The sequence below is a fragment of the Citrobacter sp. KH_055_1 genome, from assembly GCF_057838705.1.
On the sequence record NZ_CM174473.1, the window covers coordinates 2,009,783 to 2,067,453 of the forward strand.

Annotated in this window: 45 protein-coding genes, 2 tRNA genes and 1 other RNA gene; 30 read left to right on the forward strand and 18 right to left on the reverse strand. The window is 53.7% G+C overall.

The features are described 5' to 3' along the window. Positions 1–5: 5 nt before the first annotated feature. The 4 genes from dauA to lolB form a co-directional block, all read right to left on the reverse strand. Positions 6–1,685 carry a C4-dicarboxylic acid transporter DauA gene (dauA, locus tag AC3ITF_RS09350; RefSeq protein ID WP_146716910.1) on the reverse strand — a complete coding sequence of 560 codons (1,680 nt, stop codon included), beginning with the start codon at positions 1,683–1,685 and terminating at the stop codon, positions 6–8. Between the two features lie 124 nt (positions 1,686–1,809). Next, positions 1,810–2,757, reverse strand: coding sequence for a ribose-phosphate diphosphokinase (gene prs, locus AC3ITF_RS09355; protein WP_001518537.1), 948 nt, complete (start codon positions 2,755–2,757; stop codon positions 1,810–1,812). A gap of 266 nt (positions 2,758–3,023) precedes the next feature. Continuing rightward, complete coding sequence (gene ispE / locus AC3ITF_RS09360; RefSeq protein WP_135911905.1) at positions 3,024–3,875, reverse strand: 4-(cytidine 5'-diphospho)-2-C-methyl-D-erythritol kinase; 852 nt, start codon at positions 3,873–3,875, stop codon at positions 3,024–3,026. Beyond that, positions 3,872–4,495: a lipoprotein insertase outer membrane protein LolB gene (gene lolB, locus AC3ITF_RS09365; RefSeq protein WP_489176362.1), complete on the reverse strand. Its 624-nt coding sequence runs from the start codon at positions 4,493–4,495 to the stop codon at positions 3,872–3,874. Before lolB ends, ispE begins: the two co-directional genes overlap by 4 nt. A 211-nt stretch (positions 4,496–4,706) precedes the next feature. Between lolB and hemA the strand changes: the two genes are divergently transcribed. From hemA to kdsA, 6 genes are read left to right on the forward strand one after another with little or no spacing between them, the layout of a single operon-like run. Continuing rightward, positions 4,707–5,963 (forward strand): glutamyl-tRNA reductase, encoded by a 1,257-nt coding sequence (gene hemA / locus AC3ITF_RS09370; RefSeq protein WP_096756765.1) that lies wholly within the window; start codon positions 4,707–4,709, stop codon positions 5,961–5,963. Positions 5,964–6,004: 41 nt separating this feature from the next. Beyond that, complete coding sequence (prfA, locus tag AC3ITF_RS09375) at positions 6,005–7,087, forward strand: peptide chain release factor 1 (protein WP_115258288.1); 1,083 nt, start codon at positions 6,005–6,007, stop codon at positions 7,085–7,087. Next, positions 7,087–7,920 (forward strand): peptide chain release factor N(5)-glutamine methyltransferase, encoded by an 834-nt coding sequence (gene prmC, locus AC3ITF_RS09380; RefSeq protein ID WP_115258289.1) that lies wholly within the window; start codon positions 7,087–7,089, stop codon positions 7,918–7,920. The genes prfA and prmC overlap by 1 nt, the downstream gene beginning before the upstream one ends. Continuing rightward, on the forward strand, positions 7,917–8,309 hold the full coding sequence (sirB2, locus tag AC3ITF_RS09385) for an invasion regulator SirB2 (RefSeq protein ID WP_096756768.1): 393 nt from the start codon (positions 7,917–7,919) through the stop codon (positions 8,307–8,309). Before prmC ends, sirB2 begins: the two co-directional genes overlap by 4 nt. Before the next feature lie 2 nt (positions 8,310–8,311). After that, positions 8,312–9,121 (forward strand): invasion regulator SirB1, encoded by an 810-nt coding sequence (sirB1, locus tag AC3ITF_RS09390; protein WP_096756769.1) that lies wholly within the window; start codon positions 8,312–8,314, stop codon positions 9,119–9,121. A 35-nt stretch (positions 9,122–9,156) separates the two neighbouring features. Then, positions 9,157–10,011 (forward strand): 3-deoxy-8-phosphooctulonate synthase, encoded by an 855-nt coding sequence (kdsA, locus tag AC3ITF_RS09395; RefSeq protein WP_096756770.1) that lies wholly within the window; start codon positions 9,157–9,159, stop codon positions 10,009–10,011. A 105-nt stretch (positions 10,012–10,116) separates the two neighbouring features. Here kdsA and chaA read toward each other — a convergent pair whose 3' ends face one another. Beyond that, positions 10,117–11,217 (reverse strand): sodium-potassium/proton antiporter ChaA, encoded by a 1,101-nt coding sequence (chaA, locus tag AC3ITF_RS09400; protein WP_115258290.1) that lies wholly within the window; start codon positions 11,215–11,217, stop codon positions 10,117–10,119. A gap of 398 nt (positions 11,218–11,615) precedes the next feature. On the opposite strand from chaA, the gene AC3ITF_RS09405 reads away from it, so the two are divergent. Next, positions 11,616–12,311, forward strand: a complete 696-nt coding sequence (locus AC3ITF_RS09405) for a gamma-glutamylcyclotransferase (RefSeq protein ID WP_115258291.1) — start codon at positions 11,616–11,618, stop codon at positions 12,309–12,311. A gap of 47 nt (positions 12,312–12,358) precedes the next feature. On the opposite strand, the gene AC3ITF_RS09410 is transcribed toward AC3ITF_RS09405, so the two are convergent. Continuing rightward, complete coding sequence (locus tag AC3ITF_RS09410; RefSeq protein ID WP_096756773.1) at positions 12,359–12,604, reverse strand: DUF1883 domain-containing protein; 246 nt, start codon at positions 12,602–12,604, stop codon at positions 12,359–12,361. A 262-nt stretch (positions 12,605–12,866) separates the two neighbouring features. Further along, positions 12,867–13,220 carry a DsrE/DsrF/TusD sulfur relay family protein gene (locus AC3ITF_RS09415; RefSeq protein WP_096756774.1) on the reverse strand — a complete coding sequence of 118 codons (354 nt, stop codon included), beginning with the start codon at positions 13,218–13,220 and terminating at the stop codon, positions 12,867–12,869. A gap of 73 nt (positions 13,221–13,293) precedes the next feature. Between AC3ITF_RS09415 and nasR the strand changes: the two genes are divergently transcribed. The 7 genes from nasR (at position 13,294) to AC3ITF_RS09450 (ending at position 25,798) form a co-directional block, all read left to right on the forward strand. Continuing rightward, the gene (nasR, locus tag AC3ITF_RS09420; protein ID WP_115258292.1) at positions 13,294–14,475 is read left to right on the forward strand and encodes a nitrate regulatory protein NasR; all 1,182 of its coding nucleotides are present in this window, start codon (positions 13,294–13,296) and stop codon (positions 14,473–14,475) included. Between the two features lie 226 nt (positions 14,476–14,701). Then, positions 14,702–15,961 carry a CmpA/NrtA family ABC transporter substrate-binding protein gene (locus tag AC3ITF_RS09425; protein WP_489176364.1) on the forward strand — a complete coding sequence of 420 codons (1,260 nt, stop codon included), beginning with the start codon at positions 14,702–14,704 and terminating at the stop codon, positions 15,959–15,961. 1 nt (position 15,962) lies between these two features. Then, positions 15,963–16,838, forward strand: a complete 876-nt coding sequence (gene ntrB, locus AC3ITF_RS09430; protein WP_117342905.1) for a nitrate ABC transporter permease — start codon at positions 15,963–15,965, stop codon at positions 16,836–16,838. 9 nt (positions 16,839–16,847) lie between these two features. Continuing rightward, a complete protein-coding gene (locus AC3ITF_RS09435) occupies positions 16,848–17,636 on the forward strand; it encodes an ABC transporter ATP-binding protein (protein ID WP_115258295.1) in 789 nt (262 codons plus the stop codon). Between the two features lie 9 nt (positions 17,637–17,645). Beyond that, positions 17,646–21,713, forward strand: coding sequence for a nitrite reductase large subunit NirB (nirB, locus tag AC3ITF_RS09440; RefSeq protein ID WP_489176365.1), 4,068 nt, complete (start codon positions 17,646–17,648; stop codon positions 21,711–21,713). Next, positions 21,710–24,310: a nitrate reductase gene (locus tag AC3ITF_RS09445; RefSeq protein ID WP_489176366.1), complete on the forward strand. Its 2,601-nt coding sequence runs from the start codon at positions 21,710–21,712 to the stop codon at positions 24,308–24,310. Before nirB ends, AC3ITF_RS09445 begins: the two co-directional genes overlap by 4 nt. A gap of 102 nt (positions 24,311–24,412) precedes the next feature. Then, entirely contained in the window at positions 24,413–25,798 is a 1,386-nt protein-coding gene (locus AC3ITF_RS09450; RefSeq protein WP_137399960.1) for a YchO/YchP family invasin, read from the forward strand. A gap of 19 nt (positions 25,799–25,817) precedes the next feature. Here the strand turns inward: AC3ITF_RS09450 and narL are convergent, their stop codons facing one another. Next, entirely contained in the window at positions 25,818–26,468 is a 651-nt protein-coding gene (gene narL / locus AC3ITF_RS09455; RefSeq protein WP_003020756.1) for a two-component system response regulator NarL, read from the reverse strand. Continuing rightward, positions 26,461–28,257 carry a nitrate/nitrite two-component system sensor histidine kinase NarX gene (gene narX, locus AC3ITF_RS09460; RefSeq protein WP_135911912.1) on the reverse strand — a complete coding sequence of 599 codons (1,797 nt, stop codon included), beginning with the start codon at positions 28,255–28,257 and terminating at the stop codon, positions 26,461–26,463. The genes narL and narX overlap by 8 nt, the downstream gene beginning before the upstream one ends. Positions 28,258–28,596: 339 nt before the next feature. On the opposite strand from narX, the gene AC3ITF_RS09465 reads away from it, so the two are divergent. The 5 genes from AC3ITF_RS09465 to narI all read left to right on the forward strand — a co-directional run bounded on the left by AC3ITF_RS09465 (position 28,597) and on the right by narI (position 37,166). After that, on the forward strand, positions 28,597–29,988 hold the full coding sequence (locus AC3ITF_RS09465) for a NarK family nitrate/nitrite MFS transporter (RefSeq protein WP_115258300.1): 1,392 nt from the start codon (positions 28,597–28,599) through the stop codon (positions 29,986–29,988). A 515-nt stretch (positions 29,989–30,503) separates the two neighbouring features. Continuing rightward, positions 30,504–34,247: a nitrate reductase subunit alpha gene (locus AC3ITF_RS09470; protein WP_096756785.1), complete on the forward strand. Its 3,744-nt coding sequence runs from the start codon at positions 30,504–30,506 to the stop codon at positions 34,245–34,247. Continuing rightward, complete coding sequence (narH, locus tag AC3ITF_RS09475; protein WP_489176367.1) at positions 34,244–35,782, forward strand: nitrate reductase subunit beta; 1,539 nt, start codon at positions 34,244–34,246, stop codon at positions 35,780–35,782. Before AC3ITF_RS09470 ends, narH begins: the two co-directional genes overlap by 4 nt. Then, a complete protein-coding gene (gene narJ / locus AC3ITF_RS09480) occupies positions 35,779–36,489 on the forward strand; it encodes a nitrate reductase molybdenum cofactor assembly chaperone (protein WP_096756787.1) in 711 nt (236 codons plus the stop codon). The genes narH and narJ overlap by 4 nt, the downstream gene beginning before the upstream one ends. Further along, positions 36,489–37,166, forward strand: coding sequence for a respiratory nitrate reductase subunit gamma (gene narI, locus AC3ITF_RS09485; RefSeq protein ID WP_115258301.1), 678 nt, complete (start codon positions 36,489–36,491; stop codon positions 37,164–37,166). Before narJ ends, narI begins: the two co-directional genes overlap by 1 nt. Before the next feature lie 127 nt (positions 37,167–37,293). Here narI and AC3ITF_RS09490 read toward each other — a convergent pair. The 5 genes from AC3ITF_RS09490 to AC3ITF_RS09510 form a co-directional block, all read right to left on the reverse strand. Then, positions 37,294–37,424, reverse strand: a non-coding RNA gene (locus tag AC3ITF_RS09490) — RtT sRNA. 45 nt (positions 37,425–37,469) lie between these two features. Next, positions 37,470–37,554: transfer RNA gene (locus tag AC3ITF_RS09495), tRNA-Tyr, on the reverse strand. A gap of 140 nt (positions 37,555–37,694) precedes the next feature. Continuing rightward, positions 37,695–37,779: transfer RNA gene (locus AC3ITF_RS09500), tRNA-Tyr, on the reverse strand. A 155-nt stretch (positions 37,780–37,934) separates the two neighbouring features. Continuing rightward, positions 37,935–38,777, reverse strand: coding sequence for a formyltetrahydrofolate deformylase (gene purU / locus AC3ITF_RS09505; protein ID WP_096756789.1), 843 nt, complete (start codon positions 38,775–38,777; stop codon positions 37,935–37,937). A gap of 54 nt (positions 38,778–38,831) precedes the next feature. After that, positions 38,832–39,287, reverse strand: a complete 456-nt coding sequence (locus tag AC3ITF_RS09510; protein WP_115258303.1) for a YchJ family protein — start codon at positions 39,285–39,287, stop codon at positions 38,832–38,834. A 111-nt stretch (positions 39,288–39,398) separates the two neighbouring features. On the opposite strand from AC3ITF_RS09510, the gene rssA reads away from it, so the two are divergent. The 3 genes from rssA to galU all read left to right on the forward strand — a co-directional run bounded on the left by rssA (position 39,399) and on the right by galU (position 42,520). Beyond that, positions 39,399–40,304, forward strand: a complete 906-nt coding sequence (rssA, locus tag AC3ITF_RS09515; protein ID WP_115258304.1) for a patatin-like phospholipase RssA — start codon at positions 39,399–39,401, stop codon at positions 40,302–40,304. 90 nt (positions 40,305–40,394) lie between these two features. Continuing rightward, positions 40,395–41,408, forward strand: coding sequence for a two-component system response regulator RssB (gene rssB, locus AC3ITF_RS09520; protein WP_096756792.1), 1,014 nt, complete (start codon positions 40,395–40,397; stop codon positions 41,406–41,408). Between the two features lie 203 nt (positions 41,409–41,611). Then, a complete protein-coding gene (gene galU / locus AC3ITF_RS09525) occupies positions 41,612–42,520 on the forward strand; it encodes a UTP--glucose-1-phosphate uridylyltransferase GalU (RefSeq protein WP_135911914.1) in 909 nt (302 codons plus the stop codon). Between the two features lie 138 nt (positions 42,521–42,658). Here the strand turns inward: galU and hns are convergent, their stop codons facing one another. After that, positions 42,659–43,072, reverse strand: coding sequence for a histone-like nucleoid-structuring protein H-NS (hns, locus tag AC3ITF_RS09530; RefSeq protein ID WP_096756794.1), 414 nt, complete (start codon positions 43,070–43,072; stop codon positions 42,659–42,661). Positions 43,073–43,720: 648 nt separating this feature from the next. Here hns and tdk point away from each other — a divergent pair. Next, on the forward strand, positions 43,721–44,338 hold the full coding sequence (gene tdk / locus AC3ITF_RS09535; RefSeq protein WP_115258305.1) for a thymidine kinase: 618 nt from the start codon (positions 43,721–43,723) through the stop codon (positions 44,336–44,338). A gap of 243 nt (positions 44,339–44,581) precedes the next feature. Here the strand turns inward: tdk and adhE are convergent, their stop codons facing one another. After that, a complete protein-coding gene (gene adhE, locus AC3ITF_RS09540; protein ID WP_096756796.1) occupies positions 44,582–47,260 on the reverse strand; it encodes a bifunctional acetaldehyde-CoA/alcohol dehydrogenase in 2,679 nt (892 codons plus the stop codon). A gap of 486 nt (positions 47,261–47,746) precedes the next feature. Here adhE and AC3ITF_RS09545 point away from each other — a divergent pair, with 486 nt between their 5' ends. From AC3ITF_RS09545 to AC3ITF_RS09575, 7 genes are all read left to right on the forward strand, one after another. Continuing rightward, a complete protein-coding gene (locus AC3ITF_RS09545; RefSeq protein WP_137361811.1) occupies positions 47,747–48,394 on the forward strand; it encodes a YchE family NAAT transporter in 648 nt (215 codons plus the stop codon). Between the two features lie 772 nt (positions 48,395–49,166). After that, positions 49,167–50,798 (forward strand): oligopeptide ABC transporter substrate-binding protein OppA, encoded by a 1,632-nt coding sequence (gene oppA / locus AC3ITF_RS09550; protein ID WP_115258306.1) that lies wholly within the window; start codon positions 49,167–49,169, stop codon positions 50,796–50,798. A 121-nt stretch (positions 50,799–50,919) separates the two neighbouring features. Next, a complete protein-coding gene (oppB, locus tag AC3ITF_RS09555; RefSeq protein ID WP_096756798.1) occupies positions 50,920–51,840 on the forward strand; it encodes an oligopeptide ABC transporter permease OppB in 921 nt (306 codons plus the stop codon). A gap of 18 nt (positions 51,841–51,858) precedes the next feature. Beyond that, complete coding sequence (oppC, locus tag AC3ITF_RS09560) at positions 51,859–52,767, forward strand: oligopeptide ABC transporter permease OppC (RefSeq protein WP_096756799.1); 909 nt, start codon at positions 51,859–51,861, stop codon at positions 52,765–52,767. Positions 52,768–52,778: 11 nt separating this feature from the next. Next, the gene (oppD, locus tag AC3ITF_RS09565) at positions 52,779–53,792 is read left to right on the forward strand and encodes a murein tripeptide/oligopeptide ABC transporter ATP-binding protein OppD (RefSeq protein WP_096756800.1); all 1,014 of its coding nucleotides are present in this window, start codon (positions 52,779–52,781) and stop codon (positions 53,790–53,792) included. Then, positions 53,789–54,793: a murein tripeptide/oligopeptide ABC transporter ATP-binding protein OppF gene (gene oppF, locus AC3ITF_RS09570; protein WP_489176368.1), complete on the forward strand. Its 1,005-nt coding sequence runs from the start codon at positions 53,789–53,791 to the stop codon at positions 54,791–54,793. Before oppD ends, oppF begins: the two co-directional genes overlap by 4 nt. Positions 54,794–54,839: 46 nt before the next feature. Continuing rightward, a complete protein-coding gene (locus AC3ITF_RS09575; RefSeq protein ID WP_096756802.1) occupies positions 54,840–55,676 on the forward strand; it encodes an ion transporter in 837 nt (278 codons plus the stop codon). Between the two features lie 35 nt (positions 55,677–55,711). Here AC3ITF_RS09575 and AC3ITF_RS09580 read toward each other — a convergent pair whose 3' ends face one another. Both AC3ITF_RS09580 and cls read right to left on the reverse strand, forming a co-directional pair. After that, the gene (locus AC3ITF_RS09580) at positions 55,712–56,041 is read right to left on the reverse strand and encodes an HI1450 family dsDNA-mimic protein (protein WP_096756803.1); all 330 of its coding nucleotides are present in this window, start codon (positions 56,039–56,041) and stop codon (positions 55,712–55,714) included. 34 nt (positions 56,042–56,075) lie between these two features. Continuing rightward, positions 56,076–57,536, reverse strand: a complete 1,461-nt coding sequence (cls, locus tag AC3ITF_RS09585) for a cardiolipin synthase (protein ID WP_096756804.1) — start codon at positions 57,534–57,536, stop codon at positions 56,076–56,078. Between the last annotated feature and the right edge of the window lie 135 nt (positions 57,537–57,671).

Below are 57,671 nucleotides of genomic sequence, written 5' to 3' on the forward strand. Positions count from 1 at the left end.
AAACGTTAAATATCAGCCAGTGCGGCGTCACGGTTCGGGAAGAACGCCAGACGGCCGGGGATGGGTTGGATACCCGCACGCGCCATGGTGCGTAGCGGTTGGAACTCCAGATTACTGATACGTAATTCACAGCCTTCCGGCAGTCGTTTAACAAAACGCTGGAAGGCGTCCAGACCACCGGCATCCAGTACCGGGACGGCATCCCACTTCAGTACCACGATGCGCTTGCCTGTAATACGCGTTTCGAGATCGGTAAACAATCCCTCCGCTGCGGCAAAGAACAGCGGGCCAATCACGCGCAGCACCAGCACATCGTCCGGTACGTCTACGTTAACCGGTGCCAGGCGCGTCATGCGCGCAATGCGGCGCATAAACAGCAGCGAGGCAAGGACGATACCGACGCTGATGGCGATTACCATATCGAACAGTACGGTCAGCGACATACACATCAGCATCACGATGATGTCGTCTTTCGGTGCGTGACGCAGCAGATCCACCACTTTATGGGCTTCACTCATGTTCCACGCCACCATCAGCAGCAGGGCCGCCATGGCGGAAAGTGGCAGCCAGGAAAGCCACGGAGCTAACACCAGCAGGGCGAGGATCACCAGAATCGCGTGGATCACCGCAGAAATGGGCGAGGTGGCCCCGGCGCGAACGTTAGCCGCAGAGCGGGCAATTGCGGCGGTGGCGGTGATGCCGCCAAAGAATGGCGCGACGATATTCCCCAGCCCTTGACCCACCAGCTCGCTGTTGGCTTTGTGCTTGGTGCCGGTCATCCCGTCGAGCACCACAGCGCACAGCAGGGATTCAATCGCGCCGAGCATCGCCATCGAGAAGGCTGCTGGTAACAGCGCCCGTAATGAACTCCAGCTTAGCGTAAAGTCTGACCCCGGCATATCCCACGGCAACACCAGCTGTGGTAGCAGTTGCGGGATACCGTTGCCCTGCGAACCATCCGCCAGAATGTAGTGGAACTGAGAACCGATGGTCGCGACATGGCCACCTGTCAGGTTAACGATGCCCATTACCGCACAACCGGCCAGAAGCGCCGGAAGATGACCAGGCAGGCGGATCCCCAGACGCGGCCAGAAAATCAGGATCCCCAGCGTGACCACGCCAATGGCGGCATCACCAAGGTTAATGGTCGGCAGGGCCATGAACAACGCACCCACTTTTTGCAGGTAGTGTTCCGGGACGTGTGCCATCTGCAGACCGAGAAAATCTTTAATCTGCATGGTACCGATGGTGATACCGATACCTGAGGTAAAGCCTAAGGTAACGGAGACCGGGATATATTCGATCAATCGGCCAAATCGGGCGAGGCCGAAAAGGATCAGGAAGATCCCGGACATCAGCGTAGCCACCAGCAGACCTGCCAGCCCGAACTGCTGCGACACCGGATACAAAATCACCACGAAGGCGGCGGTAGGACCGGAGACGCTAAAACGTGAACCACCGGTAAGGGCGATAACAATCCCGGCAACGGCTGAGGTATACAGGCCGTATTGTGGCGCAACGCCGCTGCCAATTGCCAACGCCATTGCCAGCGGGATAGCAATAATGCCCACGGTTATCCCGGCGATCAGATCACGGGTAAAGCGCGAGGCGGTATATTTTTCTTTCCAACAAGCGTCGATGAGGGCGCGGAAAGGCATCACATGTGAGGAAAATAGTCTGTTCACAATAATGTTTCATCCATGAGCGCATCATCTATCTAGAAAATGATAGTTGAAGTTGGCATAAATCATACAAATAAATAAAACGGATAAAAAAACCCGCCGCAGCGGGTTTTTGAGCCGGGCTCGATTAATGCTCGAACATAGCAGAGATGGATTCTTCGTTGCTGATACGACGAATCGCTTCGGCCAGCATACCCGACAGGGTCAACGTACGCACGTTCGGCAGTGCTTTGATTTCGTCGGTCAGTGGAATGGTGTCACAAACCACGACTTCATCAATCACCGAGTTGCGCAGGTTGTTTGCCGCATTGCCTGAGAAGATCGGGTGAGTTGCGTAAGCAAATACGCGTTTGGCACCACGTTCTTTCAGCGCTTCTGCTGCTTTGCACAGCGTACCGCCGGTATCGATCATGTCATCAACCAGGACGCAGTCACGACCTGCAACGTCACCAATAATGTGCATCACCTGAGAAACGTTCGCACGCGGGCGACGTTTGTCGATGATAGCCATATCGGTATCGTTCAGCAGCTTAGCGATAGCGCGGGCACGCACGACGCCACCGATGTCCGGAGAAACCACAATCGGGTTGTCCAGGTTCAGCTGCAGCATGTCTTCTAACAGAATTGGGCTACCGAATACGTTATCAACCGGTACGTCAAAGAAGCCCTGGATCTGTTCAGCATGCAGGTCAACGGTGAGGACGCGGTCAACGCCAACGCTTGACAGGAAGTCAGCGACGACTTTTGCGGTAATCGGTACACGAGCGGAACGTACGCGACGATCCTGGCGTGCATAGCCGAAGTAAGGAATAACGGCGGTGATACGGCCTGCGGAAGCACGGCGCAGAGCATCGACCATAACGACCAATTCCATCAGGTTGTCGTTAGTAGGGGCACAAGTGGACTGGATGATGAAAATATCACCACCGCGTACATTTTCATTAATTTGTACGCTGACTTCGCCGTCGCTAAAGCGACCTACAGCGGCGTCGCCGAGTGAAGTGTACAGGCGGTTGGCAATACGTTGTGCTAGTTCCGGGGTGGCGTTACCAGCAAAAAGCTTCATATCAGGCACGAGAAGAACCTCAGGCATGCGTCCATTGGTGGAAAGAATCTGCCGAAAACTGTGCGGGCCAGGCAGTATCCTCTCCAGGCGGTGTATTAAAGAGCGCGATGCAACGTCTGGAACGGGGTGACGTTGTCACCGCAACTCAGCTTGCCCGGCTTACTCGTTATCTCTCGCGTTTCATGTGCGCTGGCATCAATTCCTCACACCAGTCACATACTTTTGTATGCTCCTGGCGATTCGTCATCTCGCCATCTTCCTGAAACCCGAATGATTTAGAGTAACGCTCTGTGCAATGGGGATAGGTTGACACCTTTCGCCACAAAGCCTTCGAGCCATTCCGGGGCTTGCTCAAGCACCTGGCGAGCACGAGACTCTGTATCAAATTCAGCAAAGACACAGGCCCCTGTACCAGTCAGGCGCGACGGCGCATATTCTAACAGCCAAGAAAGCACCGCATCAACCTCGCGAAAACGTTTTCTTGCGATAACCTCGCAATCATTGCCGAATTCACATTTTAGTAACGTTTCTATTGACCTTTTTGGCGTGTTGCGCGGGAGTTCCGGGTCTTTAAAAATCACCGGCGTCGGAATACTGACGCCAGGATGAGCAACCAGGTACCATTTTTCCGGTGGATTGACCGGCGTGAGAATTTCTCCCACCCCCTCGGCGAAGGCCGCGTGTCCGCGTACAAATACCGGCACGTCGGCACCCAGAGTTAATCCGATGGTTGCCAGTTCATCGACGGACAACCCGCACTGCCAGAGGTGGTTCAGCGCCACCAGAACCGTTGCGGCATTCGAGGAGCCTCCGCCCAGACCCCCGCCCATTGGCAGGCGCTTATCAATGCTGATGGCCGCGCCGCGCCCGGCGGGCAAGCGTCCACTTTCTGCGGCAGTTTTCATCAGCAAACGCGCGGCGCGCACGATCAGGTTATCTTCATGCTCCACACCCGCAACCGGGGTGAGTAGATGAATGTCGCCGTCATCGCGCACCTCAATGCGGATATCATCGCCGTAATCGAGAAACTGAAACAGCGTCTGCAGCGTGTGATAACCATCCGCACGCTGTCCGGTGATGTATAAAAACAGATTCAGTTTTGCCGGAGAGGGCCAATGGGTCATCATTTCACGATCCAGTTATCCATTTTCAGCTTAATGCGCTTGTCGCCGTCGGACAGTTCCATGTTAGCGGGCATCGCTGGCTGCGTTTTGCTGTCGTAGGCGCTGTACACCACTTTCCAGCGCTTACCGTTCTGGCTGTAGTTGACTTCGCTCAGACGGTACTGCGTGTCAAGTTTGTAATCGGTGGCATCGCCCGGCAGACCGAGGATCCACTGACGCAGGCTATTGAGCGGAATCGGCATGCCGGTCAGTTTGCCAATCATTTCTTCGGCATCATCGGCGGTATAATGCTTGCCTTTATTATCGACAAGCTCGACGTTGCCTGGTTGGGCTTTCAGTTCCAGTTCGGTACTGCCCAGCGGATTGGTCAGCAGCAGACGATAGTTATCCTGACCGGTTTGCTGCCAGAAGAAGCGGGCATAGACCTTCTGCTGTTCGGAAATGTAGGCAAACGCGCCGCGCGTCTGATACTGGTGCAGCGCACGCACTTCCTGCTGGTGCTGACGCCACTGCGGGGAGTCCGGGCTTTTGCCAGGACCTTTCGGCGCATTGAGTGTACAGGCGGTGAGGACCAGGCTTGCCAGCGGCAGCAGGCGGATCAGGCGAAAATCAGGCAGGGTCATAATGATGACAAATCCTTGAGATACGTTGCAGTTATAGTTCTTAATGCTAGCGCCGCCATCTAACCTCGTCTACGTTCACGTTATCTTAAATCACTAAAATTTGTGCACTAAGCTATTACTCCAAAAGGGGGCAGTCTCTTTTATTGGCCGCACGCATCCTGTATGATGCCCGCAGTCTAACCTTATCAACGCTGGTACTATTCCCGCACACATGACCCTTTTAGCGCTTGGTATTAACCATAAAACGGCACCTGTATCGCTGCGAGAACGCGTAACGTTTTCGCCGGATACGCTCGATCAGGCGCTGGACAGCCTGCTTGCGCAGCCAATGGTGCAAGGCGGGGTAGTGCTGTCGACGTGTAACCGCACGGAGCTGTATCTCAGCGTCGAAGAGCAGGATAACCTGCAAGAGGCGCTGATCCGTTGGCTGTGCGAATACCATAATCTGAATGAAGAAGAACTGCGCAGCAGCCTTTACTGGCATCAGGACAACGACGCCGTCAGCCATCTGATGCGGGTTGCCAGCGGCCTGGATTCGCTGGTACTCGGCGAGCCACAAATTCTCGGCCAGGTGAAAAAAGCCTTTGCGGATTCGCAAAAAGGCCACCTGAACGCCAGTGCGCTGGAGCGCATGTTCCAGAAATCGTTCTCCGTCGCCAAACGTGTCCGCACCGAAACCGACATCGGCGCCAGTGCCGTGTCCGTTGCTTTTGCGGCCTGTACGCTGGCGCGACAAATCTTTGAATCGCTGTCCACGGTAACCGTACTGCTGGTTGGCGCAGGTGAGACCATCGAACTGGTGGCGCGTCATCTACGCGAACACAAAGTGAAGAAGATGATCATCGCCAACCGTACGCGTGAACGTGCGCAGGTGCTGGCAGACGAAGTCGGCGCTGAGGTGATCTCATTGAGTGATATCGACGCACGTTTACAGGACGCCGATATCATTATCAGTTCTACCGCCAGCCCGCTGCCGATTATCGGTAAAGGGATGGTGGAGCGCGCGCTGAAAAACCGCCGCAATCAGCCGATGCTGCTGGTCGATATCGCCGTACCGCGCGATGTTGAGCCGGAGGTCGGCAAACTGTCGAACGCTTACTTGTACAGCGTTGACGACCTGCAAAGCATCATTTCGCATAATCTGGCGCAGCGTAAAGCGGCGGCGGTGGAAGCCGAAACGATCGTCGAGCAGGAAACCAGCGAATTTATGGCCTGGCTCCGCGCCCAAAGCGCGAGTGACACCATCCGCGAATATCGCAGTCAGTCAGAACAAGTGCGTGATGAACTGACCGCCAAAGCGTTGGCTGCTCTTCAACAGGGCGGTGATGCGCAAGCCATTATGCAAGATCTGGCCTGGAAACTGACTAACCGCCTGATCCATGCACCAACCAAATCTCTTCAACAGGCTGCCCGTGACGGGGATAGTGAACGCCTGAATATTCTGCGCAACAGCCTCGGGCTGGAGTAGCAGCACACCAATCTTATTTTTTACAGGGTGCATTTACGCCTATGAAGCCTTCTATCGTTGCCAAACTGGAAGCCCTGCATGAACGCCATGAAGAAGTTCAGGCGCTGCTCGGCGATGCGGGAACCATCGCAGACCAGGATCGCTTTCGTGCGCTGTCGCGCGAATATGCCCAGTTAAGCGATGTTTCTCGCTGTTTCACGGACTGGCAACAGGTTCAGGATGATATCGAAACAGCACAGATGATGCTCGATGATCCTGAAATGCGTGAGATGGCGCAGGATGAACTGCGCGAAGCAAAAGAAAAATGTGAACAGCTGGAACAGCATCTGCAAGTGCTACTGCTGCCGAAAGATCCGGATGACGAACGTAATGCGTTTCTTGAAGTGCGTGCCGGAACCGGCGGCGATGAAGCGGCGCTGTTTGCAGGCGATCTGTTCCGTATGTACAGCCGTTACGCTGAATCCCGCCGCTGGCGCGTGGAGATCATGAGCGCCAACGAAGGTGAACACGGCGGCTATAAAGAAATTATTGCCAAAGTGAGCGGCGATGGCGTGTATGGTCGACTGAAGTTCGAGTCCGGCGGTCATCGCGTACAGCGCGTTCCGGCCACCGAATCTCAGGGACGTATCCATACCTCTGCCTGTACGGTCGCGGTGATGCCTGAGCTGCCGGAAGCGGAACTGCCGGACATCAATCCGGCTGACCTGCGCATTGATACCTTCCGTTCATCGGGGGCCGGTGGTCAGCACGTTAACACCACCGACTCGGCTATTCGTATTACCCACTTACCGACCGGTATTGTGGTTGAATGTCAGGACGAACGTTCACAGCACAAAAACAAAGCTAAAGCGATGTCGGTGCTGGGCTCACGTATTCGTGCCGCCGAAGTGGCGCGACGCCAGCAGGCGGAAGCCTCCGAGCGCCGCAACCTGTTAGGCAGCGGCGATCGCAGCGATCGTAACCGTACCTATAACTTCCCACAGGGTCGCGTAACCGATCACCGCATCAACCTGACGCTCTACCGTCTGGACGAAGCGATGGAAGGGAAACTGGATATGCTCATTGAGCCGATTGTCCAGGAATACCAGGCCGACCAGCTGGCGGCGTTGTCCGAGCAGGATTAATGGATTATCAGCACTGGTTGCGTGAAGCAATAGCCCAATTACAGGACAGCGAAAGCCCGCGCCGCGACGCCGAGATCTTACTCGAGACCGTTACCGGCAAAGGGCGTACCTTTATTCTGGCGTTTGGTGAAACGGTATTAACCGTGGCACAGCAGGAACAGCTGAACGCGCTGGTGGCGCGTCGTCAACGGGGAGAGCCGGTGGCGCACTTAACCGGCGTTCGCGAGTTCTGGTCGCTGCCGCTGTTCGTGTCACCGGCGACGCTTATTCCACGTCCGGACACCGAATGCTTAGTCGAGCAGGCGCTGGCACGCCTGCCTGCCTCTGCGTGCCGCATTGTGGATTTGGGGACCGGTACGGGCGCTATTGCGCTGGCGCTGGCTTCCGAGCGCCCGGACTGCGACGTGACGGCGGTTGATCGGATGCCGGACGCCGTGGCGCTGGCGATCCGCAATACGCAGCATCTGGGCATCAACAATGTGCGCGTGCTGCAAAGCGACTGGTTCAGCGCTTTACAGGGGCAGCAGTTCGACATGATCGTCAGTAACCCACCGTACATTGATGAGCAGGACCCGCATCTGGCACAAGGCGATGTACGTTTTGAGCCGCTGACCGCGCTGGTGGCCGGCGATCATGGACTGGCGGATATCGTGCATATCATCGAACAGTCTAAACACATGTTAACCCCTGGCGGTTATTTGCTACTGGAACACGGCTGGCAGCAGGGACCGGCGGTGCGTGACGCGTTTACGCGCGGTGGATACCAGGCGGTCGAAACCTGTCGTGATTACGGCGGCAACGAGCGCATTACGCTCGGGCGCCTCGCTGCATGACCACCTTCAGCCTGTTGCTCGGCGTTCATCTTATTAGCATTGCGCTGTCCGTGGGGCTGCTCACGCTGCGTTTTTGGTGGCGTTACACGCAAGCACGCCTTGCGTCAGCGCGCTGGACGCGGATTGCTCCGCCGGTCATTGATACCGTTTTGTTACTCAGCGGCGTGGCGTTGATCGCTAAAACGCACATCCTGCCATTCACCGAACAGGGGACATGGCTGACTGAAAAGCTGTTTGGGGTTATCATTTACATCGTTTTGGGTTTTATTGCGCTCGATTATCGTCGGGCGCGCAGCCAGCAGGCGCGTTTAATCGCCTTTCCGCTGGCGCTGGTGGTGCTGTACATCATCATTAAACTCGCCACCACAAAAATACCGTTACTGGGGTAATCATGAGGTCGTTAGCTGATTTCGAATTTAATAAAGCGCCATTGTGCGATGGGATGATCCTGGCATCGGAGTCTATCCGCCTGGATTTCCCTACGCAATCTGTCTACGACGAACTGGAACGTCTGGCCAGCCTCGCGCATGAAGAAATTAGCCAGCTCCTGTCTCAGGATGAGCAACTGGAAAAATTGCTGGCACTTTTTTACGGCGACTGGGGGTTTACGGATACCCGCGGCGTCTATCGTCTTTCTGATGCACTTTGGCTCGACCAGGTCCTGAAAAATCGTCAGGGCAGCGCGGTGTCACTTGGCGCCATCTTGTTGTGGCTGGCCAATCGGCTGGATCTGCCGCTGGTGCCGGTGATTTTCCCGACGCAGTTAATTCTGCGCATTGAATCACTGGAAGGCGAAATGTGGTTGATTAACCCGTTCAATGGCGAAACGTTAAATGAGCACACGCTGGAAGTGTGGCTAAAGGGCAATATCAGCCCGGTAGCTGAGCTGTTTAACGAAGATCTCGATGAGGCGGATAACGCGGAAGTGATCCGCAAACTGCTCGACACGCTGAAATCATCGCTGATGGAAGAACGGCAAATGGAGCTGGCACTGCGCGCCAGTGAGGCCTTATTGCAGTTTAATCCTGAAGATCCGTATGAAATACGCGATCGCGGATTGATCTACGCGCAGCTGGAATGTGAACATGTTGCGTTAACCGATTTAAGTTATTTCGTTGAGCAGTGTCCGGAAGACCCGATCAGCGAAATGATCCGTGCGCAGATAAATACTATTTCGCACAAGCATATTGTATTGCATTGATTAATGACACTTTACCTACCGTTTAAGGCGATCCTATGAAACAAAAAGTGGTTAGCATTGGCGACATCAACGTGGCAAATGACCTGCCATTCGTGCTGTTTGGCGGCATGAACGTGCTGGAATCCCGCGATCTGGCGATGCGCATTTGTGAGCACTACGTAACCGTTACTCAGAAACTGGGTATCCCTTACGTGTTCAAAGCCTCCTTTGATAAAGCCAACCGTTCTTCCATCCACTCTTATCGTGGTCCGGGCCTTGAAGAAGGGATGAAAATCTTCCAGGAACTGAAACAAACCTTTGGCGTAAAAGTGATCACCGACGTGCATGAAGCCAGCCAGGCGCAGCCTGTGGCTGACGTTGTGGACGTGATTCAGCTTCCGGCCTTCCTCGCTCGCCAGACCGACTTGGTTGAAGCGATGGCGAAAACCGGTGCCGTTATCAACGTCAAAAAACCGCAGTTCGTAAGCCCAGGTCAAATGGGTAATATCGTGGATAAATTCCATGAAGGTGGCAACGACAAGGTTATTCTGTGCGATCGTGGCGCAAACTTCGGTTACGACAACCTGGTTGTGGATATGCTGGGCTTTGGCGTGATGAAGAAAGTTTCCGGTAACTCACCGGTTATTTTTGACGTTACCCACGCGCTGCAGTGCCGTGACCCGTTCGGTGCTGCAAGCGGCGGTCGTCGTGCGCAGGTGACTGAACTGGCGCGTGCCGGTATGGCGGTGGGTCTGGCGGGTCTGTTCATTGAAGCGCATCCGGATCCAGCCAATGCGAAATGTGACGGTCCTTCCGCGCTGCCGCTGGCGAAGCTGGAACAGTTCCTCACCCAGATCAAAGCGGTTGATGATCTGGTGAAAAGCTTCGACGAACTGGATACTGAGAACTAAGTTTGGCTTGTGTGCCCGATGGCGCTTACGCTTATCGGGCCTACGACGCAAAAATCACTGTAGGCCGGATATGACGCTTTGCGTCGCATCCGGCTTTTTTATGAATCAAGCAAAGATCGTCATCAGATAGGCGATAAACAGTGCCAGATGTGCCGCACCGTTAAGCACGTTCGTGCGCCCGGTCGAGAAGGAAATTTGGCACAGTACCAACGAAGAAACCATCACAATCATCTCTGGCGAACCTAAGCCAAACACCAGGTCGTTGCCCGTCGCCCACGCAATCAGCGTTACAACCGGAACTGTCAGCGAAATGGTGGCGAGCACGGAGCCGAAGAACAAATTCATCGCACGCTGTACCTGATTGCTCAGCACCGCTTTCAGCGCACCCAGCCCTTCAGGAGAGAGGATCAGCAATGCGACAAGGAAACCAGTGAACGCAACCGGCGCATTCAGTTCCGTTAACAGCGTCTCCAGTGGGTTGGCGTTCATTTTGGTCACTGCGATAACCGCAATTAAATGGACGATAAGCCAAACCGCATGCCACATATTACTGTGCGCTGATGGTTTACCGTGGTGCGGGTCGTCGTCGTCACCCTCGTCTTCGTGTTCGTAAATAAACAGGCTCTGGTGCGTTTTTGTCTGAATCAGAAGAAATACGCCGTACATTGCGGCAGAAATTAACGCCACCAGTAGCGCCTGTGCAGTGGTGAAATTCGCGCCCGGCAATGCCATCGGGAACACCAGCACAATAATGGCTAGCGGGAACAGGGCGATCAAATACTGTTTAATACCAAACAGATTCATATACTGGGTGGCAAATTTACGCCCGCCTAACAGTAATGAAAAACCGACCAGACCACCGGTGACAATCATAATGATTGAATAGAGCGTATCGCGCATCAAGGTTGGCGCGGCGTCGCCCGTTGCCATTAATGCAGAAATTAAGCTGACTTCAAGAATAACCACCGACAGGCTCAGGATCAGGGAACCATAGGGTTCACCGAGTCGGTGGGCTAATACGTCTGCGTGACGTACAACGCTAAATGCACTGCTTAATATACCCACCAGGGCAAGCGCATTAATGCCGATAACCACTGGTAGTGACTGACTGCTCCCCCATAAGAACAGAACTACCAGCGCCAAAATCGGGAAGACGAGCGAGGTCTCCTTGTGGCGGGTTTTTACCGCCTCATGTGCATGTGTCATTCACTTCTCCATCTCTGCAGGTATTTATAATTATAAATGTATTAAAGAATGTAAAAAATAACAGATATCTCGGTATTTCCGATCTGTTTTTACGTAATTTTACGGCGTGGCCCGTTTCTTGCTTCAAAGTGAATATAATCATTTATCTTGTTTAGAGACGATTTAAATAACAAGGTGTTAGTTTTAATGGTGCACAAATATTGACACTCATAATGGGCAACATGTCGGTACCGATCGCGCCATCAGTACAGGATATAAAGTGCCGTTGAGCCTTTGTTGCCTTGCATGCAGCCAGTGAATTGCCTATTGTCCTGATATTGGTTTCAAAATGAACAGCAAAAAAGCCCGGAAGGCGTCAAAAAGTTGTCGCAGGGATGTTGCAGTGGCGGAGGTGTAAGGTGTTAACGCGTGATTTTTTATTGAATGCCGACTGTAAGACGGCATTTGGTGCTATTGAAGAATCACTACTCTGGTCAGCGGAACAACGGGCAGCCTCACTGGCTGCCACACTCGCTTGCCGACCAGATGATGGACCGGTGTGGATCTTTGGTTATGGATCGTTGATGTGGAACCCGGCCTTAGAGTTTGAGGAGTCGTGTACCGGCACGTTAGTCGGCTGGCACCGGGCATTTTGCCTGCGCCTGACGGCGGGACGAGGCACGGCGTGTCAGCCTGGACGGATGCTGGCCCTGAAAGAAGGGGGCCGCACCACCGGTGTAGCCTACCGCTTACCGGACGCCTCGCTGGAGCAAGAGTTGACGTTGCTGTGGAAGCGCGAAATGATCACCGGCTGCTATCTTCCGACCTGGTGTCAGCTCACGCTTGATGACGGGCGGACGGTCAATGCGTTGGTCTTTATTATGGATCCGCGGCATCCATTGTTTGAGGCAGATACGCGCGCGCAGGTGATCGCGCCGCTTATCGCTACCGCCAGCGGACCATTGGGAACCAATGCGCAGTATCTGTTCTCGCTGGAACAGGAATTGTCCCGGTTAGGCATGCAGGATGATTGCCTGAGCGAACTGATCGTCACGGTCAAACGACTGCTGGGCGAGGTGTTACCGGAAGGGGTCATGCGGCCAGGATTTGCCTGAGTCGGCGAACTGCCCGATAAGCGAGAGTGCTTTCGGGCAGCTAACTATCAGGCGGCGATATAACTGATGGAATGTTCCAGCGACTGGCTGTGGCTGTCGATCAGAACATTCCACGTGCCGGTATACGGCACGGTCAACCATGCGTTATCACGATCCTGCACGCTTAAAATGTCGGTCTGCGTGTCTTTGACGTGATTTTTTTCGCTCATCAGATGAATGTGACAGCGCTCAGAACAGCGCACCACCACGGTATCTCCACCAAACAATTTCAAACTTGCCTTCACTAATGCCATTTTTCACCCCGTTCTTGAAAACAACGTACTTTCTGTCGAAAGTGCTGCGTGATGTTGTTCACATTTCACTCATGGCATAACACCAAAGGGGGAGGGACAGGATGCTGATTTTGATCAAAAAATGGCATAACGATTAAACAAAAATGACAAAATCCCTGAAAAGCGTTGAAAGGGCGTGCTTACGTTTAGCGTAACCGCGCCCTGGCAGATTAAATCTGGAAATATCCGGCTCTTTCAGTGCGCTTACCTGAAAAGTCGTCTATCAGAAGGTTAACACCTTATCCGCCGCTAACGTCCACTGGGCTAATTCCACCAATGTCCCGACTTCAACGCCGTCGATTAACGGCAGCGTGGTGATGCCACGACCATCGGTGCAGGTTTTGCACAGTTTCACTGGCACATTTTGTGCGGTCAGGATCTCCAGCATTTGCTGAATATTGTAGCCTTCCGTCGGCTTCTGCCCGCGTATTCCCGCCGTTACCGCGTCCGACATCAAAAAAAGTCGCAGATCGAGGCTGTCATCCTGTTCGCGCAGGGCAATGGCCAGACGCAGACTGTTAAATAACGATTCGCTTCCATAGGCCGCACCGTTCGCGACGATCACTATCTTTTGCATTTTGACTCCTGTTGTCAGGGGGGCATGGATATTGCTAGCTCTTTGGGAAAACCCGTTATCCGTGAGAGCAGAGATGATGACACATGCGCAAGACCCCGGTGCCACGCAATGGTTTCACCATGCACGTCAGCTTGAGAATACCCAGCTTCGCCAGTTGGCGCAGTCAGGCCAACTGGTGACGCGCATTAGCCATCTGGTGCATATGCTACAGTGCGAACGCGGTGCATCCAACATTTGGTTGTGCTCCCGTGGGGCACTTTACGGTCCGGAGGTCCGTGCCAGCCGCGCACTGGTGGATGAGGAATGTCGACAACTGCACGCGCTGTTTACGCAGCTTATGCCGCAGGCCAGCAGCACGCTATGCCATCGCATTGCCGGTACCGTCTGGTGCCTGGCGCAGTTGCCCGCATTGCGTGAAGCGGTCAGCGGGCAGGCGTTAGATGCGCAACAGGCCATGGCGCAGTACAACCGTGCGCTGCGGCATGTGCTCGGTATTGTCCCGCAACTTAATGACAGTATTGATGACCCCTACGTTGCCCGCGGGATGGTGGCCCTGTACAGCTTTATGCAGGGCAAAGAGCTGGTGGGGCAAGAGCGGGCATTGGGCGCGATTGGCTTTACGCTTGGCGAATTTGAGCCGCCTATGCGCCAGGCGCTGGTGGATCGGATCGACGGACAGCAGCCGTGCTTTGAAGCCTTTAGCTCACTGGCCTCACCGGCGCTGGTGCAGCATTTTCGCCAGCAGTGTGAAGCCTCTGGCACGATTGAACAGTTGCGTCGACAGGTCTGCACGCGACACCCGCAGGCCGATAACGGCGAAAGCACGCTGCGCTGGTTTACGTTGCAGACCCAGCGGCTGGAACGTTTACGCGACGTGGAGGAGAGGCTGATCGGCGAGCTGATGCAGGCCGTTGAGCGGCGTCTGGCGGAAGACGCCAACGCGCTGCCGCTCGATAACTGGCTTGACGATAGCGCCGATGACAACCTCTGCCTGCGTCGCGACAAACAGCTTCTGCTGCTGGTTCGCCAGCAGGCACGCCAGCTCGAGCAGATGAGCGGCCAACTGGCGTCGCTACAGGATACGTTAGAAGAGCGGAAGGTGATTGATAAGGCGAAAAGTGTACTGATGAATCATCACAATATGAGTGAGGAACAGGCCTGGCAACGGCTGCGCAAAATGGCGATGGATAAAAATCAGCGGATGGTGGATATCGCCCGTGCGCTGTTGACCGTGAAATCACTCATTCAGGGATAGCGGCTGCACAACAGACGAGCAGCCTCTGCCATATTCGGGTGCAAAATAACGTCACCGGGAGGTAAAAGCCGCTCAGCGCGCCAGCGAAATTCTGGCATCCGAATTGCATTCATCTCTACAGACAGTTTAGCAACAGACCAACGGCGGTTTGTCTGCTTTGAGGATAAAGGCGTCCTGCAATGCTTCGGCATTGCCGGGCGCTTTTTTTTTGTTATGGGGAGCATGTATGGATGACAGAACAGTTTTGCTAACGCGGCGGCGATTCCTGCAGGCCAGCGCCGCCATCGGGGGGGCATCCCTGATTTCCGGCCTGATGCCATCGGTGTGGGCTGCAGGGTCTGACGCGCCAGAAATGACCACGGTCAGAGTGGGCTTCATTCCCCTCACTGACTGCGCGCCGTTGGTGATTGCCGCGTTGAAAGGCTTTGATAAAAAGTACGGCATTACGCTGGTGCCCAGCAAAGAGGCCAGTTGGGCGGCGGTACGTGACAAACTGGTTTCCGGCGAACTGGACGCCGCCCACGTTCTGTATGGACTCTTGTACGGGCTGGAGTTGGGCATCGCCAGCAAACCGCAGGCGATGGCAAATCTGATGACGCTGAACCAAAACGGCCAGGCCATCACGCTGTCTGCTGCGCTGCAGGAGCAGGGGATCGCCGACGCGCCGTCGCTGAAAAAGCTGATTGCCGGGCAGGCGCCAGGAACCTACACCTTCGCGCATACCTTTCCTACTGGCACGCACGCCATGTGGCTCTATTACTGGCTGGCCAGCGCCGACATCAATCCGTTTACCGATATCCGTACCGTGGTGGTGCCGCCGCCGCAAATGGTGATGAACATGCGCATCGGCAATATGAGCGGTTTCTGCGTCGGCGAACCGTGGAATGCGCGGGCCATTAACGACCGCATCGGATTTACCGCCGCTACCTCGCAGGCAATCTGGCCCGATCATCCGGAAAAAGTGCTCGGCACGCGCCGGGAATGGGTGGAGAAGCATCCGCACACCGCCCGGGCGCTGGTCAGCGCCGTACTTGAGGCGTCGCGCTGGATTGACGCCAGCGAGGCCAACAAACGTGAAACGGCGCAAATCCTTGCCGGGCGCGCCTGGCTCAATACCAAAGCACAGTACCTGACCGGGCGCATGCTGGGCGAATACGACAACGGTGCTGGTCATCGCTGGCAGGACGCGCACCCGATCCAATTCTTTCGTGACGGAGAAGTCAGCTTCCCGTGGCACTCGGACGGCATGTGGTTCCTGACGCAGTTCCGCCGCTGGGGACTGCTTAAGCAGGCACCGGACTATGCGGATATTGCGGCCAGGGTCAACCGTGTTGATATCTGGCGCGATGCGGCGACGGCCGTAGGCGGCATAACCCCGCCAGCGCAGCTACTGCGTACCAGCACGCTGATGGACGGTACCGTGTGGGACGGTCGCGACCCGGAAGCGTATGCCAACCGCTTTACCCTCCACCGTAAAGGAGCCTGAGATGAAACAAAACACGCAACTAAAAACCCCTGAACCGGCTGTGGGTGAGGTGATCACGCTGGCTGCCGTGACGGTGAGAAAACGCAAAACGCCGGCCTATTTGTGGCTGCACGCGTGGGTCAGACGAGCCGTGCCCGCGCTGCTGGGGATGGGCCTACTGGTGGTGTGCTGGCAACTGGCGGCGATCAACAGCCAGGGATTTCCGACGCCGCTCAGCACGCTGGACTCGGCGCTAACGCTGTTTGCTGACCCGTTCTATAACAATGGGCCGAACGATATGGGCATCGGCTGGAACGTGCTGGCGTCATTGCAGCGGGTGGCCATTGGTTTTGGCCTCGCGGCGCTAGTCGGCATCCCGCTCGGATTTCTGATTGGCCGATTTACCTTCGCCTCACACATGTTTTCACCGCTGGTCGCGCTGCTGCGCCCGGTCAGCCCGTTGGCCTGGCTGCCCATTGGGTTGCTGCTGTTTCAAAAGGCGGAACCGGCCTCCAGCTGGACTATTTTTATCTGCTCCATCTGGCCGATGGTGATCAACACCGCCGAAGGGGTGCGCAGAATTCCTGACGATTATCTCAACGTCGCCCGTGTGCTCCAACTCTCCGAGTGGACGGTGATGCGCCGCATTCTTTTTCCCGCGGTACTGCCTGCGATCCTCACCGGTATGCGCCTGTCTATCGGTATTGCCTGGTTGGTGATTGTGGCCGCCGAAATGCTCACCGGTGGACTGGGCATTGGCTTTTGGATCTGGAATGAGTGGAACAACCTCAACGTCGAAAACATTCTTATCGCCATTGTCATTATCGGCGTCGTGGGCCTGCTGCTTGAGCAGGGGCTGATGCGGGTCGCCCGTCGTTTTAGCTGGCAGGAAAAATAAGGAGACAGCATGAAACCCATTATTCAGGTACAGGCAGTGAGCCAACGTTTTTCCACCGCCAGCGGCGAGTTTCTGGCGCTGCAAAACGTCTCGTTTGATATCCATGAAGGGGAAACGGTCAGCCTGATTGGTCATTCCGGCTGCGGGAAATCGACGTTGCTGAATCTGATCGCGGGCATCACGTTACCCACTGAAGGCGGCCTGCTTTGCGATAACCGCGAAATTGCCGGGCCGGGGCCGGAGCGGGCGGTTGTATTCCAGAACCATTCATTGCTGCCGTGGCTGAGTTGCTTTGACAACGTGGCGCTGGCGGTCGATCAGGTCTTTCGCCGCACCATGAACAAGGCCGAGCGGCGCGAGTGGATTGCGCACAATCTTGAACGGGTGCAGATGGGCCACGCGATGCACAAACATCCAGGCGAGGTTTCCGGCGGCATGAAGCAGCGAGTGGGTATTGCCCGTGCGCTGGCCATGAAACCCAAAGTGCTACTGATGGATGAACCGTTTGGCGCGCTGGATGCACTCACCAGAGCACATTTGCAGGACACGGTGATGCAGATCCAGCAATCGCTGAACACCACCATTGTGCTGATTACCCATGACGTCGATGAGGCGGTGCTGCTCTCTGATCGGGTGATGATGATGACCAATGGCCCGGCGGCCACGGTGGGCGAGATTCTGGCGGTAAATCTGCCGCGCCCGCGTAACCGCGTCCAGTTGGCGGATGACAGCCGTTATCACCACCTGCGGCAACGCATCCTCCACTTCCTGTATGAGAAACAGCCGAAGGCGGCGTAAGGGGGCGATATGACGCAACGACTGGTCATTGTGGGGCACGGCATGGCGGCGACGCGCCTGACCGAGGCGCTGCTGGCGTACAAGTGCAGCGACATCGCGATCACGCTTATCGGTGAGGAACCGCAGCTGGCCTATAACCGCATCCAGCTATCACCGGTGCTGGGTGGGGAGAAGACGTTTGCCCACACGCTACTTCATCCGCGTCAGTGGTATACCGACCACGGCGTGACGGTGCTGAGCGGGGAGCGCGTGCTGACCGTTGATACGATTCGCCGCCGGCTGACGACCTGCACGCGCCTCCTTGAGTGGGATGAGCTAGTTTTTGCCACCGGCTCGGTGCCGTTTATTCCGCCAATTCCTGGCGGTGAACAGGCGCATGTGCACGCGTTTCGCACGATGGCGGATGTAGAGGCCATCTTGCAACAACCAGGTCCGGTGGTGGTGCTTGGCGGCGGCGTACTCGGCGTGGAGGCAGCGGCAGCGCTACGGCTAAACTGTGACAACGTCACGTTAATTCATCGCGCCGAACGTCTGATGGAGCACCAGCTGGATCGGCAGGCCAGCGATCTGTTGCAGGCCCAGCTGACAGCGCGCGGTATTCGCTGCGTACTCAATTCCGGGATTACCTGCATTCAGGGAGATCGCGTCACATTGCTGGATGGTGAGCAGTTGGCCGCGCAGCGGGTGGTGATGGCGACCGGCGTCAAACCCAATATCCACCTGGCGCAGGAGAGCGGTGTGAGCTGCCAACGGGGGATCGTGGTGGACGCACAACTGCGTACCACCGTCGCAGGCATCAGCGCGGTGGGCGAGTGTTGTGAAATTAACGGCCAGACCTGGGGGCTGGTGGCACCGTGCCTGCAGCAGGCCGAGGTGCTGGCTGCACGCCTGGCAGGCCAGAACGGCGAGGGATTTCGTTGGCAGGATCGCGGCACGCGCCTGAAGGTGACGGGAATCGAACTGTTCAGCGCTGGGGTAACGGACGCCGAACCCACGGATACCGCGTTGAGTAGCTGGGATCCGCTCAGCGGACACTACCGCCGTCTGCTGATTCGCGACGGAAAACTCCATGGCGTGCTGTTAATGGGCAATTGCCGCAGCGCTGCGCCGCTCACCGACTTGCTGGATGCACACGCGCCGGCAAATTCCGCCTGGCTATTTGACCGCTTTGATACGCAGCCACCGGCTGCAGGACTGATGACGATGACAAAACCGACGCTGGCTGTTGTGGGACACGGTATGGTTGGCCACCATTTTCTCGAGCAATGCGTAAGCCGCAACCTGCATATGCAGTATCACATCGTGGTGTTCGGCGAAGAACGTTATGCCGCCTATGATCGGGTACATCTTTCCGAGTATTTCGCCGGGCGCAGCGCGCAGTCGCTGTCACTGGTGGACGAGGACTTCTTTGCGCGTCACGGTATCGAGCTGCGTCTTGCGCAGTGTGTGACGCAAATCGACCGTGAAGCTCGGGTTATCCGTACCGCCAGCGGCCATGAAACCCACTGGGATGCGCTGGTGCTGGCCACCGGATCGTACCCGTTTGTGCCGCCGGTAAAAGGCGGTGATTCCGCGGATTGTTTTGTTTACCGTACGCTCGACGATCTCGATGCCATTGCGGAAAAAGCGAAAAATGCCCGGCGTGGGGTGGTGATTGGCGGTGGGCTGCTTGGGCTGGAGGCGGCCAATGCGCTGCGCCAGCTTGGACTGGAAACACATGTCGTTGAATTCGCCGCGAACCTGATGGCGGTGCAACTGGATAATGCCGGCGCCGCTATGCTGCGCGAAAAAATTGAGGCGCTGGGGGTGGGGGTGCATACCGCAAAATCCACCCGCGAAATTGAGCGTACGCCAGACGGCCTGGTGCTGCATTTTGCCGACGGAGAGCGGCTGGACACCGATCTGGTGGTGTTTTCCGCCGGTATCCGCCCGCAGGATACGCTGGCTCGCAGCAGTGGCTTACACCTCGGCGATCGCGGTGGAATAAGCATTGATAGCCACTGCCGCACGTCAGATGATGCCATTTACGCCATTGGCGAGTGCGCGCTGTGGGAAGGGCGGATATTTGGACTGGTGGCGCCGGGCTATCAGATGGCGCGCGTTGCCGCCGCGCGGCTGGCCGGGGAAGAGGCCAGTTTTGGCGGGGCGGACATGAGCACTAAGCTCAAGCTGCTCGGCGTTGATGTGGCGTCATTTGGTGATGCGCAGGCGCGCACGCCGGGGGCGCAAAGCTATCAGTGGACCCACGGCCCGCAGCAAATCTACAAGAAAATCGTCGTCAGCGCCGACGGCAAAACGCTGCTGGGCGGCGTGTTGGTGGGCGATGCCAGTGACTATGCCACGCTACTGCAAATGATGTTGAACGGAGTGGTGCTGCCCGCACAGCCGGAATCGCTGATCCTGCCTGCCGTGGCGGGCGGCGCACCGAAAGTGCTTGGGGTGGCGGCACTCCCTGACGCCGCACAGATTTGTTCTTGTCATAACGTCAGCAAGGCCGATATCTGCCGGGCGGTCAGCGCTGGGGCGACGGATATCGGTGCAATAAAACAGTGTACCAAAGCGGCAACCGGCTGTGGCGGGTGCAGCGCACTGGTCAAACAGGTGATGGAGCATCAGCTGGCTGCGCAGGGTGTGGAGGTCAAAAAGGATATCTGTGAACACTTTCCCTGGTCGCGTCAGGAAATCTATCATCTGGTGCGGGTGAATCATATTCACACTTTCGAACAGTTGATTGCCCGCTATGGACACGGGCACGGCTGTGAAATTTGTAAACCGCTGGTGGGGTCGGTGCTGGCCTCCTGCTGGAATGAGTATCTGCTTAAACCTGCGCATCTGCCGTTGCAGGATACGAACGATCGCTATTTTGCCAACATTCAAAAAGACGGATCGTATTCGGTGGTCCCGCGCATGCCAGCGGGGGAGGTGACGCCGGATGGCCTGATTGCCATTGGTCAGATTGCTAAACGCTACCAGTTGTACAGCAAAATTACCGGCGGGCAGCGGGTTGATCTCTTCGGTGCGCGGCTTGAACAGTTGCCCGATATCTGGCGCGAGCTGGTCGAGGCGGGGTTCGAGACCGGGCACGCTTACGGGAAGTCGCTGCGTACGGTGAAGTCCTGTGTCGGCTCAACCTGGTGTCGCTACGGTGTTCAAGACTCAACCGGACTGGCGGTCACGCTGGAGAATCGCTACAAGGGCCTGCGCGCACCGCACAAAATCAAAATGGCGGTTTCCGGCTGTACCCGCGAGTGTGCCGAAGCCCAAGGGAAAGATGTCGGCGTCATTGCCACGGATAAAGGCTGGAACCTGTATTTGTGCGGCAACGGCGGCATGAAGCCGCGCCATGCCGATCTGTTTGCCAGCGATCTGGATGATGTCACGCTGATTCAGACCATCGATCGTTTCCTGATGTTCTACATCCGCACCGCGGACCGCCTGCAGCGTACCAGTACCTGGATGGACAATCTCGAGGGCGGTATTGATTACCTGCGCGAGGTGATCATGGACGATAGCTTAGGTATTGCCAGCGAGTTGGAACAAGAGATGGCGCGGGTAGTGGAAAGCTACCAGTGCGAGTGGCAAACCACGCTCAGCAGTCCGCAACGTCTGGCGCTGTTTCGCTCTTACGTCAACAGTGATGCCCCGGATGACGCCATCGCGCGTCAAGCCTTACGCGGCCAGCCGCAGTTGGCCCCCCCTGTACGCCATGCTCGTGAGACATTACCGGTGAAACCCTGGCAGGCGATCTGCCCGCTTGAGGCGATCCCGGAACAGGCAGGGATTGGTGCCCTACTGGGTGACCTGCAAATCGCACTCTTCCGTTTTGGTCAGTCGATTTATGCGCTGGATAATCGTGAACCCGGCAGTGACGCTCAGGTACTTTCGCGCGGCATTTTGGGGGATGTGGCCGGTGAGCCTGTTGTGATTTCGCCGCTGTATAAACAGCGCATTCGCCTGCGTGATGGTCGCCAGTATGACAGCGGCGAGCAGGCGGTACGCGCCTGGCCGGTGAAAGTGGTGGATGGAAAAGTGTGGGTGGGCAATCAGGCATTGATTCTGCGCGCGGAGGCCTCATGAGTGAGATACGTACCACATGTCCCTACTGCGGCGTCGGCTGTGGGGTGATCGCCCAGGTGAGCGAAAAAGGCGTTAACGTCCGGGGCGATCCTGACCATCCGGCAAACTTTGGTCGCCTGTGCGTCAAAGGCGCGGCGCTGGCGGAAACCACCGGGCTGAGCGGCAGATTGTTACAGCCGACGGTTGACGGGGCGAAGGTCAGTTGGTCGCAGGCGCTGGAAACCGCAGGCACGCGTCTGCGCAGCATTATCGCCCAGCACGGCCCGCAGGCGGTGGCCTTTTACGCTTCCGGTCAGCTACTGACGGAAGATTACTACGCGGCCAACAAGCTGATGAAAGGTTTTATCGGTGCGGCCAATATCGATACCAACTCGCGGCTTTGCATGTCGTCGGCGGTGACCGGCTATAAGCGGGCGCTGGGTGCCGACGTGGTGCCCTGCAGCTATGAAGATATCGAGTGTAGCGATCTGGTGGTGCTGGTGGGATCGAATGCCGCGTGGACGCATCCAGTGTTGTACCAACGGCTGGTGCAGGCACGACAAACTAATCCATTGTTGAAGGTGGTGGTTATCGATCCCCGACGTACTGCCACCTGTGATATTGCGGATCTGCATCTGCCGCTGCTGCCTGGCAGCGACGGTGGGCTGTTTGTGGGTTTGCTCAACAGAATTGCCACCGACGGTGCAGCGCTGGGGGATTTTGACGGGGCAACGGAAACGCTGGCTATCGCGCGTGACTGGGACGTGGCGCGGGTGGCGGAGTTTTGTGGGCTGGAGGTGGCGGAAGTCACCGCGTTTTATGACGCGTTTATGCAGGCGCCAAAGGCCGTCACGCTGTACACCATGGGCATTAACCAGTCCGCCAGCGGCAGCGATAAATGCAATGCGATCATCAACGTCCACTTGGCCAGCGGTAAATACGCCCGCGCCGGGTGCGGGCCATTTTCGCTGACCGGACAGCCAAACGCGATGGGCGGTCGCGAGGTAGGCGGGCTGGCGACGCAGTTGGCAGCGCAGATGAGTTTTGACCCGCAGGACCTGTCGCGCGTGGCCCGCTTCTGGGGTGCTGAGCGGCTGGCGCAAACGCCGGGGTTGATGGCGGTCGAGCTGTTCGAGGCTATTGGCAACGGCAAGATTAAAGCGGTGTGGATCATGGGGACTAACCCGGCGGTATCGTTACCGGACAGCCATGCCGTGTGTCAGGCGCTGGCGGCCTGCCCGCTGGTCATTGTCTCCGAGGTGGTGGCCGACACCGATACCAGTCGCTATGCCCACATTCGCTTTCCGGCGCAGGCCTGGGGAGAGAAGAATGGCACGGTGACCAATTCAGAGCGGCGCATTTCTCGCCAGCGCGCCTTTTTGTCCTCTCCCGGTGAGGCGCGTGCAGACTGGTGGATTATCGCCCAGATGGCTAAACAGTTGGGGTATGCCGGGGCGTTTAGCTGGCAAAACGCGTGGGAGGTCTTCTGTGAACATGCGGCGCTTTCCGGTTTTGAAAATAATGGGGAACGCGCCTTTGATATTGGTGCCCTGGCCGATATGACGTACGCGCAGTGGGAAGACATGACCCCGGTTCGCTGGCCGGTCAGTCGACGCGTAGCGCCGCTAAACCTCTGGCAGGGCTGGCACGCGAACCAGCGTTTGCGGCTGGTGCCGGTCACGCCGCAGGGGATGACCACCGCCTGTGATGCGCTCTATCCGCTGGTGTTAAACAGCGGACGTATCCGTGACCAGTGGCACACCATGACCCGCACCGGCACCGTTTCGCGCCTGATGCAGCACATCAGCGAACCGCTGGTCGAGGTGTCACCCGAGGACGCCGTACGATTTCAGCTGACCGGGGGAGCACTGTGTCGTATCAGTTCCCCGCGCGGGCTGATGGTGGGCAGGGTGGCAATCCAGCCAGGTCAGCGGGCGGGCAGCGCGTTTACCTCGATGCACTGGAACAACAGCTTTGCCCGTCAGGGCCGGATAAACGCGCTGGTCGCGCCGGTGTGCGATCCCCATTCCGGACAGCCAGAAAGTAAACAGACGGCGGTGCGTATCATGCCCTGGCAGCCGCAATGGCAGGGGGAGATGTTTAGCCGCCATCAATTAACACTGCCCGGTTTTGTCCATTGGTGGCGCAAAGCGGCGGACACGGTTTTTCGCTATACCCTGGCGGGTGACAGGGAATTCGCCAGCTGGCTATGCCAGTACTGCACGGTACAAGGCTGGCAAATCCAGCAGGCGCACTGGGGCCAGGGGCTGAATATCCTGGCCTGGCGGGAGGGGCAACTGATGCTGGGATTCTGGTCGGCGGCGACGCAGCCTGAGATTGACACCGTCACTATTCTCGCCGCGTTTGTGCGAGCGCCAGACAATGCTGAAATACGCCATGCGCTGCTGAGCGGCAAACCCGCAGGTATAGCGCCTGACGAGGGGGCGATAGTGTGCAGTTGTTTCAGCGTAGGCGAAACGGCAATCGTCCGTGCTATCACCGACGGTTGCCATTCGGTTCAGACGTTGGGGCAACAGCTGCGCTGCGGCAGCAACTGTGGGTCGTGCATCCCGGAGTTGCGTGCCTTACTGAAACAAACGGTAACGCTTAAAGAGTAAGGATATTCCTGAAAATTTGAGAAAAGGCTGCAAATTGCTGGCCTGAAAGGTATGGTTAACGGTCGAGAGACCTGATTTTAATGATGTAAAAGCCACGACGATTTGAGCCGTTTTTTCAGTTGTACACGTAGTATCCTCCTACTCTTGCCGCTGGCAGGCGGTACTGCCAGCGCGCAGTCTTCGTTTATCCAGCAGGCCGCCAACCCGTTTGACAACAATCATGATGGCTTACCCGATCTTGGCATGGCAGCGGAGTCCCGGGCCGGTGAAAAGCATTTTGCCGAAATGGTCAAAGCGTTTGGCGAAGCCAGCATGACCGATAATGGTCTTGATACCGGTGAACAGGCGAAGCAGTTTGCGTTTGGCCAGGTGCGTGACACGGTCAGTGAGCAGGTAAATCAACAACTGGAGTCGTTGCTTTCTCCCTGGGGTAATGCCAGCGTTGGGCTACAGGTGGATAACGAGGGTCGCTTTACCGGCAGCCGGGGAAGCTGGTTTATTCCGTGGCAGGATAATCAACGCTACCTGACCTGGAGCCAGATGGGGATAACCCAGCAAGATGAGGGGCTGGTCAGTAATCTGGGCATCGGGCAGCGCTGGGTACGCAACGGCTGGTTGTTAGGTTACAACACCTTTTATGACACTCTGCTGGATGAAAACCTGCCGCGCGGTGGCGTGGGTGCCGAAGCGTGGGGCGAGTATCTGCGCTTATCAGCCAATTATTACCAGCCGTTCTCGTCCTGGCAGGAACGTTCTGCGACGCAGGTGCAGCGCATGGCGCGGGGATACGATCTTACTGCACTGATGCGGGTCCCGTTTTATGAACATCTCAATACCAGCGTTAGCGTGGAGCAATACTTTGGCGACCAGGTCGATCTGTTTCATTCCGGAACCGGCTACCATAATCCGGTGGCGGTCAAGCTGGGGCTGAGCTACACGCCGGTGCCGCTGGTGACGGTGACCGCGCAGCATAAGCAGGGGGAAAGCGGGGTCAGCCAGAACAGCGTCGGTGTAAAGCTTAACTATCGCTTTGGCGTGCCGTTAAAAAAACAGTTGATGGTCAGCGAAGTGGCTGGCAGTCAGTCCTTGCGCGGGAGTCGTTATGACTTACCACAGCGTAACAATCTGCCGACGATGGAATATCGCCAGCGCAAAACTCTGGCTGTGTTTCTGGCAACTCCGCCGTGGGATCTCACGCCTGGCGAGTCGGTAGCGCTGAAGCTGGAGGTGCGCAGTCAGCACGGTATTCGCCACCTGACGTGGCAGGGGGATACGCAAGCGCTGAGTTTGACGGCGGGAACAACTACCCGGAGTGCAGAAGGCTGGACGATTATTATGCCAAAATGGGACAGCAGTGACGGGGCAACAAACCGCTGGCGGCTGTCGGTGGTGGTGGAAGACGAACAGGGTCAGCGTGTCTCTTCCAATGAGATCACGCTATCACTGACCGAACCGTTTAGCGCGGTGTCGGAAAATGATCCTCGTTGACGATAAGCAGCATTAAAAATTAGAAAATGCGTTCCTGATGCACCCATACCGCGGCTTCTACGCGTGATTTGAGCTTCATTTTCTTCAGCATATGCTTCACGTGGACTTTGACCGTGCTTTCGGTGATGTCTAGACGGCGGGCAATCATCTTGTTAGGCAGGCCCTGGGCAATCAGTTTCAGGATGTCGCGTTCGCGCGGCGTGAGCTGGGTGACATCGCGGTCTGAGGTGGCACGATTAGCACGCAGGCTGGCGGCCAGTACGGGTGTTAAAGCTTCGCTAAGCACCATTTCACCGGCGGCCGCTTGCTGTAATGCCTTCAGCAAATCTTCCGGTTCCATGTCTTTCAACAAATAACCATCCGCGCCGCGTTTCAGGGCGGTGACCACGTCTTCTTCATGATTGGAGACGCTGAATACGACGATGCGGCCGGACAGGGATTTTTCGCGCAGCTTATCGAGCGTTTCCAGACCGTTCATACCGGGCATATTGAGATCCAACAGGATCAGATCGGGATCAAGAGACTCAGCCAGCTCGATACCCTGCTCGCCATTACTGGCTTCGCCGACCACGGTAATATCGGGCGCCATACTGACAAGCTGTTTTACACCGGTTCGCAACATCGGATGATCATCGATCAACAGGATGGTTGCCGGTTCCAGATTACTCATGGGTATCTCCTTGGACTTCTGTGAAGTTTGTTTCGGGAATGAAAGTGACAGCAACTTCAGTACCGCCAGTCTCGCGACGGCGTACACGGCAATCGCCGCGCAAGCTTTGCGCACGATCGCGCATAATAATCATGCCGTAGTGGTTACTGCGTTCGGCGTTTTCCGGTACGCCGCAGCCGTTATCTTGCACTGTCAGTTTGACCTGCTTGCCATTTTGCACCACCGTCACCACAACGTCATCGGCGTGAGAGTGTTTCAGGGCATTACTCAGGGCTTCACGGGCAATTTGCAACAGGTGAATAGCCTGGTGCGAAGGCACCAGACGCGGTGGCAGCTGGTAATCCAGCTTCACCGTAAAACCAAATCGGGCGCTGTATTCCAGGCAGCTGGCTTCCAGCGCTGGGCGCAATCCAGGCTCCGTTAACTGCAAACGGAAGGTGGTTAACAGCTCACGCAACTGCACCCAGGACGTGTTCAGTTCATTACGAATTTGACTCAACAGGTCGCGGCAGTTTTCCGGCAGCGCCTCGCCTTGCATTTGCAAACAGCTGACCTGCATCTTCATACAAGAAAGCGATTGTGCAATAGAATCATGCAGTTCGCGTGCAATGGTGGCACGCTCTTCCATCACAATCAACTGCTGCTGACGCTCCTGCTGCCTGTCCAGCGCCAGCGTCGCGGTCAGTTGTTCAACCAGGGTATCAACCAGTTGCTGCTGGTCGTGGCTAAGATGACGTCCGTGCGGCAATGTGGCCAGCAGAATACCATACTGAGTATGCGCATCGGTCAGTCGCCATTTCAGTGTGATTCCGCCGTCAATGGCGGGCAGCGTGCCGCGCGGACACAGATGACACCCTTTTTCATCACAGCTGACGTTCGACTGACAGGTAAACTCCTGGTGATTATCTTCATCTTCCAGGTCGTACACCCGCAGTTCGATATCATGCAACAGCGTTAAATTTTGTAGCCCGTTGAGTACCGGGGAAAGACGTTCACACAGTGGTACCTGAGAGTGCAGACGGCGGTTGGCTTGCCACAGGAAGGAGAGGATCTGGTTTTTATGCTCCAGACCGGCGGTTTTCTCCTGCACCCGCTGTTCCAGTACCGAGTAACTTTCTGCCAGCTCTTCTGACATATTGTTCAGTGCCGATCCCAGGGCCGCCATTTCATTACGCCCGCTAATGCATGCGCGCTGGGTAAAATCACGTTGGCTGACGGCTCGCGCCATCGACAGCAGCTGTTTCCACGGTTCCAGCAGACGAACACGCAGCCAGATAATGGTGAAAACCAGCAGCAGTGCCATAAACACGGCCATCAGACGATGCAGCATCACCACGCGCTCAATACGCAATTCCGTGGTGTGGTCAAAGGCGGTCACCAGCTTATCCAGTCCTGCCACAAACTGCGTAACGTCCTCGGCAACGGCGTCCGCGTTTTGTGCATGTGATAGCCCTGGCGCCAGTTCGGTATGCCAGTAATCCTGTAACGCCTTCAGCTGTGCCTGTTGTCCGTCGCGCTTAGCGGCGCGCGTGAGTTCCGGGCTGAAGGCCGTTCTTTCCATCTCTTCCAGCAGCGGCTGGTCATTGGCATCCAGCGGAACCGCTGCCAGCAGACGATAGCTCTGCATACGCAGGGAGCCGGCTTTATTTATCGCATGCGCGCTGCCCTGAACGCCCTGAACCAACCAGCCGGAGACGGCCATACCTGCCACGCCGATTGCGGTGGACAGTAAAACAATCAGCGCTACCTGGTTGACCAGCGTAAGCGGAGAGAGACAACGTTTTAACATGGTGACTTCTTCCTTCAGGATTTCGTTGTAGCGAAATCCTTATGAATGACGATACTGCTGCAAGCAGTGGCGTTATTCTCAGCTATACACTGGAGTATACCCATACCTCAAACGGGCTACCCCTTAATTGCCGCAGGTGGGAGAGATCCCCGGCTGCGGGGAGTAGGGGGCGACAGAAGCGTGAAAAACCACATCTTTTTTAGCGATGTTATGTACTCATTTGGGGTAATGATAAATTTTAAGCACTAATAATGACATCTTTTCCTTTGATTTATATCAACTTACCTCTCGCTGTAAACCCTAATGTTGCAGGCATCGAAACAAGTATCAGAGGTGTCTATGAGTCACTCATCTGCCCCGGAAAGGGCATCTGGATCTGTAATTACAGAATGGCGGCCGGAAGATCCCGCCTTTTGGCAACAAAGAGGTCATCGTATTGCCAGCCGCAACTTGTGGATTTCCGTCCCTTGTCTGCTGCTGGCATTTTGCGTATGGATGTTATTTAGCGCCGTAGCGGTGAACTTACCGAAGGTTGGCTTTGACTTTACCACCGAGCAGCTGTTCATGCTGACGGCATTACCGTCGGTTTCCGGTGCGCTGCTGCGTGTTCCGTACTCCTTTATGGTTCCTCTGTTTGGCGGACGTCGCTGGACGGCATTCAGCACCGGTATCCTGATCATTCCTTGCGTATGGTTAGGTTTTGCCGTGCAAGATACCACCACGCCGTTTAGCACGTTTATTATCATCTCTCTGCTGTGCGGTTTTGCCGGGGCAAACTTTGCTTCCAGCATGGCTAACATCAGTTTCTTCTTCCCGAAACAGAAACAGGGCGGTGCACTGGGGCTGAACGGCGGTCTGGGTAACATGGGCGTCAGCGTGATGCAGTTGCTTGCGCCGCTGGTGGTCTCCTTGTCTATCTTCGCGGCATTCGGTAGCCACGGCGTTGAACAACCGGATGGCACGCAACTGTATCTGGCCAACGCCGCGTGGATTTGGGTACCGTTCCTGGCGGTGCTGACGCTGGCTGCGTGGTTTGGTATGAACGAACTGGCAACCTCTAAAGCGTCACTGAAAGAGCAATTACCGGTGCTGAAACGCGGACATCTGTGGATTATGAGTCTGCTGTATCTGGCAACCTTCGGCTCCTTTATCGGCTTCTCTGCCGGTTTTGCCATGCTGTCAAAAACGCAGTTCCCTGAGGTGCAGATCCTGCATTATGCCTTCTTTGGTCCGCTGATTGGCGCCCTGGCTCGTTCTGCTGGTGGGGCAATTTCTGACCGACTGGGCGGGACGCGTGTGACGTTGGTGAACTTTGTCCTGATGGCCATTTTCAGCGCCTTGCTGTTCCTTACGCTGCCAACAAACGGTGAGGGTGGCAACTTTATCGCCTTCTTTGCGGTGTTCCTGGCGCTGTTCCTGACGGCTGGGTTGGGTAGTGGTTCTACCTTCCAGATGATCTCTGTGATCTTCCGTAAACTGACGATGGACCGAGTGAAAGCCGAAGGTGGCTCCGAAGAGAAAGCGATGCGTGAAGCGGCAACCGACACGGCGGCGGCACTGGGCTTTATCTCAGCTATCGGCGCGATTGGCGGCTTCTTTATTCCTAAAGCGTTTGGTACGTCGCTGGCGTTAACCGGTTCGCCGGTGGATGCGATGAAAGTGTTCCTGATCTTCTATGTCGCCTGCGTGGTCATCACTTGGGTGGTATACGGACGTCATTCTAAAAAATAAAAAAGTAATGTACACAAAATCACTCAAACTGCATCACGGCGGCAAGTGAGAAATCCCCAGGAGCATACTCAAGTCTGTGACTGGGGAGAACGAGCACAGCCAACGCGGAAGCAGTTTGAAGGATGACGTGTAGGTTGATTATCCTTTGCGCGGTGTTAGACCGCGCTTTTTTTTGTCTGTAATTAGTTACAACATACTTATTTATCTACAGAGACTATCGTCTGTCAGAACGGTACACAGAAAGAGGCCTGCCAGGGGGGATACCCCTTAATACTCACTTGTAAAGAATTTAACATTTGTATGATGAGTTAATTTTAAAATCATATTTAAAATCAATTGATTACTGACTTTTACCTCATCCCACTTAAGGGGTATATAAAATTTAACCTCTCTTTCCCATCCCTGCCTGCCTTGATCGTTATCAATTCCCACGCGCTTTCATAGCGTTACCTTCATTCTCAATCAAGCAATGTCGATTTATCAGAGAGCCGTCAGGCTCCTACAGGAGACAACCGATGAGTAAATTCCTGGACCGGTTTCGCTACTTCAAGCAGAAGGGCGAAACCTTTGCCGATGGGCACGGCCAGCTTCTCAATACTAACCGGGACTGGGAGGATGGATACCGCCAGCGTTGGCAGCATGACAAAGTCGTGCGATCAACTCATGGGGTAAACTGCACCGGCTCATGCAGCTGGAAAATCTACGTGAAAAATGGTCTGGTGACCTGGGAGACCCAGCAAACCGACTACCCGCGCACCCGTCCAGACCTGCCAAACCACGAACCACGCGGCTGCCCGCGCGGTGCGAGCTACTCCTGGTATCTCTACAGCGCTAACCGCCTGAAATACCCGCTGATGCGTAAACGCCTGATGAAAATGTGGCGTGAAGCGAAAAGACTGCACAGCGATCCGGTAGACGCATGGGCATCCATCATCGAAGACGCCGATAAAGCAAAAAGCTTCAAGCAAGCGCGCGGTCGTGGTGGCTTTGTACGTTCTTCCTGGCAGGAGGTGAATGAGCTGATTGCCGCTTCTAACGTCTACACCGTCAAAACCTACGGCCCTGACCGCGTGGCAGGCTTCTCGCCGATCCCGGCAATGTCGATGGTTTCCTACGCCTCCGGTGCACGCTACTTGTCCCTGATTGGCGGTACCTGCTTGAGCTTCTACGACTGGTACTGTGACCTGCCGCCTGCGTCTCCGCAGACCTGGGGTGAGCAGACCGACGTTCCGGAATCTGCCGACTGGTACAACTCCAGCTACATCATCGCCTGGGGTTCAAACGTTCCGCAGACCCGTACCCCGGATGCCCACTTCTTCACTGAAGTTCGCTACAAAGGGACCAAAACGGTCGCGATCACCCCGGACTACGCTGAAATTGCCAAGCTGTGCGACCTGTGGCTGGCACCGAAGCAGGGCACCGATGCCGCGATGGCGCTGGCAATGGGCCACGTCATGCTGCGTGAGTTCCACCTTGATAACCCAAGCCAGTACTTCACCGACTATGTGCGTCGTTACACCGACTTCCCGATGCTGGTGATGCTCGAAGAGCGTGACGGTTACTATGCGGCGGGCCGTATGCTGCGCGCCGCCGATCTGGTCGATTCTTTGGGCCAGGAAAATAACCCAGAGTGGAAAACCGTTGCCGTCAATACCGACGGCGAGATGGTCGCGCCAAACGGTTCGATTGGTTTCCGCTGGGGCGAAAAAGGGAAGTGGAACCTTGAGCAGCGCGACGGCACGTCCGGTAAAGAAACCGAACTGCAGCTCAGCTTGCTGGGCAGCCAGGATGACATCGCTGAAGTCGGCTTCCCATACTTTGGCGGCGAAGGCACCGAGCACTTCAATAAAGTCGAACTGGAAAACGTTCTGCTGCACAAACTGCCGGTCAAACGCCTGCAACTGGCGGACGGTACTACCGCGCTGGTGACCACCGTTTATGACCTGACCATGGCGAACTACGGTCTGGAACGCGGTCTGAACGATGAAAACTGCGCCACCAGCTACGATGACATCAAAGCATATACCCCGGCATGGGCAGAAAAAATTACCGGTGTATCACGCGCTCAAATCGTGCGTATCGCCCGTGAATTTGCCGATAACGCTGACAAAACGCACGGTCGTTCAATGATCATCGTCGGTGCCGGTCTGAACCACTGGTATCACCTCGATATGAACTATCGCGGATTGATCAACATGCTGGTGTTCTGCGGCTGCGTTGGTCAGAGCGGCGGCGGTTGGGCGCACTATGTGGGTCAGGAAAAACTGCGTCCGCAGACCGGCTGGCAGCCGCTGGCGTTTGGCCTTGACTGGCAGCGTCCGGCACGTCACATGAACAGCACCTCCTACTTCTATAACCACTCCAGCCAGTGGCGTTATGAGACGGTAACTGCGCAGGAACTGCTGTCGCCGATGGCGGACAAGTCCCGCTATAGCGGTCATTTGATCGACTTTAACGTGCGCGCTGAACGTATGGGCTGGTTGCCATCTGCGCCGCAGTTGGGCACCAACCCGCTGTACATTGCCCGTGAGGCGGAAAAAGCCGGGATGACGCCGGTGGATTACACCGTGAAATCGCTGAAAGAGGGTTCTATTCGCTTTGCGGCAGAACAACCTGAAAACGGTAAAAACCATCCGCGTAACCTGTTCATCTGGCGTTCTAACCTGCTGGGCTCGTCCGGTAAAGGTCATGAGTACATGCTGAAGTATCTGCTGGGTACTGAACACGGTATTCAGGGGATGGATCTGGGCAAACAGGGTGGTGTGAAGCCAGAAGAAGTGGAATGGCAGGATAACGGTCTCGATGGCAAGCTGGATCTGGTGGTGACGCTGGACTTCCGTCTGTCGAGCACCTGTCTGTATTCCGACATCGTGTTGCCTACCGCCACCTGGTATGAAAAAGACGACATGAATACATCGGACATGCATCCGTTTATTCATCCGCTGTCTGCCGCTGTTGATCCGGCCTGGGAATCGAAAAGCGACTGGGAAATTTACAAAGCCATCGCCAAGAAATTCTCTGAAGTCTGCGTAGGTCACCTCGGTAAAGAAACCGACGTGGTAACGCTGCCTATCCAGCACGATTCCGCTGCCGAACTGGCGCAGCCGCTGGACGTGAAAGACTGGAAAAAAGGCGAATGCGATCTGATCCCAGGCGTTACTGCCCCGCACATCATGACCGTTGAGCGTGATTACCCAGCAACTTACGAACGCTTCACCTCCATCGGCCCACTGATGGATAAAGTCGGTAACGGCGGGAAAGGGATTGCCTGGAACACCCAGAGCGAAATGGACCTGCTGCGTAAGCTTAACTACACCAAGGCAGAAGGCCCGGCTAAAGGTCAGCCGATGCTGAATACGGCGATTGATGCCGCCGAGATGATCCTCACCCTGGCGCCGGAAACCAACGGTCAGGTGGCGGTGAAAGCCTGGGCTGCGCTGAGTGAATTTACCGGCCGTGACCATACGCATCTGGCACTGAATAAAGAAGACGAGAAAATCCGCTTCCGCGATATTCAGGCGCAGCCGCGTAAAATTATCTCCAGCCCGACCTGGTCTGGCCTGGAAGATGAGCATGTTTCTTACAACGCCGGTTACACCAACGTTCACGAGCTGATCCCATGGCGTACGCTGACCGGTCGTCAGCAGCTGTATCAGGATCATCAGTGGATGCGCGACTTCGGTGAAAGCCTGCTGGTTTATCGTCCGCCAATTGACACCCGTTCGGTGAAAGCCGTGATGGGCGAGAAATCCAACGGCAATCCGGAAAAGGCGCTCAACTTCCTGACGCCACACCAGAAGTGGGGTATCCACTCCACTTACAGCGACAACCTGCTGATGCTGACATTAGGCCGCGGCGGTCCGATCGTGTGGATGAGTGAAGCGGATGCGAAAGATCTGGGTATCGAAGATAACGACTGGATCGAAGTCTTTAACAGCAACGGTTCACTAACCGCCCGTGCGGTAGTCAGCCAGCGTGTCCCGGCCGGGATGACCATGATGTACCACGCCCAGGAACGTATTGTGAATATTCCAGGGTCGGAAATTACCGAACAGCGCGGCGGGATCCATAACTCGGTGACCCGTATTACGCCGAAACCGACGCACATGATTGGTGGTTATGCCCACCTGGCCTACGGCTTTAACTACTACGGCACCGTAGGGTCAAACCGTGATGAGTTCGTGGTGGTCCGTAAGATGAAGAACATTGACTGGTTGGATGGCGAAGGCAATGACCAGGTACAGGAGAGCGTAAAATGAAAATTCGTTCACAAGTCGGCATGGTGCTGAATCTCGATAAGTGCATCGGTTGCCACACCTGTTCAGTAACCTGCAAAAACGTCTGGACCAGCCGTGAAGGGACCGAGTACGCCTGGTTCAATAACGTTGAAACTAAGCCGGGCACCGGTTTCCCGACCGACTGGGAAAACCAGGAAAAATGGAAGGGCGGTTGGATCCGCAAGATCAACGGTAAGCTGGTACCGCGTATGGGTAACAAAGCGCTGCTGCTGGGTAAAATCTTCGCTAACCCGCATCTGCCGGGTATCGATGATTACTACGAGCCGTTTGACTTCGATTACCAGACGCTGCACAACGCTCCGGCTGACAGCAAAGCGCAGCCGATTGCACGTCCACGTTCGCTGATCACCGGCAAGCGTATGGACAAGATAACCAAAAGTCCGAACTGGGAAGACGACCTAGGCGGCGAGTTCGAGAAGCTGTCAAAAGACAAAAACTTCGAGAACATGCAGAAGGCGATGTACGGCCAGTTCGAAAATACCTTCATGATGTATTTGCCGCGTCTGTGCGAGCACTGCCTTAACCCGGCGTGCGTGGCGACCTGCCCAAGCGGTGCCATCTACAAGCGTGAAGAAGACGGCATCGTGCTGATCGACCAGGACAAGTGCCGCGGCTGGCGTATGTGTATTACCGGTTGCCCGTACAAGAAAATCTACTTCAACTGGAAGAGTGGTAAGTCAGAGAAGTGCATCTTCTGCTATCCGCGTATCGAAGCCGGTCAGCCGACCGTATGTTCCGAAACCTGCGTCGGACGTATTCGTTACCTCGGCGTACTGCTGTATGACGCTGACGCCATTGAAAGCGCGGCAAGCACCGAGAACGAGAAAGATCTGTACCAGCGTCAGTTGGACGTGTTCCTCGATCCGAATGACCCGGCGGTCATTGAGCAGGCACTGAAAGACGGTATTCCGCTGAGCGTGATCGACGCGGCTCAGCAGTCTCCAGTGTACAAAATGGCGATGGACTGGAAGCTGGCGCTGCCGTTGCACCCAGAATACCGCACGCTGCCAATGGTCTGGTATGTTCCGCCTTTGTCACCGATTCAGTCTGCGGCTGATGCGGGTGAACTGGGCAGCAACGGTATTCTGCCGGACGTGGACAGCCTGCGTATTCCGGTTCAGTACCTGGCAAACCTGCTGACTGCAGGGGATACGCAGCCGGTGGTACTGGCGCTGAAGCGCATGCTGGCGATGCGTCACTTTAAACGTGCGGAAACCGTTGACGGTAAAGTCGACACCCGTGCGCTGGAAGAAGTTGGTCTGACTGAAGCGCAGGCACAGGAAATGTACCGCTACCTGGCCATCGCGAACTACGAAGATCGTTTCGTGGTACCGAGCAGCCATCGTGAGCTGGCGCGTGAAGCGTTCCCGGAGAAAAGCAGTTGTGGCTTTACCTTCGGCGACGGTTGCCACGGTTCGGACACCAAATTCAATCTGTTCAACAGTCGCCGCATCGATGCTGTCGATGTGACCAGCAAAACGGAGCCGCACCAATGATTGAACTCGTCATTGTTTCGCGTCTGCTCGAGTACCCGGATGCTGCCTTATGGCAGCATCAGCAGGAACTTTTCGATGCACTCGCGTCATCTGAAAACCTGGACAAAGATGATGCCCAGACTCTGGGCGTCTTCCTGCGCGATTTAACCGCGCAGGACATGCTGGACGCACAGTCCCGCTACAGTGAACTGTTCGACCGTGGCCGTGCAACCTCGCTGCTGTTGTTTGAACATGTGCATGGTGAATCCCGCGACCGCGGTCAGGCGATGGTTGACCTGATGGCGCAGTACGAGCAGCACGGTTTACAGCTCGACAGCCGCGAATTACCGGACCATCTGCCGCTGTACCTGGAATATCTGGCGCAGTTGCCGAAGGAAGAGGCGCTGGGTGGTTTGCAGGATATCGCCCCGATTCTGGCCCTGCTCAGTGCTCGTCTGCAACAGCGTGAAAGTCGCTACGCCGTGCTGTTCGATCTGCTGTTGAAACTGGCGAATGCGGCTATCGACAGCGACAAAGTGGCGGAGAAAATTGCGGATGAAGTTCGCGATGATACTCCGCAGGCGCTGGACGCTGTCTGGGAAGAAGAGCAGGTGAAATTCTTTGCCGATCAGGGGTGCGGTGAATCTGAGATCTCCGCTCACCAGCGTCGTTTTGCCGGGGCCGTTGCGCCGCAGTATCTGAATATCACCACCGGAGGACAGCAATAATGCACTTCCTGAATACGTTCTTCTTTGACATCTATCCGTACATTGCGGGTTCTGTCTTCCTGATTGGTAGCTGGCTGCGTTATGACTACGGGCAGTACACCTGGCGTGCGGCATCCAGTCAGATGCTGGATCGCAAAGGGATGAACATGGCGTCAAACCTGTTCCATATCGGGATCCTGGGTATTTTCGCCGGCCACTTCCTGGGGATGTTAACGCCGCACTGGATGTACGAAGCGTGGCTGCCGCTGGAAGTGAAACAGAAAATGGCCATGTTTGCAGGCGGTGCGTCCGGCGTGATGTGTCTGGTCGGTGGTGTATTGCTGCTCAAACGCCGTTTGTTCAGCCCACGCGTGCGTGCCACTACCACCGGCGCAGATATTCTGGTGCTGTCCGTTCTGGTTATCCAGTGTGCGCTGGGTCTGCTGACGATTCCGTTCTCCGCCCAGCATATGGACGGGAGTGAGATGATGAAGCTGGTCAACTGGGCACAGTCTGTGGTGACCTTCCACGGCGGCGCGTCCCAGTACCTGGACGGTGTGGCGTTTATCTTCCGTATGCACCTGGTGCTCGGTATGACGCTGTTCCTGCTGTTCCCGTTCTCTCGTCTGGTACACATCTGGAGCGTGCCAGTCGAGTATTTGACCCGCAAGTATCAGATTGTTCGCGCACGCCACTAATCGATTCTCTGCGTCATTGTAAACCCTGCTTCGGCGGGGTTTTTTTATGACTGTTGCCGGGTGGTGGCGAATACGCCTTATCCGGCCTATGGGGTTTAGCTGTTTAGCTAAGGGTACTACAGAGAAGTGGTGGTGGGGGAAGGATGACTCAGCGCTGCGCGCTTCGCCCTTCGGGTCGTTGCCTGCGGCAACGCTTTCTCGCTATGCTCGAATCGAACCTTAATCGAAGATTCTCATCCTTCCCGCATGGGCAGAATATAGGGCATTGTGCTTTGATTTAGCTGAGGTATTACAGGGGATTGATGGTGGTGGGGGAAGGATTCGAACCTTCGAAGTCGATGACGGCAGATTTACAGTCTGCTCCCTTTGGCCGCTCGGGAACCCCACCAGGGGTAATTTAAATTGTAGGTAATGCTATGAGGATGGTGGTGGGGGAAGGATTATTCGTCGCTTCGCTTCTCACCCTTCCCCGATAAGTGCAAACTTCTGCATTGCTCATCGAGTTAACTACATCGCTGTAGTGAATAATGGTGGTGGGGGAAGGATTCGAACCTTCGAAGTCGATGACGGCAGATTTACAGTCTGCTCCCTTTGGCCGCTCGGGAACCCCACCACGGGGTAATGCTTTTACTGGCCTGCTTCCTTGGGAAGCGGGGCGCATCATATCAAATGACGCGCCGCTGTAAAGCATTCCTTTGCTTAACGTAGATCGTTTGCGTGTTTTTCATCCGTAACGCAGTAAAGCTAATCAATTCATATTATTGGTGATTACAGAATAATCGTTCGGTTACCGTAAACAAAGACTCGCTGGGCCAGAACCTGATACAGCGCACGGCTTAACACATTCTTTTCTACGTCGCGGCCTGCGCGCATCATATCTTCTGCGGTATAGGTGTGATCCACGTGAATCACGTCCTGCATGATGATTGGACCTTCATCGAGGTTATCATTCACATAGTGAGCTGTTGCACCAATGATCTTGACGCCGCGCTCATAAGCCTGGTGGTACGGACGTGCACCAATAAAGGCAGGCAGGAACGAGTGGTGAATATTAATAATCTTATTCGGGAAGCGTGAAACAAATTCTGGCGTCAAGACACGCATATATTTCGCCAACACCACATAATCAGGCTGGTGGGCGTCGATGGCATCGGCCATGTTTTGATCGTGTTCTTCGCGGGTTAATCCTTCATGGCTGACTAGCTCAAAAGGAATATCAAAACGTTCAACCAGCGAACGCAGCGTGTCGTGGTTGCCGATTACCGCCGCAATTTCAACATCGAGTCCACCGTAATTGGCTTTCATTAACAGGTCGCCCAGACAATGCGCTTCCTTGGTGACTAAAATAACGATGCGGCGACGGCCTGCTGGCGTAAGTTCGCGAATGGATCCTTCAGGCAGTGCGCTGTCGAGATCGGTCAGCAGCGTGACGTCATTAAAAATGCCTTCCAGTTCTGTACGCATAAAAAAGCGACCGGTACGGTGGTCAACAAACTCGTTGTTTTGCACGATGTTCAGTTCATGCTTGTAACAAATATTGGTGATGCGTGCGATCAAACCTTTTTGGTCGGGGCAGATAGTGCGCAGAACTTTACGTTGTTGTGAATGCATTGCCGGGGTATTCCTGTTGAAAATGTTTGCGTAATAGATGCTGTCGGGCGTGGGTTAGCCGCAGCACTTTTTAAATTTTTTACCTGACCCGCAAGGGCAGGGATCGTTACGGCCAATTTGCGGGCGCGTACCATCAATATAATACCACTGGCCGTTTTCTTTTAAAAAACGAGAGCGCTCAATAATGGCGCCCGTTTTCCCCTGTTCGGAAAACCGCGCCACAAAGCTGACATAGCCGGTATTTTCTGTGTCCGACGTTGCCTGTTCAAACAGGGTAAGTCCAAGCCATTCGGTATGGGCAAATCCTGCGCTAATCTCATCGCGAAATGCGGCGGCATGACAGTCGGGGTGCCAGGTCTTAATCAGGTAATCTGCGTCTTTCATCACAAAAGCACAGTAACGAGAACGCATGAGGTGTGACGGCGTTGGTGCTACTTGCGCGCCAGACACATAACGGTAGCAACATAGGCTATACTCGACAGCGCTACCACAGGGACAAAGCTGAGACACAAAATACTCCCTGGAATAAAAAAACGGCGTAAAAACGCCACGGTAGCACTATGTTAACTGAGCCGTAGTGATGTTGCTACGTCTGCAAGCCAGGGGAAGTCTGTAGGTACAATGAGAAAAATAAAAATTGGGCTGGCGCTAGGTTCCGGCGCGGCACGAGGCTGGTCGCATATTGGTGTGATTAAGGCCCTTAAACATATGGGCATTGATGTTGATATCGTTGCAGGGTGCTCAATCGGCTCGTTGGTTGGCGCCGCCTATGCGTGTAATAAATTACCCGCCCTCGAGCAATGGGTCTGCTCGTTCAGCTATTGGGATGTTTTACGCCTGATGGATCTCTCCTGGCGCAGAGGCGGATTGCTGCGCGGTGAACGCGTGTTTAATCAATACCGCAACGTCATGCCTGTCGAGTCAATTGAACACTGCCAGCGCCGGTTTGCTACCGTCGCGACGAATCTGAGTACGGGTCGCGAACTGTGGTTTACCGAAGGTGATTTACACCTTGCCGTGCGGGCCTCTTGCAGTATTCCTGGTCTGATGTCCCCGGTTGCACATAATGGTTATTGGCTGGTTGATGGTGCGGTGGTTAACCCTGTGCCGGTTTCGCTGACGCGTGCGCTAGGCGCCGATATCGTCATTGCGGTTGACCTGCAACATGATGCGCACCTCATGCAACAAGATCTGCTCTCCTTTAACGTCAGCAATGATACCGACTCGAGTGATGACGAGCTTTCATGGCATGCGCGTCTGAAAGAGCGGTTGAGTAATATCACCGCCAGACGAACGGTCACTGCGCCCACGGCGATGGAGATCATGACCACCTCTATTCAGGTGCTGGAAAACCGGCTTAAACGTAACCGCATGGCCGGCGACCCGCCAGATATTCTAATTCAACCGTTTTGTCCGCAAATATCCACGTTGGACTTCCACCGTGCGGGTGCAGCTATTGCTGCCGGGCAGCTTGCGGTAGAGAAAAAAATGGATGAGTTGCTGCCACTGGTAAAGACCAACATCTAACGCATTTTTTATCAACACTTAAGTCAATTCTGACAGGCGTGAGTAGCAATAGCATGCCACTATTGATTAAAGCCAGTCAGGGGGGAGAATATGACGCAGCCATTGGTCGGAAAACAGATTCTTATTGTTGAAGATGAGCCTGTATTTCGCTCACTTCTGGACTCATGGTTTTCCTCTTTGGGAGCGACAACGGCTGTAGCGGGCGATGGGCTTGATGCGCTGGAATTATTGGGGCGCTTTACACCCGATCTGATGATCTGCGACCTTGCGATGCCGAGAATGAACGGTCTCAAACTGGTTGAATACCTGCGTAACCGTGGCGATCGGACGCCAATCCTGGTTATCTCCGCGACAGAAAATATGTCTGATATTGCCAAAGCACTTCGCCTCGGTGTGGATGATGTGTTGCTTAAGCCGGTGAAAGACCTTAACCGACTACGGGAAACGGTTTTTGCGTGCCTTTACCCCAACATGTTTAACTCGCGCGTTGAAGAAGAAGAGCGGTTATTTCGTGACTGGGATGCGATGGTCGGCGACCCCGCAGCAGCAGCAAAACTGTTACAAGAGCTACAGCCACCGGTTCAACAGGTGATTTCACAGTGTCGCATCAACTACCGTCAACTGGTTGCCGCCGATCAACCCGGCCTGGTCCTTGATATTGCGCCGTTGTCGGAACACGATCTTGCCTTCTATTGCCTGGATGTGACGCGGGCAGGGGATAATGGCGTGCTGGCGGCACTGTTGTTACGGGCACTGTTTAATGGGCTGCTACAAGAGCAACTGGCACATCAGAATCAACGGTTGCCGGAGCTCGGTACGCTCCTGAAACAGGTTAATCATCTGCTTCGACAGGCCAATCTACCGGGGCAATTTCCGTTGCTGGTTGGTTACTACCATAGCGGTTTAAAAAATTTGGTCCTGGTCTCTGCGGGTCTGAATGCGACCTTAAATACTGGTAGCCACAACGTGCAAATCAGTAATGGTGTTCCGCTGGGAACGTTGGGGAATACGTACCTCAACCAACTAAGCCAACGCTGTGAGTCCTGGCAGTGCCAAATTTGGGGTGCCGGGGGGCGTCTGCGACTGATGTTGTCCGCAGAATGAACAATCGAGAGGCAGGGATTCAAATTGGCTCACCTCCCTGTCTTTTGCAGTGCTACTATCAGCGCCAGATTTATTCGTATTTATCTTAATTATACCGACGCGCGTCCTTTTCAGACCTGAAGCTTGTCGCGGTACTGATATACTCGGATGCGATACAGATTGATGAACACGTTCAATACATGAACAGTCCAGGAGAGTTTTAAATGGCTGCCCTTAATTCGAAAGTCAAAAAAGCCGTTATCCCGGTAGCGGGATTAGGAACCAGGATGTTACCGGCGACCAAGGCAATTCCTAAAGAAATGTTACCGCTGGTTGATAAGCCATTAATTCAATACGTCGTCAACGAATGTATTGCCGCGGGTATCACTGAAATTGTCCTTGTGACTCACTCGTCTAAAAATTCGATTGAAAACCACTTCGATACCAGCTTTGAACTTGAAGCTATGCTGGAAAAACGTGTTAAGCGCCAGTTGCTGGAAGAAGTGCAATCTATTTGCCCACCGCACGTGACGATTATGCAGGTTCGTCAGGGTCTGGCAAAAGGTCTGGGTCACGCTGTATTGTGTGCGCACCCGGTTGTTGGTGATGAACCCGTAGCGGTCATCCTGCCGGATGTTATTCTCGACGAATACGAATCTGATTTATCCCGCGATAACCTCGCCGAAATGATTAGTCGCTTTGATGAAACAGGCAGCAGCCAAATTATGGTGGAGCCAGTAGACGATGTGACGGCTTACGGCGTGGTGGACTGTAAAGGTGTGGAATTAGCGCCGGGCGAAAGCGTACCGATGGTCGGTGTTGTGGAAAAACCGAAAGCCGATGTCGCGCCATCTAATCTTGCGGTTGTAGGGCGTTATGTCCTGAGTGCAGATATCTGGCCTCTGCTGGCAAAAACGCCTCCGGGCGCAGGTGACGAAATTCAGTTGACCGATGCTATCGATATGCTGATTGAAAAAGAAACGGTTGAAGCCTATCACATGAAGGGCAAAAGCCATGACTGTGGTAATAAGCTGGGTTATATGCAAGCGTTCGTCGAATATGGTATTCGTCATAATACCCTTGGCGCTGAATTTAAAGCCTGGCTTGAAGACGAGATGGGTATTAAGAAGTAACATCACGTTATTAATCCGCATGCAACGGCGCTGTTTATCCAGCGCCGTTTTTTTATACCCCTATTGGGTAGGTGTTATGCGAAGTACAGGTAAAAAAAATCCCGCCGTCGGCGGGATTTTAAGCAAACTAATTGTGGATTAATCCTTGATCAGGAAATCGTCCAGCTGTTTACCTTGTTCTTCCATCGCTTTTTTGATTACTGCCGGTGTACGACCCTGGCCGGTCCAGGTTTTCGTTTCACCGTTTTCGTCAACATAGCTATATTTAGCTGGGCGTGCTGCGCGCTTGGCTTTAGCACCGGTTTTAACCGCAGCCATGCTATTCAGCAGTTCGTTCGGGTCAATACCGTCAGCAATCAGCATTTCACGATATTGTTGCAGTTTACGAGTGCGCTCTTCAACTTCAGCAGCGGCAGCGCTTTCTTCTTCGCGACGCTCGCTAACGACAACTTCTAATTTTTCCAGCATTTCTTCAAGCGTTTCCAGAGTGCATTCTCTTGCCTGCGCACGAAGAGTACGGATGTTGTTCAGAATTTTAAGTGCTTCGCTCATTGTAGTAATCTCAAACTTATATTGGGTGGGGTTTGTTGAGCTAATAATAGAGCGATAAATTCAGATGTGCAATAGCCAGGAATGTAAGGAATTCAAAATTGCGCTTTATTTAGTATCTGCATTAATTCATTGTCGTTAAATTTCGTCTGGGAAAGGGCATAAAAAAGGCTTATTGGTGTGGGGGCTACTCTTCAGTCATGCAGGAAAATTCAAGATTCAGGTCACATTTTACAGCACGGTAATTGTATCTGTTTGCAGTAATTTCAACCTTTTGTATTAGTTTTGCTTACGGGAATTCACTATTACAGGGTGTTCGTAGGGGGATTCAATAACATTGAAAGCAAGGTTTCTTTATTGAACTGTGATGATAAGCACCGTTGATGAATTTCAAGGGCACTATTTGTGAAAGAATGTGTATATACCGTCATAAGTCAGATTATTCGAGCATTGGTGGTGTGCATCACTGCGCGACCCATAACTTAAGTCTGTTTCCTGAACCTTACCGTAGTACGTCATATTTAGGAGGCTGATGAGTGATGCTGACGCGATTTTTTATACGTATGTGGGCGACAACGGTGCGCAGACATGTTTGTGAATTATGATACAATCGCGCCCATATTTATTTACTCAGGTGAGGGCTGACGGTCAATGGCACAGCTATATTTTTACTATTCTGCAATGAATGCGGGGAAGTCGACCGCTTTGCTGCAATCTTCATACAATTACCAGGAACGTGGCATGCGTGCCGTTGTATATACAGCGGAAATCGACGACCGGTTTGGAACAGGGAAAGTAAGTTCACGTATAGGTCTGTCGTCACCTGCAAAACTGTTTAACCAAAATTCATCATTGTTCGAAGAAATTCGCGCGGAGAATGCGCAGCAGAGAATACATTGTGTACTGGTTGACGAGTCACAGTTTTTGACACGCCAGCAGGTTTATGAATTATCCGAGGTTGTCGATCAGCTGGATATTCCGGTTTTGTGTTACGGGTTACGCACCGATTTTCGTGGTGAATTATTTGGCGGTAGCGAATACCTGCTTGCCTGGTCAGATAAATTGGTCGAATTAAAGACTATTTGTTTCTGCGGGCGGAAGGCGAGTATGGTACTACGTCTTGATCAAGCTGGACGACCTTATAACGAGGGAGAACAGGTGGTTATTGGTGGCAATGAACGCTATGTGTCGGTATGCCGCAAGCACTATAAAGAGGCGCAATCTGAGGGCTCTCTGACGGCCATTCAGGAACGGCACAGCCACGATTAATCTACGCTCGCCAGGGCGCTGTAACGCGCAGGGTAGACCACTGGCCATAAGTCAGAAGTACTACCCTACAATCACCTCTGTAGACCCTTTACGCGCATCCTCCTCCAATCTCCTACGGGCATGTCCATTCACCGCGATGGTCTGCATGAGTTTTTGCGCTGTGAAGGTGAGAATAAATCAGGCGAAAAAAAACGGTCCCCTAAAGGGACCGTTCGACGTGATACTACAGCTTAGATTTATGAATTAAGCGGATTTCTTCGCTTTTTTCTCTGCTTTAGGCGCGGCTGCTGCTTCAGTTTTAGCGGCAGTTTCACCTTCGTTGTATTCGCGACCGTAGAAGGTATCCAGCAGGATCTGTTTCAGTTCAGAAATCAGCGGGTAACGCGGGTTAGCGCCGGTGCACTGGTCGTCAAACGCATCTTCAGACAGTTTGTCAACATGTGCCAGGAAGTCAGCTTCCTGAACGCCAGCTTCACGGATAGACTTAGGAATACCCAGTTCAGCTTTGATCTCATCCAACCATGCCAGCAGTTTCTGGATTTTCGCTGCGGTACGGTCGCCCGGTGCGCTCAGACCCAGATGGTCTGCGATTTCAGCGTAGCGACGACGGGCCTGCGGACGGTCGTACTGGCTGAAAGCAGTCTGTTTAGTCGGGTTGTCGTTCGCGTTATAACGAATAACGTTGCTGATCAGCAGGGCGTTCGCCAGACCGTGAGGAATGTGGAACTGTGAACCCAGCTTGTGCGCCATGGAGTGACATACACCGAGGAAGGCGTTAGCAAACGCGATACCGGCGATGGTCGCTGCACTGTGTACACGCTCGCGAGCTACCGGGTTCTTAGAACCTTCGTGGTAGGACGCAGGCAGGTTTTCTTTCAGCAGTTTCAGCGCTTGCAGAGCCTGACCATCAGAGAACTCAGAAGCCAGTACGGAAACGTAAGCTTCCAGGGCGTGAGTGACGGCATCCAGACCACCGAACGCACACAGTGACTTCGGCATATCCATCACCAGGTTAGCATCGACAATCGCCATATCCGGGGTCAGCGCGTAGTCTGCCAGTGGATATTTCTGACCAGTAGCGTCGTCGGTTACAACCGCAAACGGGGTGACTTCAGAACCAGTACCGGAAGTGGTGGTGACGGCGATCATTTTCGCTTTCACGCCCATTTTCGGGAACTTGTAGATACGTTTACGGATGTCCATAAAGCGCAGCGCCAGTTCTTCGAAGTGGGTTTCCGGATGTTCGTACATGACCCACATGATTTTCGCTGCGTCCATCGGGGAACCGCCACCCAGCGCGATGATCACGTCTGGTTTGAAGGAGTTGGCTAGTTCAGCACCTTTGCGCACAACGCTCAGCGTCGGGTCAGCTTCAACTTCAAAGAACACTTCGGTTTCAACGCCCGCAGCTTTCAGAACAGACGTGATCTGGTCAGCGTAGCCGTTGTTGAACAGGAAGCGGTCGGTCACGATCAGCGCACGTTTGTGACCATCGGTAATCACTTCATCCAACGCGATTGGCAGTGAGCCACGGCGGAAGTAGATAGATTTCGGAAGTTTGTGCCACAACATGTTTTCAGCTCGCTTAGCAACGGTTTTCTTGTTGATCAGGTGCTTAGGACCAACGTTTTCAGAGATGGAGTTACCACCCCAGGAACCACAACCCAGAGTCAGGGATGGTGCAAGCTTAAAGTTGTACAGGTCGCCGATACCACCCTGAGACGCCGGGGTGTTGATCAGGATACGTGCAGTTTTCATCATCTGACCGAAGTGAGCAACGCGTTCTGGCTGGTTGTCCTGGTCAGTGTACAGGCAAGAGGTATGACCGATACCGCCCATAGCAACCAGTTTTTCAGCTTTAACAACTGCATCTTCGAAGTCTTTCGCACGGTACATTGCCAGCGTCGGAGACAGTTTTTCGTGAGCAAACGGTTCGCTTTCGTCGACAACTTTAACTTCACCAATCAGAATCTTGGTGTTAGTCGGCACGGAGAAACCAGCCAGCTCAGCGATTTTGTATGCCGGTTGACCCACGATAGCCGCGTTCAGCGCGCCATTTTTCAGGATGATGTCCTGAACAGCCTTCAGCTCTTTGCCCTGCAGCATATAGGCACCGTGGCTGGCAAAACGTTCGCGAACGGCGTCGTATACGGAATCTACAACCACAACGGACTGTTCAGACGCACAGATTACACCGTTGTCGAAGGTTTTAGACATCAGCACGGAAGCAACGGCACGTTTGATATCTGCTGTTTCGTCGATAACAACAGGGGTGTTACCTGCGCCAACACCGATTGCCGGTTTACCAGAGCTGTATGCTGCTTTAACCATACCAGGACCACCGGTCGCAAGGATCAGGTTAATGTCCGGGTGGTGCATCAGAGCGTTAGACAGTTCAACAGAAGGTTGATCGATCCAGCCAATCAGGTCTTTTGGTGCGCCAGCAGCGATAGCAGCCTGCAGAACGATGTCTGCCGCTTTGTTGGTTGCATCTTTAGCACGCGGATGTGGAGAGAAGATGATAGCGTTACGCGTCTTCAGGCTGATCAGCGATTTGAAGATTGCAGTAGACGTTGGGTTAGTGGTTGGAACGATACCGCAGATGATACCAATCGGTTCAGCGATAGTGATGGTCCCAAAAGTATGGTCTTCGGCCAGGACACCACAGGTTTTTTCATCTTTGTAAGCGTTATAGATGTATTCAGATGCGAAGTGGTTTTTAATCACTTTATCTTCGACAATACCCATGCCAGATTCGGCAACGGCCATTTTCGCGAGGGGAATTCGAGCGTCTGCGGCAGCCAGAGCGGCGGCACGGAAGATTTTGTCAACCTGTTCTTGAGTGAAACTGGCATATTCACGCTGGGCTTTTTTTACGCGCTCTACAAGTGCGTTAAGTTCAGCGACATTAGTAACAGCCATGATGCTCTCCTGATAATGTTAAACTTTTTTAGTAAATCATCTGCTCGCTACGAGAGTATAGACAGATCGACGAAAATTTGTGTAACGTTTTGAAAATCAAACGGTTAATTAACGCCCGCCTTACATTGATTTACTAAAAGAGCTTATACGCTAGCGTATTCAACTCTAACGCGTTTCCTCCAGGTGGCGTAAGCAAGATTACTCACTTCTGAGTAGTAACTGCGTGATCTGGATCAAATTTACGCGAAGCTGACACCTTTCAGCAGGCTCTTTTAGTGTTTATCGGCAAGTGTTAACGAATTGATGGAATGAATGAGATTAACATTAGCATATTTCATACATATTAATAACACCGAGTATTGGTAGCACGTTTACAGAGATTAACGCAGATAGAAGGTGAAGAATGCTGCCAAAAAGCGTATCTTCAGCGCGGTTTTTAACATTTTTTATGACTCATTTTATCCGGCTAACGCTTCGGAGCTAACCGTGATCCAAACGCTATTTGATTTTCCTCTTTACTTTAAGTTTTTCATTGGGTTATTTGCGTTGGTCAACCCCGTCGGGATCATCCCGGTCTTTATCAGTATGACCAGCTACCAAACCGCAGCGGCGCGTAACAAAACCAATCTGACGGCAAACCTGTCGGTGGCGATTATTTTGTGGACCTCGTTGTTTCTTGGTGATGCGATCCTGCAACTCTTCGGTATCTCGATTGATTCGTTCAGAATTGCCGGCGGGATTCTGGTGGTAACCATTGCAATGTCGATGATCAGTGGGAAACTCGGGGAAGATAAACAAAACAAACAGGAAAAGTCAGAGACTGCCATACGCGAGAATGTTGGTGTTGTTCCGTTGGCATTGCCGTTGATGGCGGGGCCGGGGGCGATAAGTTCAACCATCGTCTGGGGGACTCGCTATCATAGCGCATTAAACCTGTTCGGGTTCTTTGTGGCGATTGCACTGTTTGCCTTATGCTGTTGGGGACTGTTTCGTATGGCTCCTTGGCTGGTACGCCTGTTGGGGCAAACGGGTATTAACGTTATTACGCGTATTATGGGCTTACTGCTCATGGCGTTGGGGATTGAATTCATCGTCACCGGCATCAAATCTATTTTCCCGGGCTTACTGGCCTGACGGGACTGTTTTCAGTAAACGGAGCTGGCCCTCAGCTCCGTTCTTTTCATTATCAGTAAAACGTCTCACTAAAGTTGAAAATTAGCATTGAAATTGTAAAACATGCTGATTGCCAATCCATCCGTTACGTATTGATTTAAAAGATAATAATTTTTATGGCTACGTCCCTGAATAGGGGGCTTACTGTTATTTTTCTAACATTATACTCTGGGGCTTGCTGAAGGATTATCGAAATGTTATTAGTTATTTCAGTGTCTATTTTAGAGTAATGTGCTAATTAATGACCAATTGTTAATTTTATGTAAATTATATCGGCATATTGATACCGGACAGGGTAATCAACCGCTCAATGGATTTAATTCGTTATCTATCATGATATTACGATTATTACCTCTCTTTTTGAGGACCATTGATGTGCGATTTTTTTTCGATAAAAGCGAATTGGTTAACAAATCTGTAAAATGTATTGGCGGTTAAGAAAGGCATTTGATACTTTCCGACCAGGTATTTTGCAGAAGATTTTACGTTGTTGAGAACTGTTTTCAGTTAGTTTCTCTCAATAGAGTAACCGCGTGTTTCCGACAGGGGAGACACGTAGAAAATCGACGCAAGGCGGTCGCTCGAACCGCCAGAATAAATAAAGTCGGTGATAGCAAGCAGTAAAACAATAAATCACCTGACGGCAGAAAATCTCCGGTGCCGTACAGGGATCCGTACAGGATTAACAGTCTGGTTAAAAAACCAGCCATAATAATGAGGGAGTACAAACACAATGACTAACATCACTAAGAAAAGTTTAGTAGCGGCGGGGATTCTATCTGCGCTTATCGCAGGAAATGTTGCCACGGCGGCAGAAGTACCTGCCGGTGTTCAACTTGCTGAGAAGCAAACGCTGGTACGCAATAATGGTTCGGAAGTTCAGTCTCTCGATCCGCACAAGATCGAAGGTGTGCCAGAATCCAACATTAACCGTGACCTGTTTGAAGGTTTATTAATCAGCGACGTTGATGGCAAGCCATCACCGGGCGTGGCGGAAAAATGGGAAAATAAAGATTTTAAAGTCTGGACGTTCCATCTGCGTAAAGACGCGAAATGGTCCGATGGCTCGCCCGTGACCGCGCAAGATTTTGTGTATAGCTGGCAACGTCTGGCGAATCCAAATACCGCTTCACCATACTCCAGCTATTTACAGTATGGGCACATCGTTAATATTGACGACATTATCGCCGGTAAAAAACCGGTCACCGATCTCGGTGTAAAAGCCATTGATGACCATACTTTTGAAGTTACCCTCAGTGAACCTGTTCCGTATTTCTACAAACTGCTTGTTCACTCATCCGTTTCCCCGGTGCCTAAAGCCGTGGTGGAAAAATTTGGTGATAAATGGACCCAGCCCGCGAACATCGTTTCTAACGGCTCCTATAAATTAAAAGATTGGGTCGTCAACGAGCGCATTGTTCTTGAGCGTAATACTAACTACTGGGATAACGCCAAAACGGTGATTAACCAGGTAACTTATCTGCCAATTTCTTCTGAAGTGACTGATGTTAACCGCTACCGCAGTGGTGAAATCGACATGACCTACAACAACATGCCGATTGAGTTATTCCAGAAACTGAAAAAAGAGATCCCGAACGAAGTTCACGTTGACCCGTATCTGTGTACCTACTATTACGAAATTAATAACCAGAAGCCACCGTTCAACGATGTGCGTGTACGTACCGCCCTGAAGATGGCACTGGATCGTGACATTATCGTCAACAAAGTGAAGAACCAGGGCGACCTGCCAGCGTACAGCTTCACGCCGCCGTATACCGATGGCGCAAAACTGGTTGAGCCAGAGTGGTTCAAGTGGTCACAGGAAAAACGTAACGAAGAAGCGAAAAAACTGTTGGCTGAAGCTGGCTTTACCGCAGAAAAACCGCTGACCTTCGACCTGTTGTATAACACCTCCGATCTGCACAAGAAGCTGGCTATTGCAGCCGCCTCTATCTGGAAGAAAAATCTGGGTGCCAACGTTAAGCTGGAAAACCAGGAGTGGAAGACCTTCCTCGATACCCGTCATCAGGGTAACTATGATGTTTCTCGTGCGGGCTGGTGTGCGGATTACAACGAACCGACCTCTTTCCTTAACATGGTGCTGTCAGACAGCTCCAACAACACTGTTCACTATAAGAGCGCGGCATTTGATAAGTTGATTGCCGATACGCTGAAAGTGACTGACGAAGCGCAGCGCAGCGAGCTGTATTCGAAAGCTGAGCAGCAGTTGGATAAAGACTCTGCGATTGTACCAGTGTATTACTACGTCAATGCGCGTTTGGTGAAACCATGGGTAGGCGGATACTCCGGTAAAGACCCGATGGATAATATCCACGTTAAAGACTTGTATATTATCAAGCATTAATGGCAAGACGTGGGGCGACCATCGTTGCCCCACAGTGTCTTTTTCTTCGAACTATAAATACCTCTCTGGCCCCATAACTGGCTTAAAGAGGTATAAAGGCACACGCCAGAAGGTACGGGCAATGTTAAAATTCATATTACGTCGCTGTCTGGAAGCGATTCCGACGCTATTTATTCTTATTACGATCTCATTCTTTATGATGCGCCTTGCGCCGGGAAGTCCTTTCACCGGTGAACGTGCGTTACCGCCAGAGGTACTGGCGAATATTGAAGCGAAATACCATCTTAATGACCCTATCACCACGCAGTACTTCAGCTACCTGAAGCAACTGGCGCATGGCGATTTTGGACCTTCCTTTAAATATAAAGACTATACAGTTAACGATCTGGTTGCCTCGAGCTTCCCGGTTTCGGCGAAGCTGGGTGCAGCTGCCTTTATCCTGGCGGTACTCGTTGGCGTCAGTGCTGGCGTCATTGCTGCGTTGAAGCAAAATACGCGCTGGGATTATACGGTGATGGGGGTAGCGATGACCGGGGTGGTTATCCCAAGCTTTGTGGTGGCCCCCTTGTTAGTGATGATATTTGCAATAACGCTGAAATGGTTGCCCGGTGGTGGCTGGAACGGCGGGGCGCTGAAATTTATGATCTTGCCGATGGTGGCGTTGTCGCTGGCTTATATCGCCAGTATCGCCCGTATCACCCGTGGGTCGATGATTGAAGTGCTGCACTCCAACTTTATTCGTACCGCACGGGCGAAAGGTCTGCCAATGCGGCGGATTATTTTCCGTCACGCGTTAAAGCCCGCTTTGCTGCCGGTGTTGTCTTATATGGGCCCGGCGTTCGTCGGCATTATTACCGGTTCGATGGTGATTGAAACTATCTACGGCTTGCCGGGTATTGGTCAACTGTTCGTTAACGGCGCGCTGAACCGCGACTACTCGCTGGTATTGAGCCTGACCATTCTGGTCGGTGCACTGACAATTGTATTTAATGCGATTGTTGATGTGCTGTATGCCGTTATCGATCCGAAAATCCGTTACTGATACTGGAGCTCGCTATCTATGATGTTAAGTAAGAAAAACAGCGAGACGCTGGAGAATTTCAGTGAAAAGCTGGAAGTCGAAGGCCGCAGTTTGTGGCAGGATGCGCGTCGACGCTTTATGCATAACCGCGCGGCGGTAGCCAGTCTGGTTGTGCTGGTGATTATCGCGCTGTTTGTGACCCTTGCGCCGATGCTATCGCAATTTACCTACTTCGACACCGACTGGGGAATGATGTCCAGCGCGCCGGACAGTGAGTCCGGCCACTACTTCGGTACTGATTCTTCGGGGCGTGACCTGCTGGTACGCGTGGCGATTGGTGGACGTATTTCGCTGATGGTCGGGATTGCCGCGGCGCTGGTGGCGGTGATTGTCGGCACGTTGTACGGATCGTTGTCAGGATATCTGGGCGGCAAAATTGACTCCGTGATGATGCGCCTGCTGGAAATCCTCAACTCCTTCCCGTTCATGTTCTTCGTCATTCTGCTGGTGACCTTTTTTGGGCAAAACATCCTGCTGATCTTTGTGGCGATCGGTATGGTCTCCTGGCTGGATATGGCACGTATCGTGCGTGGCCAGACGCTGAGCCTGAAGCGCAAAGAGTTTATTGAGGCTGCGCAGGTGGGTGGGGTTTCGACCGTGCGCATTGTTATCCGCCATATTGTCCCGAACGTTCTGGGCGTGGTAGTTGTGTACGCATCGCTACTGGTACCGAGCATGATCCTGTTCGAATCCTTCCTGAGCTTCCTTGGCTTAGGGACCCAGGAGCCGTTAAGCAGTTGGGGGGCGTTGTTAAGTGATGGTGCTAACTCAATGGAAGTCTCACCGTGGCTGCTGCTGTTTCCGGCAGGTTTCCTGGTGGTGACGTTGTTCTGTTTCAACTTTATTGGCGATGGCCTGCGTGATGCCCTCGACCCGAAAGACCGTTAAGGAGTGCAGCCATGAGCGTAATTGAAACCTCAACCGCGCCGCTCGCGCAACAACAGGCTAACGCACTGCTGGACGTGAAAGATCTGCGCGTGACGTTTGCCACCCCTGATGGGGATGTAACCGCGGTAAACGATCTGAACTTTTCGCTGCGTGCCGGTGAAACGCTGGGTATTGTCGGTGAATCTGGATCGGGGAAATCGCAAACGGCGTTTGCCCTGATGGGACTGTTGGCGGCCAATGGTCGCATCGGCGGTTCTGCGACGTTCAACGGACGTGAAATTCTTAATTTACCGGAACGCGAGCTGAACAAACTGCGCGCCGAACAAATTTCAATGATCTTTCAGGACCCCATGACCTCCCTGAACCCGTATATGCGGGTCGGAGAGCAGTTAATGGAAGTGCTGATGCTGCATAAAGGTATGAGTAAAGCCGAAGCGTTTGAAGAATCCGTCAGAATGCTGGATGCGGTCAAAATGCCGGAAGCGCGCAAGCGTATGAAGATGTATCCACATGAATTTTCAGGCGGGATGCGCCAGCGTGTGATGATCGCCATGGCGTTACAGTGTCGGCCAAAGTTACTGATCGCCGATGAGCCGACAACCGCGCTCGATGTTACGGTTCAGGCGCAAATTATGACGCTCCTGAATGAACTTAAGAGTGAATTCAATACCGCGATTATTATGATCACCCACGACCTCGGTGTGGTTGCCGGGATATGCGACAAGGTTCTGGTGATGTATGCCGGGCGCACCATGGAATATGGCAGCGCGCGCGATGTCTTTTATAAACCCGTTCATCCGTATTCTATTGGTTTGCTTAACGCGGTACCGCGTCTGGATGCTGAAGGGGAAGAGATGCTGACCATCCCGGGTAACCCGCCAAACCTGCTGCGTTTGCCAAAAGGATGCCCGTTCCAGCCTCGTTGTCCGCATGCGATGGAAATTTGTAGCAGTGCACCGCCGCTGGAAGAGTTTAGCCCGGGCCGCCTGCGTGCCTGCTTTAAACCGGTGGAGGAACTGGTATGACAACGGCAACTGAACAACGAAAAGTCTTGCTTGAGATAGCCGATCTTAAAGTCCATTTCGATATCAAAGACGGCAAGCAGTGGTTCTGGCAACCCTCACAAACACTGAAAGCCGTTGATGGCGTGACCCTGCGACTGTACGAAGGTGAAACGTTAGGGGTGGTGGGCGAGTCAGGCTGCGGTAAGTCTACCTTTGCCCGCGCCATTATTGGTCTGGTGAAAGCCACCGACGGCAAAGTGGCCTGGCTGGGTAAAGATTTGCTGGGTATGAAACCCGATGAGTGGCGCGCGGTGCGCAGCGATATTCAGATGATTTTCCAGGATCCGCTGGCTTCATTAAACCCGCGTATGACCATCGGTGAAATTATCGCAGAACCGCTGCGCACTTATCATCCCAGCCTGCCAGGGCAGGAAGTGCGCGATCGCGTGAAGGCAATGATGATGAAAGTCGGGCTGTTGCCAAATTTGATCAACCGCTATCCGCACGAATTTTCAGGCGGGCAGTGTCAGCGTATCGGGATTGCTCGCGCGCTGATCCTCGAGCCGAAGTTGATTATTTGCGATGAGCCGGTTTCGGCGCTGGACGTGTCGATTCAGGCGCAGGTAGTGAACCTGTTGCAACAACTGCAGCGTGAAATGGGATTATCGTTAATCTTTATTGCCCATGACCTGGCGGTGGTTAAACATATTTCCGATCGCGTGCTGGTAATGTACCTGGGGCATGCGGTGGAACTGGGCACTTACGACGAGGTGTACCATAACCCGCTGCATCCTTATACTAAAGCGCTGATGTCGGCGGTGCCGATCCCCGATCCCGATCAGGAGAGGAACAAAACCATCCAACTGTTGGAAGGCGAATTACCGTCACCGATCAATCCGCCGTCTGGTTGTGTGTTCCGTACCCGTTGTCCGATTGCCGGACCGGAATGTGCAAAAACGCGACCGGTTCTGGAAGGAAGTTTCTGCCACGCTGTTTCCTGCCTGAAAGTAGACCCGCTATAATCGTGAGGGCTGACAAAGGTCAGCCCTTCTTATAGGTGAGGTGAATGTGTCTGGCTTTGTGTCCTCTGTCCGCCGCGCTGTCTATCGTAAATTATTCGATTTAAACACGCGCTCAGGTCGTCGTTTTGAAGGTCTGTGCGCGCTGTTTGCGTTGCTTAGCGTCATTGTCATCTTCGTCGAGTCGGGCGTCGGGACGCAATATCATTTAACGTATGATGAATGGCGTTCTTTTGTCTGGCTGGAGATCTTTATTACTCTGGTCTTCACCGCCGAATACTTGCTGCGATTATGCTGTTGGGCCAATCCGGCAAAATATGTGTTTAGTTTTTGGGGTATTATCGATTTGGCCACCATTTTGCCGCTGTATGTGATGTGGTTATGGCCAGAAATGAGTCTGAACTATGTGTTTGCCTGGCGAGCGATGCGGGCGATTCGTGTACTGCGGATCCTCAAGTTGTTGCGCTTTATGCCTTCGTTGATGGTGTTTTGGGGCGCTATAAAAAGCGCACGTCACCAGTTGATTCTGTTCTATTCGTTTATCGCCATTTTAATGATTATTTTCGGCGCGTTGATGTATCTCATTGAAGGGCCGAAGTATGGATTTGATACGCTGAATGCGTCGGTGTACTGGGCCATTGTGACGGTAACGACGGTTGGGTATGGGGATATCGCGCCGCACACGCCGTTAGGGCGAATGGTGGCGTCAGTGCTTATCCTGATCGGTTATTCAGTAATTGCAATACCCACGGGCTTGATTACTACGCACATGAGCAGCGCGTTTCAGCATCGGCAGAATCAGCGTCAATGCCCTCAGTGTCAGCAGCATCAGCACGAGCACAGCGCGCAATTTTGTAACCGCTGTGGAACTAAGCTTCCGAATTAAATAAAAAAAGCTGCCTGGGCAGCTTTTCTTTTGACTCATTCGCGCCAGAGAATATGGCAGAGCTTGTGATCTTTTTCACGGCATAACAAAACGCGTGCGAAAATATCGTTAATCTCGCCATCTTCTGAGTCGGCCAGACCAATCACCACTTCGGCAAAAAAGTCAGGATTCAGGTCAAAATCGACGTGCTCCTGCCAGTCTTCTGCCGGGTCAAATAACTCTGCGCCGCCGCGTTCTTCAAACTGTAAATTGAACAGAAGAACGTCAGCGGGATCGAGATTGTCTGTCGCCAGTTCGAGAAAAATGTCATAAGCCTGCTCAAGCGTTTCGTCTTCAGTCAGGCGATTGTTCAAATCCATATCCATAATGACTACCTGTTTACCGTCTCTTGGGCACGTTTTACAGCAACGGACTAAAGAAGTAAAACAGTCGCTCGGTGATCCGTTGCCAGAGTGGCCTTTTTAGCCACAAACGCGCATCAAGCAGGCGCGAACGGGAGATGTAATCGTCCTGTACTGCCGCGAGATCGGCACCAAATCCGGCATCGTCAATCACCAGCGTGATCTCAAAATTCAGCCACAAGCTGCGCATATCCAGGTTTACGGTACCCACCAGACTCAGCTCACCATCGACCAGCACGCTCTTGGTGTGCAACAGACCCCCTTCAAACTGGTAAATTTTCACGCCAGCCGCCAGCAGCTCGGTGAAAAAGGCCCGACTTGCCCAGCCAACCAGCATAGAGTCATTTTTGCGGGGAAGAATAATGCTCACATCCACCCCACGCTGCGCCGCCGTACAGATGGCATGCAGCAGATCGTCGCTGGGGACGAAGTAGGGCGTGGTCATGATTAAATATTCACGCGCAGAGTATGCCGCGGTCAGTAACGCCTGATGGATCAAATCCTCAGGAAAACCCGGGCCGGAGGCTATGGTATGAATGGTGTGCCCACTTGCCTGCTCAAATGGCATGATATTGGCATCCGGTGGCGGCGGTAAAATGCGCTTACCGGTCTCAATCTCCCAGTCACAGGAATAAACAATCCCCATCGCGGTGGCGACCGGACCTTCCATTCTTGCCATCAGATCAACCCATTGCCCGACGCCGGCATCCTGCTTAAAGAAACGCGGGTCAACCATGTTCATACTGCCGGTGTAAGCAATATAATTGTCGATCATTATCATCTTACGGTGCTGGCGCAGGTCCATGCGGCGTAAGAAGACACGCATCAAGTTAACCTTCAGTGCCTCAACGACTTCAATACCTGCATTACGCATCATCGCGGCCCACGGGCTGCGGAAGAACGCCACGCTGCCTGCGGAGTCCAGCATCAAGCGACAGTGAATACCGCGTCGGGCCGCGGCCATTAATGATTCTGCGACCTGGTCGGCCATGCCGCCGGGTTGCCAGATATAAAACACCATCTCAATGTTATGCCGCGCCAGTTGAATGTCGCGGATCAACGCCTGCATCACGTCATCGGAACTGGTGAGCAATTGAAGCTGGTTTCCTTTAACGCCGCCGATACCCTGGCGACGTTCGCACAGCTTAAATAGAGACGAGGCGACGCTGCTGTTCTCCTGAGCAAAAATATGGTTACAGGCTTTTAGGTCGTTGAGCCACTTGGCCGTTGAAGGCCACATCGCTCTGGCGCGCTCGGCGCGACGTTTGCCCAAATGAAGTTCACCGAAAGACAGATAAGCAATGATCCCGACCAATGGCAGAATATAGATGATCAAAAGCCAGGCCATTGCAGAGGGCACTGCGCGTCGCTTCATCAGAATGCGTAATGTTACGCCAGCGATGAGTACCCAGTATCCCAGAATGACCAGCCAACTCACCACGGTGTAGAAGGTTGTCATAAATTTAAAAATCCTTTTGAAAGCGTATTGTTAAGAGTTTACGCATCAGGATTCATCTGGCAAATAAAAACACGGGAAAACTGCTGGTCTGCATTCGGTCAGGCGGTATAATGTCCGCTCTGTGACGGTAAGAGT

Coding starts and splice junctions, on each gene's coding strand:
- narJ (WP_096756787.1), top strand. CDS start 35,779: ATGATTGAACTCGTCATTGTTTCGCGTCTGCTCGAGTACCCGGATGCT.
- purU (WP_096756789.1), bottom strand. CDS start 38,777: ATGCATTCACAACAACGTAAAGTTCTGCGCACTATCTGCCCCGACCAA.
- sirB1 (WP_096756769.1), top strand. CDS start 8,312: ATGAGGTCGTTAGCTGATTTCGAATTTAATAAAGCGCCATTGTGCGAT.
- hns (WP_096756794.1), bottom strand. CDS start 43,072: ATGAGCGAAGCACTTAAAATTCTGAACAACATCCGTACTCTTCGTGCG.
- nirB (WP_489176365.1), top strand. CDS start 17,646: ATGACGCAACGACTGGTCATTGTGGGGCACGGCATGGCGGCGACGCGC.
- chaA (WP_115258290.1), bottom strand. CDS start 11,217: ATGACACATGCACATGAGGCGGTAAAAACCCGCCACAAGGAGACCTCG.
- AC3ITF_RS09410 (WP_096756773.1), bottom strand. CDS start 12,604: ATGGCATTAGTGAAGGCAAGTTTGAAATTGTTTGGTGGAGATACCGTG.
- oppA (WP_115258306.1), top strand. CDS start 49,167: ATGACTAACATCACTAAGAAAAGTTTAGTAGCGGCGGGGATTCTATCT.
- prfA (WP_115258288.1), top strand. CDS start 6,005: ATGAAGCCTTCTATCGTTGCCAAACTGGAAGCCCTGCATGAACGCCAT.
- sirB2 (WP_096756768.1), top strand. CDS start 7,917: ATGACCACCTTCAGCCTGTTGCTCGGCGTTCATCTTATTAGCATTGCG.
- AC3ITF_RS09435 (WP_115258295.1), top strand. CDS start 16,848: ATGAAACCCATTATTCAGGTACAGGCAGTGAGCCAACGTTTTTCCACC.
- narL (WP_003020756.1), bottom strand. CDS start 26,468: ATGAGTAATCTGGAACCGGCAACCATCCTGTTGATCGATGATCATCCG.
- lolB (WP_489176362.1), bottom strand. CDS start 4,495: ATGACCCTGCCTGATTTTCGCCTGATCCGCCTGCTGCCGCTGGCAAGC.
- AC3ITF_RS09425 (WP_489176364.1), top strand. CDS start 14,702: ATGGATGACAGAACAGTTTTGCTAACGCGGCGGCGATTCCTGCAGGCC.
- nasR (WP_115258292.1), top strand. CDS start 13,294: ATGATGACACATGCGCAAGACCCCGGTGCCACGCAATGGTTTCACCAT.
- narI (WP_115258301.1), top strand. CDS start 36,489: ATGCACTTCCTGAATACGTTCTTCTTTGACATCTATCCGTACATTGCG.
- galU (WP_135911914.1), top strand. CDS start 41,612: ATGGCTGCCCTTAATTCGAAAGTCAAAAAAGCCGTTATCCCGGTAGCG.
- hemA (WP_096756765.1), top strand. CDS start 4,707: ATGACCCTTTTAGCGCTTGGTATTAACCATAAAACGGCACCTGTATCG.
- ntrB (WP_117342905.1), top strand. CDS start 15,963: ATGAAACAAAACACGCAACTAAAAACCCCTGAACCGGCTGTGGGTGAG.
- narH (WP_489176367.1), top strand. CDS start 34,244: ATGAAAATTCGTTCACAAGTCGGCATGGTGCTGAATCTCGATAAGTGC.
- oppC (WP_096756799.1), top strand. CDS start 51,859: ATGATGTTAAGTAAGAAAAACAGCGAGACGCTGGAGAATTTCAGTGAA.
- tdk (WP_115258305.1), top strand. CDS start 43,721: ATGGCACAGCTATATTTTTACTATTCTGCAATGAATGCGGGGAAGTCG.
- oppF (WP_489176368.1), top strand. CDS start 53,789: ATGACAACGGCAACTGAACAACGAAAAGTCTTGCTTGAGATAGCCGAT.
- oppD (WP_096756800.1), top strand. CDS start 52,779: ATGAGCGTAATTGAAACCTCAACCGCGCCGCTCGCGCAACAACAGGCT.
- narX (WP_135911912.1), bottom strand. CDS start 28,257: ATGTTAAAACGTTGTCTCTCTCCGCTTACGCTGGTCAACCAGGTAGCG.
- AC3ITF_RS09445 (WP_489176366.1), top strand. CDS start 21,710: ATGAGTGAGATACGTACCACATGTCCCTACTGCGGCGTCGGCTGTGGG.
- cls (WP_096756804.1), bottom strand. CDS start 57,536: ATGACAACCTTCTACACCGTGGTGAGTTGGCTGGTCATTCTGGGATAC.
- adhE (WP_096756796.1), bottom strand. CDS start 47,260: ATGGCTGTTACTAATGTCGCTGAACTTAACGCACTTGTAGAGCGCGTA.
- ispE (WP_135911905.1), bottom strand. CDS start 3,875: ATGATGACCCATTGGCCCTCTCCGGCAAAACTGAATCTGTTTTTATAC.
- AC3ITF_RS09580 (WP_096756803.1), bottom strand. CDS start 56,041: ATGGATATGGATTTGAACAATCGCCTGACTGAAGACGAAACGCTTGAG.
- rssB (WP_096756792.1), top strand. CDS start 40,395: ATGACGCAGCCATTGGTCGGAAAACAGATTCTTATTGTTGAAGATGAG.
- rssA (WP_115258304.1), top strand. CDS start 39,399: ATGAGAAAAATAAAAATTGGGCTGGCGCTAGGTTCCGGCGCGGCACGA.
- AC3ITF_RS09465 (WP_115258300.1), top strand. CDS start 28,597: ATGAGTCACTCATCTGCCCCGGAAAGGGCATCTGGATCTGTAATTACA.
- AC3ITF_RS09415 (WP_096756774.1), bottom strand. CDS start 13,220: ATGCAAAAGATAGTGATCGTCGCGAACGGTGCGGCCTATGGAAGCGAA.
- prmC (WP_115258289.1), top strand. CDS start 7,087: ATGGATTATCAGCACTGGTTGCGTGAAGCAATAGCCCAATTACAGGAC.
- kdsA (WP_096756770.1), top strand. CDS start 9,157: ATGAAACAAAAAGTGGTTAGCATTGGCGACATCAACGTGGCAAATGAC.
- oppB (WP_096756798.1), top strand. CDS start 50,920: ATGTTAAAATTCATATTACGTCGCTGTCTGGAAGCGATTCCGACGCTA.
- AC3ITF_RS09470 (WP_096756785.1), top strand. CDS start 30,504: ATGAGTAAATTCCTGGACCGGTTTCGCTACTTCAAGCAGAAGGGCGAA.